This is a genomic window from Streptomyces sp. NPDC020489 (genome assembly GCF_044386545.1).
Taxonomy (GTDB): Bacteria; Actinomycetota; Actinomycetes; order Streptomycetales; family Streptomycetaceae; genus Streptomyces.
On record NZ_JBIRUZ010000007.1, the window covers coordinates 427945 to 484429 of the forward strand.

The 56485-nt window shown below is 70.9% G+C and carries 54 protein-coding genes, 5 tRNA genes, 1 other RNA gene and 1 pseudogene (1 of these 61 cut by a window edge); 31 read left to right on the forward strand and 30 right to left on the reverse strand.

Going from position 1 to position 56485, the window contains the following annotated elements; all coding sequences use genetic code 11:
- Positions 1–237 precede the first annotated feature (237 nt).
- Complete coding sequence (locus ACH41F_RS21675; RefSeq protein ID WP_398836985.1) at positions 238–993, forward strand: TetR/AcrR family transcriptional regulator; 756 nt, start codon at positions 238–240, stop codon at positions 991–993.
- 86 nt (positions 994–1079) lie between these two features.
- Here the strand turns inward: ACH41F_RS21675 and ACH41F_RS21680 are convergent, their stop codons facing one another.
- The 4 genes from ACH41F_RS21680 to ACH41F_RS21695 all read right to left on the reverse strand — a co-directional run bounded on the left by ACH41F_RS21680 (position 1080) and on the right by ACH41F_RS21695 (position 5531).
- Positions 1080–1553 carry a TIGR03618 family F420-dependent PPOX class oxidoreductase gene (locus tag ACH41F_RS21680; protein ID WP_391233586.1) on the reverse strand — a complete coding sequence of 158 codons (474 nt, stop codon included), beginning with the start codon at positions 1551–1553 and terminating at the stop codon, positions 1080–1082.
- A gap of 9 nt (positions 1554–1562) precedes the next feature.
- Complete coding sequence (locus ACH41F_RS21685; protein ID WP_398836987.1) at positions 1563–2387, reverse strand: YceI family protein; 825 nt, start codon at positions 2385–2387, stop codon at positions 1563–1565.
- 134 nt (positions 2388–2521) lie between these two features.
- Positions 2522–5035 (reverse strand): MFS transporter, encoded by a 2514-nt coding sequence (locus ACH41F_RS21690; protein WP_398836989.1) that lies wholly within the window; start codon positions 5033–5035, stop codon positions 2522–2524.
- 13 nt (positions 5036–5048) lie between these two features.
- On the reverse strand, positions 5049–5531 hold the full coding sequence (locus tag ACH41F_RS21695) for a MarR family transcriptional regulator (RefSeq protein WP_391233589.1): 483 nt from the start codon (positions 5529–5531) through the stop codon (positions 5049–5051).
- A gap of 198 nt (positions 5532–5729) precedes the next feature.
- Between ACH41F_RS21695 and ACH41F_RS21700 the strand changes: the two genes are divergently transcribed.
- Positions 5730–5927 (forward strand): hypothetical protein, encoded by a 198-nt coding sequence (locus ACH41F_RS21700; RefSeq protein WP_391233590.1) that lies wholly within the window; start codon positions 5730–5732, stop codon positions 5925–5927.
- A 530-nt stretch (positions 5928–6457) separates the two neighbouring features.
- Here the strand turns inward: ACH41F_RS21700 and ACH41F_RS21705 are convergent.
- The 8 genes from ACH41F_RS21705 to ACH41F_RS21740 all read right to left on the reverse strand — a co-directional run bounded on the left by ACH41F_RS21705 (position 6458) and on the right by ACH41F_RS21740 (position 11174).
- On the reverse strand, positions 6458–7342 hold the full coding sequence (locus ACH41F_RS21705) for a SigB/SigF/SigG family RNA polymerase sigma factor (protein ID WP_391233591.1): 885 nt from the start codon (positions 7340–7342) through the stop codon (positions 6458–6460).
- 348 nt (positions 7343–7690) lie between these two features.
- Complete coding sequence (locus ACH41F_RS21710; protein WP_398836992.1) at positions 7691–8557, reverse strand: RNA polymerase sigma factor SigF; 867 nt, start codon at positions 8555–8557, stop codon at positions 7691–7693.
- Between the two features lie 171 nt (positions 8558–8728).
- Positions 8729–9022, reverse strand: a complete 294-nt coding sequence (locus tag ACH41F_RS21715) for a Dabb family protein (protein ID WP_361517462.1) — start codon at positions 9020–9022, stop codon at positions 8729–8731.
- A gap of 8 nt (positions 9023–9030) precedes the next feature.
- Entirely contained in the window at positions 9031–9210 is a 180-nt protein-coding gene (locus ACH41F_RS21720) for a hypothetical protein (RefSeq protein WP_398836994.1), read from the reverse strand.
- A 364-nt stretch (positions 9211–9574) separates the two neighbouring features.
- A tRNA-Ser gene (locus ACH41F_RS21725) sits at positions 9575–9659 on the reverse strand.
- A 44-nt stretch (positions 9660–9703) separates the two neighbouring features.
- Positions 9704–10129, reverse strand: coding sequence for a tRNA adenosine(34) deaminase TadA (tadA, locus tag ACH41F_RS21730; RefSeq protein ID WP_391233667.1), 426 nt, complete (start codon positions 10127–10129; stop codon positions 9704–9706).
- Positions 10130–10185: 56 nt separating this feature from the next.
- On the reverse strand, positions 10186–10725 hold the full coding sequence (locus ACH41F_RS21735; protein WP_391233668.1) for a hypothetical protein: 540 nt from the start codon (positions 10723–10725) through the stop codon (positions 10186–10188).
- Positions 10726–10970: 245 nt separating this feature from the next.
- Positions 10971–11174 carry a hypothetical protein gene (locus tag ACH41F_RS21740; RefSeq protein WP_391233594.1) on the reverse strand — a complete coding sequence of 68 codons (204 nt, stop codon included), beginning with the start codon at positions 11172–11174 and terminating at the stop codon, positions 10971–10973.
- Between the two features lie 129 nt (positions 11175–11303).
- On the opposite strand from ACH41F_RS21740, the gene upp reads away from it, so the two are divergent.
- Positions 11304–11939, forward strand: a complete 636-nt coding sequence (gene upp, locus ACH41F_RS21745; RefSeq protein WP_391233595.1) for a uracil phosphoribosyltransferase — start codon at positions 11304–11306, stop codon at positions 11937–11939.
- A gap of 86 nt (positions 11940–12025) precedes the next feature.
- Here the strand turns inward: upp and ACH41F_RS21750 are convergent, their stop codons facing one another.
- Together ACH41F_RS21750 and ACH41F_RS21755 are read right to left on the reverse strand one after the other, a co-directional pair.
- Positions 12026–12670, reverse strand: a complete 645-nt coding sequence (locus tag ACH41F_RS21750) for a LytR C-terminal domain-containing protein (RefSeq protein ID WP_391233596.1) — start codon at positions 12668–12670, stop codon at positions 12026–12028.
- Between the two features lie 99 nt (positions 12671–12769).
- Complete coding sequence (locus ACH41F_RS21755) at positions 12770–13066, reverse strand: type II toxin-antitoxin system VapB family antitoxin (protein WP_030420160.1); 297 nt, start codon at positions 13064–13066, stop codon at positions 12770–12772.
- A gap of 104 nt (positions 13067–13170) precedes the next feature.
- Here ACH41F_RS21755 and ACH41F_RS21760 point away from each other — a divergent pair, with 104 nt between their 5' ends.
- On the forward strand, positions 13171–14766 hold the full coding sequence (locus ACH41F_RS21760) for a helicase HerA-like domain-containing protein (RefSeq protein ID WP_398836997.1): 1596 nt from the start codon (positions 13171–13173) through the stop codon (positions 14764–14766).
- A 33-nt stretch (positions 14767–14799) separates the two neighbouring features.
- Here ACH41F_RS21760 and ACH41F_RS21765 read toward each other — a convergent pair whose 3' ends face one another.
- From ACH41F_RS21765 to ACH41F_RS21785, 5 genes are all read right to left on the reverse strand, one after another.
- Complete coding sequence (locus ACH41F_RS21765; protein WP_391233598.1) at positions 14800–14928, reverse strand: hypothetical protein; 129 nt, start codon at positions 14926–14928, stop codon at positions 14800–14802.
- A gap of 57 nt (positions 14929–14985) precedes the next feature.
- Positions 14986–15294: a hypothetical protein gene (locus ACH41F_RS21770; RefSeq protein ID WP_391233599.1), complete on the reverse strand. Its 309-nt coding sequence runs from the start codon at positions 15292–15294 to the stop codon at positions 14986–14988.
- Between the two features lie 69 nt (positions 15295–15363).
- Positions 15364–16020: a DUF308 domain-containing protein gene (locus ACH41F_RS21775; protein WP_391233600.1), complete on the reverse strand. Its 657-nt coding sequence runs from the start codon at positions 16018–16020 to the stop codon at positions 15364–15366.
- Positions 16021–16075: 55 nt separating this feature from the next.
- Positions 16076–16669, reverse strand: coding sequence for an HhH-GPD-type base excision DNA repair protein (locus ACH41F_RS21780; RefSeq protein WP_398837000.1), 594 nt, complete (start codon positions 16667–16669; stop codon positions 16076–16078).
- Positions 16670–16769: 100 nt separating this feature from the next.
- On the reverse strand, positions 16770–17474 hold the full coding sequence (locus ACH41F_RS21785) for an SIP domain-containing protein (protein WP_391233602.1): 705 nt from the start codon (positions 17472–17474) through the stop codon (positions 16770–16772).
- Between the two features lie 78 nt (positions 17475–17552).
- Between ACH41F_RS21785 and ACH41F_RS21790 the strand changes: the two genes are divergently transcribed.
- From ACH41F_RS21790 to ACH41F_RS21850, 13 genes and pseudogenes are all read left to right on the forward strand, one after another.
- Positions 17553–19613: a penicillin acylase family protein gene (locus ACH41F_RS21790; protein WP_398837002.1), complete on the forward strand. Its 2061-nt coding sequence runs from the start codon at positions 17553–17555 to the stop codon at positions 19611–19613.
- Positions 19606–20193 (forward strand): GNAT family N-acetyltransferase, encoded by a 588-nt coding sequence (locus ACH41F_RS21795; RefSeq protein ID WP_398837003.1) that lies wholly within the window; start codon positions 19606–19608, stop codon positions 20191–20193. The genes ACH41F_RS21790 and ACH41F_RS21795 overlap by 8 nt, the downstream gene beginning before the upstream one ends.
- Positions 20190–20657 carry a cupin domain-containing protein gene (locus ACH41F_RS21800; RefSeq protein ID WP_391233605.1) on the forward strand — a complete coding sequence of 156 codons (468 nt, stop codon included), beginning with the start codon at positions 20190–20192 and terminating at the stop codon, positions 20655–20657. The genes ACH41F_RS21795 and ACH41F_RS21800 overlap by 4 nt, the downstream gene beginning before the upstream one ends.
- Positions 20654–21406 carry an SDR family oxidoreductase gene (locus ACH41F_RS21805; RefSeq protein WP_391233606.1) on the forward strand — a complete coding sequence of 251 codons (753 nt, stop codon included), beginning with the start codon at positions 20654–20656 and terminating at the stop codon, positions 21404–21406. The genes ACH41F_RS21800 and ACH41F_RS21805 overlap by 4 nt, the downstream gene beginning before the upstream one ends.
- Positions 21407–21511: 105 nt before the next feature.
- Entirely contained in the window at positions 21512–23245 is a 1734-nt protein-coding gene (locus ACH41F_RS21810; protein WP_398837004.1) for a copper resistance CopC/CopD family protein, read from the forward strand.
- A gap of 112 nt (positions 23246–23357) precedes the next feature.
- Entirely contained in the window at positions 23358–23564 is a 207-nt protein-coding gene (locus ACH41F_RS21815; protein ID WP_391233607.1) for a DUF4287 domain-containing protein, read from the forward strand.
- A gap of 258 nt (positions 23565–23822) precedes the next feature.
- On the forward strand, positions 23823–25520 hold the full coding sequence (locus ACH41F_RS21820) for a stealth conserved region 3 domain-containing protein (RefSeq protein ID WP_391233608.1): 1698 nt from the start codon (positions 23823–23825) through the stop codon (positions 25518–25520).
- Positions 25521–25554: 34 nt separating this feature from the next.
- The gene (locus ACH41F_RS21825; protein ID WP_398837005.1) at positions 25555–27342 is read left to right on the forward strand and encodes a stealth family protein; all 1788 of its coding nucleotides are present in this window, start codon (positions 25555–25557) and stop codon (positions 27340–27342) included.
- A 1887-nt stretch (positions 27343–29229) separates the two neighbouring features.
- Positions 29230–30312, forward strand: a complete 1083-nt coding sequence (locus tag ACH41F_RS21830; RefSeq protein WP_398837007.1) for a DUF262 domain-containing protein — start codon at positions 29230–29232, stop codon at positions 30310–30312.
- A gap of 35 nt (positions 30313–30347) precedes the next feature.
- A complete protein-coding gene (locus tag ACH41F_RS21835; RefSeq protein ID WP_398837008.1) occupies positions 30348–31244 on the forward strand; it encodes a hypothetical protein in 897 nt (298 codons plus the stop codon).
- Positions 31245–31635: 391 nt separating this feature from the next.
- Positions 31636–32480 (forward strand): annotated as a pseudogene (locus ACH41F_RS21840) (replication initiator); the annotation flags it as partial.
- Positions 32473–32706 (forward strand): excisionase family DNA-binding protein, encoded by a 234-nt coding sequence (locus tag ACH41F_RS21845; protein ID WP_329337364.1) that lies wholly within the window; start codon positions 32473–32475, stop codon positions 32704–32706. The pseudogene ACH41F_RS21840 and the gene ACH41F_RS21845, both read left to right, overlap by 8 nt.
- A gap of 10 nt (positions 32707–32716) precedes the next feature.
- On the forward strand, positions 32717–33946 hold the full coding sequence (locus tag ACH41F_RS21850; protein WP_398837010.1) for a tyrosine-type recombinase/integrase: 1230 nt from the start codon (positions 32717–32719) through the stop codon (positions 33944–33946).
- A gap of 79 nt (positions 33947–34025) precedes the next feature.
- On the opposite strand, the gene ACH41F_RS21855 is transcribed toward ACH41F_RS21850, so the two are convergent.
- Positions 34026–34113: transfer RNA gene (locus tag ACH41F_RS21855), tRNA-Ser, on the reverse strand.
- Between the two features lie 72 nt (positions 34114–34185).
- Between ACH41F_RS21855 and ffs the strand changes: the two genes are divergently transcribed.
- The 7 genes from ffs (at position 34186) to ACH41F_RS21890 (ending at position 43168) form a co-directional block, all read left to right on the forward strand.
- An RNA gene (gene ffs / locus ACH41F_RS21860) (signal recognition particle sRNA small type) lies at positions 34186–34284 on the forward strand.
- Between the two features lie 88 nt (positions 34285–34372).
- Entirely contained in the window at positions 34373–36730 is a 2358-nt protein-coding gene (locus ACH41F_RS21865) for a DNA polymerase III subunit gamma and tau (RefSeq protein WP_398837011.1), read from the forward strand.
- Between the two features lie 225 nt (positions 36731–36955).
- Positions 36956–38209 carry a phosphoribosylamine--glycine ligase gene (purD, locus tag ACH41F_RS21870; RefSeq protein WP_398837013.1) on the forward strand — a complete coding sequence of 418 codons (1254 nt, stop codon included), beginning with the start codon at positions 36956–36958 and terminating at the stop codon, positions 38207–38209.
- 446 nt (positions 38210–38655) lie between these two features.
- Positions 38656–40383: a hypothetical protein gene (locus ACH41F_RS21875; protein ID WP_398837051.1), complete on the forward strand. Its 1728-nt coding sequence runs from the start codon at positions 38656–38658 to the stop codon at positions 40381–40383.
- A 117-nt stretch (positions 40384–40500) separates the two neighbouring features.
- Positions 40501–40641: a hypothetical protein gene (locus ACH41F_RS21880; RefSeq protein ID WP_398837015.1), complete on the forward strand. Its 141-nt coding sequence runs from the start codon at positions 40501–40503 to the stop codon at positions 40639–40641.
- Positions 40642–40680: 39 nt separating this feature from the next.
- A complete protein-coding gene (locus tag ACH41F_RS21885; RefSeq protein ID WP_398837016.1) occupies positions 40681–42174 on the forward strand; it encodes a N,N-dimethylformamidase beta subunit family domain-containing protein in 1494 nt (497 codons plus the stop codon).
- Between the two features lie 94 nt (positions 42175–42268).
- Positions 42269–43168 (forward strand): phosphoribosylaminoimidazolesuccinocarboxamide synthase, encoded by a 900-nt coding sequence (locus ACH41F_RS21890; protein ID WP_391233615.1) that lies wholly within the window; start codon positions 42269–42271, stop codon positions 43166–43168.
- A 44-nt stretch (positions 43169–43212) separates the two neighbouring features.
- Here the strand turns inward: ACH41F_RS21890 and ACH41F_RS21895 are convergent.
- From ACH41F_RS21895 to ACH41F_RS21930, 8 genes are all read right to left on the reverse strand, one after another.
- Positions 43213–43285 (reverse strand) — tRNA-Gly (locus ACH41F_RS21895).
- Positions 43286–43307: 22 nt separating this feature from the next.
- The gene (locus ACH41F_RS21900) at positions 43308–43916 is read right to left on the reverse strand and encodes a response regulator (RefSeq protein ID WP_391233616.1); all 609 of its coding nucleotides are present in this window, start codon (positions 43914–43916) and stop codon (positions 43308–43310) included.
- Positions 43913–45127 (reverse strand): sensor histidine kinase, encoded by a 1215-nt coding sequence (locus ACH41F_RS21905; RefSeq protein ID WP_398837052.1) that lies wholly within the window; start codon positions 45125–45127, stop codon positions 43913–43915. Before ACH41F_RS21905 ends, ACH41F_RS21900 begins: the two co-directional genes overlap by 4 nt.
- Positions 45128–45141: 14 nt before the next feature.
- On the reverse strand, positions 45142–45918 hold the full coding sequence (locus ACH41F_RS21910) for an ABC transporter permease (protein ID WP_391233617.1): 777 nt from the start codon (positions 45916–45918) through the stop codon (positions 45142–45144).
- Positions 45915–46841 (reverse strand): ATP-binding cassette domain-containing protein, encoded by a 927-nt coding sequence (locus ACH41F_RS21915; protein WP_391233618.1) that lies wholly within the window; start codon positions 46839–46841, stop codon positions 45915–45917. Before ACH41F_RS21915 ends, ACH41F_RS21910 begins: the two co-directional genes overlap by 4 nt.
- Before the next feature lie 128 nt (positions 46842–46969).
- A tRNA-Gly gene (locus ACH41F_RS21920) sits at positions 46970–47042 on the reverse strand.
- A 79-nt stretch (positions 47043–47121) separates the two neighbouring features.
- Positions 47122–47193 (reverse strand) — tRNA-Gly (locus ACH41F_RS21925).
- 124 nt (positions 47194–47317) lie between these two features.
- Positions 47318–47635, reverse strand: coding sequence for an Lsr2 family protein (locus ACH41F_RS21930; RefSeq protein WP_398837018.1), 318 nt, complete (start codon positions 47633–47635; stop codon positions 47318–47320).
- A gap of 334 nt (positions 47636–47969) precedes the next feature.
- On the opposite strand from ACH41F_RS21930, the gene purS reads away from it, so the two are divergent.
- The 7 genes from purS to purM all read left to right on the forward strand — a co-directional run bounded on the left by purS (position 47970) and on the right by purM (position 55377).
- Positions 47970–48233 carry a phosphoribosylformylglycinamidine synthase subunit PurS gene (gene purS / locus ACH41F_RS21935; protein WP_264928957.1) on the forward strand — a complete coding sequence of 88 codons (264 nt, stop codon included), beginning with the start codon at positions 47970–47972 and terminating at the stop codon, positions 48231–48233.
- Positions 48230–48910: a phosphoribosylformylglycinamidine synthase subunit PurQ gene (gene purQ / locus ACH41F_RS21940; protein WP_391233621.1), complete on the forward strand. Its 681-nt coding sequence runs from the start codon at positions 48230–48232 to the stop codon at positions 48908–48910. Before purS ends, purQ begins: the two co-directional genes overlap by 4 nt.
- Positions 48907–51165 carry a phosphoribosylformylglycinamidine synthase subunit PurL gene (purL, locus tag ACH41F_RS21945; protein WP_391233622.1) on the forward strand — a complete coding sequence of 753 codons (2259 nt, stop codon included), beginning with the start codon at positions 48907–48909 and terminating at the stop codon, positions 51163–51165. Before purQ ends, purL begins: the two co-directional genes overlap by 4 nt.
- A gap of 111 nt (positions 51166–51276) precedes the next feature.
- Positions 51277–52074 (forward strand): sterol carrier family protein, encoded by a 798-nt coding sequence (locus ACH41F_RS21950; RefSeq protein WP_398837020.1) that lies wholly within the window; start codon positions 51277–51279, stop codon positions 52072–52074.
- A gap of 59 nt (positions 52075–52133) precedes the next feature.
- Positions 52134–52577, forward strand: coding sequence for an META domain-containing protein (locus tag ACH41F_RS21955; protein ID WP_391233624.1), 444 nt, complete (start codon positions 52134–52136; stop codon positions 52575–52577).
- A gap of 161 nt (positions 52578–52738) precedes the next feature.
- Entirely contained in the window at positions 52739–54268 is a 1530-nt protein-coding gene (gene purF / locus ACH41F_RS21960; RefSeq protein ID WP_398837021.1) for an amidophosphoribosyltransferase, read from the forward strand.
- 41 nt (positions 54269–54309) lie between these two features.
- On the forward strand, positions 54310–55377 hold the full coding sequence (gene purM / locus ACH41F_RS21965; protein ID WP_391233626.1) for a phosphoribosylformylglycinamidine cyclo-ligase: 1068 nt from the start codon (positions 54310–54312) through the stop codon (positions 55375–55377).
- A gap of 75 nt (positions 55378–55452) precedes the next feature.
- On the opposite strand, the gene ACH41F_RS21970 is transcribed toward purM, so the two are convergent.
- Together ACH41F_RS21970 and ACH41F_RS21975 are read right to left on the reverse strand one after the other, a co-directional pair.
- Complete coding sequence (locus tag ACH41F_RS21970; RefSeq protein ID WP_391233627.1) at positions 55453–55710, reverse strand: DUF3073 family protein; 258 nt, start codon at positions 55708–55710, stop codon at positions 55453–55455.
- A gap of 299 nt (positions 55711–56009) precedes the next feature.
- On the reverse strand, positions 56010–56485 hold the 3' end of the coding sequence (locus ACH41F_RS21975) for a Leu/Phe/Val dehydrogenase (RefSeq protein WP_398837022.1). The gene runs 622 nt beyond the window's last position; the window shows 476 of its 1098 coding nt (coding positions 623–1098); its start codon lies off the right edge, out of view; the stop codon is at positions 56010–56012.

Sequence of the window (56485 nt, forward strand, 5' to 3'; positions counted from 1 at the left end):
ACCCCGTGGTGCGGGAAGGGGTCGCCTAGACGCCCGGTGGTGCGGGAAGACGTGGCCTGGGCGCCCGTAGCGCGGGGAAGAGGTCGCCCAGACGCCCGGCGCGCAGGAGGAGGGCACCAGCGCCCAGGGGCGCGGGCGGGCGTGGTCGTGGGGCGTGTGTGCTTGATCGCGCGGGTCCCCGCGCCCCCGTGGGGGCGCCTAAGCTGATCGGCGAGCGCAGGACCAGGAAGGTGGGCCATGGTGAAACCGGGCCGGCGGACGGCGCGCACCAGCGTGTGGCTGGAGAGCGGCAAGTCGCGGCGGGGAGGTCAGCCGTCCGGACTCGACCGGGACCGGATCACCGCCGCCGCCGTCCGGCTGCTGGACGCCGAGGGCCTGGCCAAGTTCTTCATGCGGCGCCTGGCGGCCGAGCTGAACGTCACCGCGATGTCCGTGTACTGGTACGTCGACACCAAGGACGAACTCCTCGAACTCGCCCTCGACTCCGTCTGCGGTGAACTCACGCTGCCCGACCCGGAGGCCGACGAGGACTGGCGGGACCAACTGCGCACGCTGGCCCGCGGCTACCGCGGCATGCTGGTCCGCCATCCCTGGGTCTCCCCGCTGATCGGGACCTTCCTCAACATCGGCCCGAACTACCTGGAGTTCGCCCAGGGCATCCAGCACGTCATCCGCCGCACCGGTCTGCCCGCCCACGGTCTGGCCGCGGCCATCTCCGCCGTCTTCCAGTTCGTGTACGGCTTCGGCACGATCGAGGGCCACTTCATCGCCCGCTCCACGGACGTGGGCATGACCCCGGACGAGTACTTCCGGCACGCCATGAGCACGGTGACCCAGGACCCGGGGGCCGCCGAGGTCGTCAGGCAGTCCGAGGACATCATGACGGCCCGCGGCGGCGACACGGTCGAGGAGATGTGGGAGCGGGACTTCGACTTCGCCCTGGACCTCCTGGTGGCCGGCATCGAGGCGATGGTGAAGAGAGAGGGTGACTGAACCGACCTCAGGGGCGCGGGGAACTGCGCGACCAGCGACCAGCCCCGTCGGACCCGCAGCCGCACACGCACCGCACCCCCGAGCCGTCACGCGCCCGGCGAAGCCAACCGCGCAGGAAACCCGCCGGTGGCGACCGGTCCCCACCGCACCGGCGTGACCCGGATGATCGACTTCCCCTGCTTCACCATCGCCTCCCGGTACTCGTCCCAGTCCGGGTGCTCACCCGAGATGTTCCGGAAGTACTCCACCAGCGGCTCGACGGACTCGGGCGAGTCGATGACCTCCGCCGTCCCGTCCACCTGCACCCACGGCCCGTTCCAGTCGTCGCTCAGGACGACGACACTCACCCGCTCGTCCCGCTTGGCGTTCCGCGTCTTCGCCCGCTCCGGGTAGGTCGACATGACGAGCCGCCCGGAGTCGTCGACCCCGCAGGTCAGCGGGGAGGCCTGCGGGCTGCCGTCGGCCCGCCGGGTCAGCAGCAGGGCCCGGTGCCGGGGGCGGACGAAGTCGAGCAACTCGTCCAGGGAGACGGCTGTGTTCCTCGCGATGTTCGGTGCCATGCCCTCAGCCTAGGCCTGCGGAGGCAGCGAATCCCCTTGCACCGCCTGGATGTCGAGCTCCACCCTCAGCGTCGTACCGATGGCGGCGATGCCCGCCTGCACGACCTGGTTGTAGTTCATGGCGAAGTCCTCGCGCCGCAGCTGGGCGGTGGCCCGGAACGCCGCCCGGGTGCCGCCCCACGGGTCGGCGCCGGTGCCGAGGTAGGCGAGGTCGAGGTCGACGGGCCGTACGACGCCGTGCAGGGCGAGTTCCCCGTGCACGGTCCAGCGGTCCGCTCCGGCGGCCGTCAGCCCCGAGGACCGGTAGGTGATCTCGGGGTACCGCTCCACGTCCAGGAAGTCCGCCGACTTCAGGTGCCCGTCCCGCATGGCGTTCCCGGTGTCGATGGAGTCGGCCCGGATCACCGCCTCCACCCGGGACCCGCCGATGTCGCCGGGCGCGACCTCGATGGCCGCGGCGAAGTCCGTGAACCGCCCGCGCACGCTGGAGATCCCCAGATGCTGGGCCACCGCCCCCACGGTCGAGTGCGCCGGGTCCACGGTCCACGGCCCGGGCGGCGGCAGCTCGGTCCCGCCCTGCCGGCCCAGCGTCACCGTGCCGACGTCGGCGCGGCCGCTCGCGGTGACGAGGGCGCTGGAGGCGGCCGGCGCGTACCCGACAGCGGTGACGATCACTGTGTACGCCCCGGGCGGCAGCGGGTTCGGGTCCCGTACGGTGCCCTCGGTGTCGGCCTCGACGCGCAGCACCTGCGCGCCCGTCATGTCGGTCACCGTGACGACCGCGTGCGACACGGCCCATCCGTCCCGGGTACGGATCTTCGCGGTCAGTCCCATTTCACGTGCTCCTCAGGAATGCGACCGGCCCGTGGCGGGGCGCGCACCTCCGCTCAGAGCGCACGCCCACCCGCCACGGGCCGGGGTTTTCAGGGTCGGGCCTTGCCTGGGGCCCCGTAGGGCCCCCGGGGCCCCTACTCGCCGGGGTGGGCGAGTTCGATGTCGTGGCCGTCGGTTCCGCGACCGTCCACCGTCAGGGCCGTCGCCACCGGCGGGTAACCCGTGGCGATGACCGTGTAGTCGCCGGCGTCCAGGTCGGTGAAGGCGTACGCCCCGTCCGACCCGGTCGTCGCGGTGCCCACGACGTTCCCGGCCGCGTCGACGAGGGTGACCCGCGCGTCGGCCAGCGGCCCGTGCGGGGCCCGTACGACACCCAGCACCTGGGCCCCGGACTCCAGATCGACCTCGATCCGGGTGACGCCCGTGCCGCCGACCTCGACGGGCAGCGCCCGCGGCCGGTACCCGGCGGCGTTCACCGCGACGGTCACGGCACCCGGCACCAGCTCGGCGAAGCCGAACTCGCCCTGCTCACCGGTGGTCCCGGTGGCCAGCAGGTCGCCGCGCACGTCGGTCACGATGACCATGGCGTCCTTGACGGGCAGCGCGCCGTCCACGGCCCGCACGACCCCGCTCAGCCCGCTCGTGCCGCTGAGCAGGATGTCGTACGCGACCGGCTCGCCGTTCACGACCACGGTCGAGGCCTGCGGCTGGAAGCCGTCCGCCGAGGCGATCAGGACGTAGGAGCCGACGCTCGGCGCGTCCACGGCGTAGGAGCCGTCCGCCTGGGTCACCGACCGGCCGAGCTGCCGTCCCGCGAGGGAGATCAGCGTCACCGCGGCCTGCGGGACCGGCGCGCTCTCGGCGCCGCGGACGAACCCGCGGACCGGGATGCCGCCGCCGGAGGAGACGGCGGGCGCCTCCAGGGTGGCCACGGCGGCGTGCCGCTCGGTGCCGTCGGGAGCCGGCTGCGTCTCGGCGGTCGCCGCCCAGCTCGGGACGCGCTCCTCGGAGGGCGCCGGAGTCTCGGTCGCCGCCTCCTCGGCCGGCGCGCTCTCCTGCGCCAGCGCGCCCCTGGTCCGCAGCGGGACCTCCTTGATGAACAGCGTGACCAGGAAGGCGACCGCCGCCAGGGCCGCCGCGATCAGGAACACGTCCGCGATGCCGTGGCCGTACGCGCTCTCCATGACCGTGCGCAGCGGCGCGGGCAGCTTGTCCATGTCCGGGATCTCGGAGGAGGAGCTCGAACCGGAGGCGAGGGAGGCGTACTTGGGGCCGAGGGCGGCGATGCCGTCGGTGGCGTAGTCGGTGATCTTGTCGGCCATCACGGCGCCGAGCACCGAGACGCCCATCGCACCGCCGAGGGACCGGAAGAAGGTGACCGTGGAGGACGCCGAGCCGAGGTCCTTGGGCTCGACCTGGTTCTGGGTGCACAGCACCAGGTTCTGCATCATCATGCCGATGCCGAGACCCAGCAGCGCCATGAAGATCGCGGTCTTCCAGTACTCCGTGTCGTAGCGGATGGTGCTCAGCAGACCGAGGCCCGCCGTGATGAGCACGCCACCGCTGACCAGCCAGGCCTTCCAGCGCCCGGTGCGGGTGATGAACTGCCCCGAGACGGTGGAGGAGACGAACAGACCGCCGATCATCGGGATGGTCAGCACACCCGACATGGTCGGGGACTCGTCGCGGGCCAGCTGGAAGTACTGGGCGAAGAACACCGTGCCGGAGAACATCGCCGTACCCACGAACATCGACGCGATCGACGACAGCGTGATGGTCCGGTTGCGGAACAGCCGCAGCGGGATGAGCGGTTCGGCGGCCTTCGACTCCACGAGGACGAAGACCAGCGCGAGCGCGATCGAGCCGCCGACCATGGCGTAGGTCTGCCAGGAGACCCAGTCGTACTTGTCACCGGCGAAGGTGACCCAGATCAGCAGCAGCGAGACCGCCGCCGCGACGAAGAACGCGCCGGCCCAGTCGACCTTGACGTCCCGCTTCACGACCGGCAGGTGCAGGGTCTTCTGGAGCACGATCAGCGCGATGATCGCGAAGGGCACACCGACGTAGAAGCACCAGCGCCAGCCCAGCCACGAGGTGTCGGTGATGACACCGCCGAGCAGCGGGCCGCCGACGGTGGCGACGGCGAAGGTCGCGCCGAGGTAGCCGGAGTAACGGCCGCGCTCACGCGGGGAGATCATCGCCGCCATCACGATCTGCGCCAGGGCGGACAGACCGCCGACGCCGATGCCCTGGACCACCCGGAAGGTGATCAGCGTGCCGGCGTTCTGGGAGAGGCCGGCGGCCGCGGAGCCGAGGACGTAGATGACCAGCGCTATCTGGACGAGCGCCTTCTTGCTGTAGAGGTCGGCGAGCTTGCCCCACAGGGGAGTCGAGGCCGTCATCGACAGCAGGGCCGCGGTGACGACCCAGGTGTAGGCGGACTGGCCGCCGCCGAGGTCGCCGATGATCTCCGGGAGGGCGTTCGAGACGATCGTGGACGACAGGATCGCCACGAACATCCCGAGCAGCAGCCCGGAGAGGGCCTCCATGATCTGCCGGTGCGTCATGGGGGCGTGCCCGGAGTGCGCGGTGCCTCCCCCGTGCTTGGCGTGGGTGGCCCGCACACCGGCTGGTGTGGTCGTTGCCATGGGCTTCCTTCTCTTACGTGCTTGCGGGTGTACGGGTGATTTCCTCGAACACGCGAGGGGCGGTGCGGCAGTCGTCGAAGCTGGCCCGCAACCGGGCCATCAGGCCGGTCAGCTGGTCCACCTCGTCGTCGCTCCAGTCGCTAAGCCGCTCGGCGAGCAGCTCACAGGTCCGCTGCGAGAGCTCCTGGAGCTGGACCAGGCCCGCGGGGGTGAGGTGCAGGATGCGGCCGCGTTTGTCCGACGGGTCGGGGGAGCGCCGGATCCAGCCGCGCTCGGCGAGATGCGCCGCGTGCCGGCTGGTCACCGACATGTCGACGGCGAGCAGCTCCGAGAGCTTGCTCATGCGCATGTCCCCGTGCCGGGCGAGCAGCGTCAGCACGGCGGCGGAACCGCTCGGGCAGTCGGACGGCAGGATCCGTCCCATCTCCCGCTTCACGGCTCCGAAGGCGCTGAACTGGCGGATCAGCTCCTCGTACTGCGCCTGGCGCCGGGCCATCCCCACCCACCTCCGTGTTCGTTGCTTAGGGCAACCATAGGAGTGATTGGTTGCTACAGGCAAACAAAAGGGCCGTCCTCGGCATAAAAACTTGGCAAAGGCAAGTATTGCGACCGTAAACGCGCACGTGGGAGCGGATGCGGCGGCCTGACCACCCCCGCTTGGGCCGCCGCGGCGGATTCGCTAGTGTCTCGGGGCATGGCTAACACCCAGGGCCCCCAGGGCAACCACGACCCCGCCGGCAGCACCCAGATGTTCCGCGCGTTCGTCGACGAGGCCCCGCAGGGCCGTCAGCCGGCGGCCGCCTCCTCCTCCGGTCCCCGCATCGGCCTGATCGTCGGTGTCGTCGTGGCCGTGGCGATCGTCGCGGCGGTGGCCTGGCTCGCGCTCAAGTAGGCCACCTCCGGGCGCCGACCCCGAGCGCCTCGACCATGCGCGCCCCGAAGGTCACCGTGCCCGAACAGACCGCAGGGCGACCGGAGTTCGGGGACTTCACGCTCACCTTCTCGCGCTGGCGACCCTCGGCGGCGGCCCGCACACCGGATTGCCCCAGGTGGGTGCGTCCGTCGGGGAACCGGAGTCCGTGACACCGGAGTTGGCGCCGCCCGCCGTATCGGCAGGCGACGTCGAGTCATGCGTGGTCACGAAAGTTCCGCCCGAGGCAGCGGAGTTGGTGCCGTACGCGCTCCGGCAGCGGCACCAACCGCACCTCCCCGGCAGCCCGCATCGCCCCCAGGGCGTCCCGTACGCGGGTCCGAGCACCCCACGCCCCCGCTGCCCCCGTACGCGTCCCGACAGGGCGCCCCAGACGGACGACGGCCGCCGACGCGCCGGTCGCGGCGCCTCGACGGCCATACGTCCATGTCGTACGCGGCATCGGCCACGGTGGCTGACGCTCTGTCACATGCCGACCCCTGCTGCGGGCTTCAGTCCGAGATCAGGCCCTCGCGCAGCTGGGACAGGGTCCGGGTGAGCAGCCGGGAGACGTGCATCTGGGAGATGCCGACCTCCTCGCCGATCTGGGACTGGGTCATGTTGGCGAAGAAGCGCAGCATGATGATGCGCCGTTCGCGCGGCGGCAGCTTGGCCAGCAGCGGCTTGAGGGACTCGCGGTACTCCACGCCCTCCAGAGCGGTGTCCTCGTAGCCGAGGCGGTCCGCCAGGGAGCCCTCGCCGCCGTCGTCCTCCGGGGCGGGGGAGTCCAGCGAGGAGGCGGTGTACGCGTTGCCGACCGCGAGGCCGTCGACGACGTCCTCCTCCGACACGCCCAGGACGGCGGCGAGTTCGGTGACCGTCGGGGAGCGGTCGAGCTTCTGGGAGAGCTCGTCGCTGGCCTTGGTCAGGGCCAGGCGCAGTTCCTGGAGCCGTCTCGGCACCCGGACCGACCACGAGGTGTCGCGGAAGAACCGCTTGATCTCGCCCACGACCGTCGGCATCGCGAACGTCGGGAACTCGACGCCCCGTTCGCAGTCGAAGCGGTCGATCGCCTTGATCAGGCCGATGGTGCCGACCTGGACGATGTCCTCCATCGGCTCGTTGCGCGAGCGGAAGCGGGCCGCCGCGTAGCGCACCAGCGGGAGGTTGAGCTCGATGAGGGTGTCCCGGACGTAGGCACGTTCGGGGCTGTTCTCGTCGAGGGCGGCCAGCCGCAGGAAGAGGGAGCGGGACAGGGTGCGGGTGTCGATGGCTCCCGAGGTCTCCGGGAGGGCCGGGGCCTCCACGGGCTCGACAGCCGTGGTGTCGTCGAGCGTGGGCGCAGCCTCGCTCTTGATGAGCGTGAGCACCTTCGAGCTGCCCTGGTCTGCGGACATGCCACCCCCTTTGGGTCGCGGGACGGTCGCGGCAACGCTCCGGGGAGGAACGCCGGCCTTCACCTGAATACCGGAGCCCGAGCCCCGGCAAACGCTCTTCCCGCAGAATGTCACATGTCGGCAACACGCTGTAGTGACATGTCGACATGCGAGACGTGAATCCGCCCTGGATAAAGGGGGTCTGACGGTATTTCGGCTGGGAAATGCCGGGAACGGCGCAAGTGAGCGATTCGCTCTTACCGGTTACGCCTCGATCCTGCTTGCGAACTGCGGCGTTCCGGAACGCGCTCCCGTGCGCCCCTCATGCATCCGGCGGTGCACCTGACTTCGTGCCCGACCGCGCGTCGACTATGCGTCGATCCGATTGGCTGACCGCAGCCGCTGGAAGCTACGCGCGAGTAGCCGTGAGACATGCATCTGGGAGACGCCGAGTTCCGCGCTGATCTGCGACTGGGTGAGATTGCTGTAGTAGCGCAGAAGCAGGATCCGCTGTTCCCGCTCGGGCAGTTGGACCAGCAGATGGCGGACGAGGTCGCGGTGCTCCACGCCGTCCAGGGCCGGGTCCTCGTAGCCGAGCCGGTCCAGCAGTCCGGGCTGCCCGTCGCCCTCCTGGGCCGCCTCCAGCGAGGTCGCGTGGTACGAGCGCCCGGCCTCGATGCAGGACAGCACCTCGTCCTCGCCGATGCGCAGCCGCTCGGCGATCTCGGCCGTGGTCGGGGTGCGCCCGAAGGCGGTCGTGAGGTCCTCGGTGGCGCTGCTGACCTGCACCCACAGCTCGTGCAGCCGGCGCGGGACATGGACGGTGCGTACGTTGTCCCGGAAGTACCGCTTGATCTCGCCGATGACGGTCGGCATCGCGAACGTCGGGAACTGCACGCCCCGGTCCGGGTCGAAGCGGTCGATCGCGTTGATCAGCCCGATGGTGCCGACCTGGACGACGTCCTCCATCGGCTCGTTGCGCGAGCGGAAGCGGGCGGCGGCGTAGCGGACCAGCGGGAGGTTCGCCTCGATGAGTGCCGCACGCACCCGGTTGTGCTCCGGAGTGCCCGGCTGGACCTGCTTGAGCTGGGCGAAGAGCACCTGGGTGAGGGCCCGGGTGTCCGCGCCCCGGCTGCGCTGGGGGGCGGCGGGCGCCGGGGCCTGGGCGGGCGCCGGGGGCTGGGTGGGCGCCTCTTCCTGAGGCGGCGCAGTACTGGCCGACACGGTCAACGCCACCTCTTCATCGGTCTTCAGCGGTCAACTCATCCGTCAAAAGCGGTCATAGCATCACAAGACATGTGCACTGTGTGCAAGCACCGCATAACCCCGTGTTGAGGGAAGAGTTGGGGCATAAGACGCAAAAACGCCCCCCGCCGTTCCGGCGAGGGGCGTGCGCGGGAGGGGGGATCAGTACGCGTAGTCCGCGATCACCCAGGTGGCGAACTCCTTCCAGAGCGCCACTCCCGCCTGGTGCTCCGGGTGCTCCACGTACCGTCGCAGCGCGTCCGCGTCCTCGAACCCCGAGTTGATGGCGAAGTCGTAGGCGATGGGGCGGTCGCTGAGGTTCCAGCCCAGCTCCCAGAACCGGATCTCCTCGATCTTCCCGTCGAGCGCGCGGAAGGCCTCGACCCCCGCCACGACCCGCGGGTCGTCGCGCTCGACGCCCTCGTTGAGCTTGAACAGGACGAGGTGGCGGATCATGTGCGCTCCTAGTTCTGCGCCCCGTCGGCGAGCCAGGTGAAGAAGTCGCCGATGGCCTTGGCGGCGTCCGATATGCCCTCGAACCCTATCTGGACGTAGTCCGCGGCCTTCTCCGGGTCCGTGATGATCACGTACAGCACGAAGACCACGACGATGTAGACAGCGGCCTTCCTGGAATTCACCGCCACCGCGGCCTCCCCCGTGACTGTTGAGTCCTCTGGGACTTCTGTGTCGGCCGCGAGTGTAGCTTCAGGTCGTATTTAAGGACCAACGACCTGCGGCTACGGGTCCTTTGCCGGTCCCGTGAAGCCCTGCCGGAACGCAGGCTGGAGGTGAGCCCGGCGGACCTCGCAGGAACCCCCCGGGCGGGACGGACCCCACTGCGGGGTGCGCGCTCCCCTCCCCCCGAGGCGGCGCGCACCGGAGGGTCCGGACCTCGGCCGGGGGAAACGGCTCATCCCCCCGAACCGCCTCCCCCGGCCGTCCTGCTCCGCCGGACCCCCGCGCCCCGACGCACGAAGGGCCCCGTCTGACGACGGGGCCCTTCTCAAGCGGTAGCGGAGGGATTTGAACCCTCGGTGACTTGCGCCACACTCGCTTTCGAGGCGAGCTCCTTCGGCCGCTCGGACACGCTACCGAGGGAGACCTTACAGCACAGCGGGGCGTGGTTTGAAATCGGATTCAGCGGTCCCGGAAGAACGCGGTGAGCAGGGCCGAGCACTCCGGTGCCAGCACGCCGCCGATCACCTCGGGGCGGTGGTTGAGGCGCCGGTCCCGCACGACGTCCCACAGGGAGCCGGCCGCGCCGGCCTTGTCGTCACGGGCGCCGTAGACGACGCGGTCCACACGGGACTGCACCAGCGCGCCCGCGCACATCGTGCAGGGCTCCAGGGTGACGACGAGCGTGCAGCCGGTCAGCCGCCACTCGCCGAGCTTGGCGGCGGCCCGCCGGATCGCCAGGACCTCCGCGTGGGCGGTCGGGTCGCCGACCGCCTCGCGTTCGTTGTGCCCGGCCCCGAGCACGGTGGTGCCGTCCGCGGCCAGTACGACGGCCCCCACGGGGACGTCCGCACCGGCCCGCCCGGCCTCGGCCAGGGCGAGCCGCATCGCGGCCCGCCAGCGGTCGCGCACCGGGTCCCGGGGCCCCTCGGTGATCCTCCCGGTCAGCGGACGGTCTCCAGCACCTCCGAGGCGCCCAGGGCCTCGGCGATCGCGGTGAGCGCGTCCTCGGACAGGGACTTCAGCTCCTTGACGCTGACGCCCAGGTCGTCGAGGACCCCGGGGTCACCGACCGGACCGTGCGGCACGGCCTCGGCGGAGCCACCGGCCTCGGCGACGTCGTCGTCCTCCTCCTCGTCCGCACCGTCCTCGGTGCCGTCGAGGTCGAGGGCGTCCAGGTCGGGTTCGTCGTCCTCGGGCTCCCTTCCGAGCAGTTCGTCGGTGAGCAGGATCTCGCCGTAGCTGCTGCGGGCAGCGGCGGCGGCGTCCGAGACGTAGATACGAGGGTCTTCCTCACCGTCGATGCGGACGACGCCGAACCAGACGTCCTCCTGTTCGATCAGTACGAGCACCGTGTCGTCCTCGGCCGCGGCTTCCCGGGCGAGGTCGGCCAGATCCGACAGCGTCTCCACATTGTCGAGGAGCTCTGTGTCGCTCGCTTCCCACCCGTCTTCGGTGCGCGCGAGCAGTGCGGCGAAGTACACCGTGACTCTCCCACTGGTCATAGGTGTGCCGGTTGGGGGTCCCCCCGGCGGAGGCTGTGGGCGGGGAGGCATTGGCTCCGAGCCCCGCCCACTCGGAATCGTGGCAGAAACGGAGCGTTCAGGGGACGTCTTCGGCACCCTGTGTCCGCCCGTTTTGATCGTCCACCAGCGGGATCGTACGCGGCTCGGGCGCCGGGGAGGTACGGGGGCGCCGGAAGAGGGCGGGTCGCCGCGGGGCGGTCGGCCTACCAGCGGAAGGTGCGCATGCGCATCGCGTGGCGCAGCCGGGCGGTCTTGGCGCGGCGCGGCTGGACACGGTCGCGCAGCTCCCGGGCCTCGGCGAGATCGCGCAGGAACTGGGCGCGGCGCCTGCGGCGTTCGGCGTCGGTCTCCCCTCGTGCCGCGTTCTCGTACGACTCCCGTGTCCCGGGCGACTCCTGGTCCGGCATGTGTTCACCACCCCATTGCGTCCTTCCCACTTTCCCTCCGACGAGGGGTTTGATGCCAGCGGACGGGTGACCGGGGGTTTGCCGCCACGCGGGACGCCGGGGGCGGTGGGCCCGGTTAATGTTGTGGACATGCGTCTCCACGTCGTCGACCACCCTCTGGTCGCTCACAAGCTCACCACGCTGCGCGACCGGCGCACCGACTCCGCGACCTTCCGCCGGCTGGCCGACGAACTGGTCACCCTGCTCGCCTACGAGGCCACGCGGGACGTGCGGACCGAGGCGGTCGACATCACGACCCCGGTCACCACGACCACCGGCGTCAAGCTCTCCTACCCGCGCCCCCTGGTGGTGCCGATCCTGCGAGCCGGCCTCGGCATGCTCGACGGCATGGTCCGGCTGCTGCCGACCGCCGAGGTGGGCTTCCTGGGCATGATCCGCAACGAGGAGACGCTGGAGGCGTCCACGTACGCCACGCGCATGCCGGAGGACCTCTCCGCGCGCCAGGTGTACGTCCTCGACCCGATGCTGGCCACCGGCGGCACGCTCGTCGCGGCGATCCGCGAGCTGATCAAGCGGGGCGCGGACGACGTGACGGCCGTGGTGCTGCTCGCCGCGCCCGAGGGCGTGGAGCTCATGGAGCGCGAGCTGGCGGGGACGCCGGTCACCGTCGTGACGGCGGCCGTCGACGACCACCTGAACGAGCATGGGTACATCGTGCCGGGCCTGGGCGACGCCGGTGACCGCCTCTACGGCGCCGCCGAGTAAGGACCCGGTCTCTCCTCCGCAGGGGTGCGAGGGTCCGCGGGCCGGCGGTGGCCGGTCGCGCGGTCCTGCGCGCCCCTGAGGTGTCTTCAGCAGGTCTTCCCGGACGGGCTCGGCGACGGCTGCGGCCTGCCCAGCGCGGCCAGCGCCTTGTCCGCCGTGGCCTTCGCCGTGAGGGACCTGAACCCGGTCCCGATGATCAGGTCCAGGTCGGTGCCCTTGCGGCCGTCAGGACGTGCCTGCGCGCCGGCCAGCTGGGTGCCGAGGACCGGCAGCGAGGTGCTCACGGCGGAGGTGGGGCCGAGCAGCAGCCCGGTGCCCTTGACCTTCTTGTCGAACTCGGCGCTCGCGTTGCCCACGTCACCGATCCTGAAGCCGCGCTTCTTCAGCTCGTCGGCGGTCTTCTTGGCGAGCCCCGCGCGGGGCGTGGCGTTGAAGACGTTGACGGTGATCTTCGCCGGCGCGGGATACGCGGTGCCGGCGGTGGGCGACGCCGACGGGGACGCCTTGGTCCCGCAGTCCGCCTTGGTACCGGCCGCCGAGGCCTGGTCGCTGTTGCCGGTGAAGACCTCGATGAGCTGCAGGGTGCCCCAGCCGACCAGACCGAGCGCGGTGACCGAGGCCACGGTCGCGACGACGAGCCGGCCGCGCCGCCGGGGGCGGCGCATGCGTGGGTACTTGTCCCCCGTGATCCGGTATTTGCCGCCCATGCCTGGGGGAGTCAGCATGCTCATGGGCGCAGCGTAGTGCGCCCGGGCGACGATGCCTACTAAATGATCATTGGATTCGGGTCAGGTGAACCCGAAAGGGCCAACCCTTCACAGGGGCGTCACTCAATCCAGCTCCAGTACACGCGCGTGGAGCACCTGGCGCTGCTGGAGCGCCGCTCGTACCGCGCGGTGGAGACCGTCCTCGAGATACAGGTCGCCCTGCCACTTCACGACGTGCGCGAAGAGGTCGCCGTAGAACGTGGAGTCCTCGGCGAGCAGGGTTTCCAGGTCGAGCTGGCCCTTGGTCGTCACCAGCTGATCGAGGCGGATCGGGCGCGGAGCGACGTCCGCCCACTGCCGGGTGCTTTCCCGGCCATGGTCGGGGTATGGCCGGCCGTTTCCGATGCGCTTGAAGATCACACGGAAAGCCTACCGGTCAAGACCTTCCGGGCGCAGCCTCGGCGGCGGAGTGTGATGCTGGAAAAGATGCCGTAAGAGGGGGCAAACCGGAACAGGTGCCTGAGATGAGTGACAGCGAGACCATGCCGCAGGCCGCCGCTCCCGAGGCCCCGGGCAGTGCCCCCGCCCTCCCGAAAGAGGCCCTCGAGATCGCCTCCGGGTACGCCTTCGGCGGTCCCGCCCTCGATCTCGGCGCCCTGCTCTGGGACGGGGTGTGCCTGCCGGACGCGCAGGTCAGGATCCCGCTGGCGATGCTGAACCGGCACGGCCTGGTGGCGGGCGCCACGGGCACCGGCAAGACCAAGACGCTCCAGCTGGTCGCCGAGCAGCTCTCCGCACAGGGTGTGCCGGTGTTCCTGGCCGACATCAAGGGGGACGTGTCCGGGATCTCGGCACCCGGCGCCGAGAACGACAAGGTCCGGGCTCGGGCCGCCGACGTCCACCAGCGGTGGACCGCGACCGGCTTCCCGGCGGAGTTCTACGCCCTCGGCGGCATCGGCCACGGCATCCCCGTGCGCGCCACGATCACCGACTTCGGCCCGCTGCTGCTGTCGAAGGTGCTCCAGCTGAACCAGACCCAGGAGCAGTCGCTCGGCCTGGTCTTCCACTACGCCGACAGCAAGGGACTCGAACTCGTCGACCTCAAGGACCTCCGGGCCGTCGTCACCTTCCTGACCTCCGACGAGGGCAGGCCGGAGCTGAAGGACATCGGCGGGCTGTCGAGCGCCACGGCCGGGGTCATCCTCCGCGCGCTCACCGCCTTCGAGGCGCAGGGCATGGCCGACTTCTTCGGGGAGCCGGAGTTCGACACGAACGAGCTGCTGCGCACGGCCGAGGACGGGCGCGGCATGGTCTCCGTCCTCGAACTGCCCGCCGTGCAGGACAAGCCGCGGCTGTTCTCGACGTTCCTGATGTGGCTGCTGGCCGACCTGTTCCACGATCTGCCGGAGGTCGGGGACACCGACCGGCCGAAGCTCGTCTTCTTCTTCGACGAGGCGCATCTGCTCTTCCACGGCGCCTCGAAGGCGTTCCTGGAGTCGGTCACGCAGACCGTCCGGCTGATTCGCTCGAAAGGGGTCGGCGTCTTCTTCGTGACGCAGACCCCGAAGGACGTGCCCGCCGACGTCCTCGCCCAGCTCGGCAACCGTGTCCAGCACGCCCTGCGGGCCTTCACCCCGGACGACCAGAAGGCGCTGAAGGCCACCGTGCGGACCTTCCCGGACTCGGCGTACGACCTGGAGGAGCTGCTCACCGGACTCGGCACGGGAGAGGCGGTGGTCACGGTGCTCAGCGAGAAGGGCGCCCCCACCCCGGTCGCCGCGACCCGGCTGCGCGCCCCCGAGTCCCTGATGGGCCCGGTCGACACCGCCGCCCTCGACAGCGCGGTCACGGCCTCGCCGCTGTACGGGCGTTACGCACAGGCTGTGGATCGCGAGTCGGCCTACGAGAAGCTGGGCGCCCGGCGCGGGGCGAAGGGGCCGGACGAGATGACGGCCGAGCCGGCGCCCCCGGCCCCGGCGGGCTCGCGGAAGGAGGAGCCCTCCGTCGTCCGACAGGTCGTCGACAGCGGCGTGTTCAAGTCCCTCGCCCGGTCGCTGGGCACGCAGATCGGCCGGGAGATCAGCCGTTCGATCTTCGGTACGGCCCGGCGGAGGCGGTAGCCGGACGGGCCCCGCCTCCGCCGTGGCCCTCGCTCAGCGCGCCCGCTGTTCCTGCGGGGACGGCTGCGGCTTCTGCTCCTGCCGGGCCTGCGGCCTGGGCGCGTTGCGGGAGGCCTCGGCGCGCACGAGGGCGCGCAGGACGGCGTACGGGTCGACGGGCATGGTGGTGCTCTCCTCGGGTCGCTGCTGACTGGCCTGTGTCCTCGGGGCGAGGGCCGGTCAGCAGCGCAGGACCACCGTGCGCAGGAGGGGCAGGGCGTACGGCGGCCGGGGCGGTACCGGCAGGGGCCGGTCCGCGGGCACACCGGGCGCCGGGGCGGGGCGGGGCGCGGGGCCCAGGGGGGCGACGGGGCGGTGGGCGGCGCGGGCCGGGGGCCGCAGGGCCGTGTCGAGGACGTCGTACTCGACGAGCTCGGCGGAGACGGCCGGGGCGACGGCGGTGGCGGCGTGCGCCCCGGCGTGGCCGCCCGGCACGAGCAGCGCGAGCAGCAGGACGAAGGCGCGGAGCCAGGTTCTGGTGCTGCTCATGATTGCTGCTCTGCCCCAGGGAGTACGAGGTTCATCGCGTCGTCCGTGAGATCCGCCCGCACGGGTTACTCACACCGTGCGGGGCACCTGAGCCGCCCGCCCGCGCATCCGTACCGCGGTGACGATCTCGACGACGCCCACGGCGACCAGCCAGATCCCGCCGACCACGGTGAGGACGGCGACCGACTCGAAGGGGGAGTCGATCAGCACGATCCCGGCGACGAACGTGAGGATCCCGAGCAGGACGTGCCAGCCGCGGGCGGGCATCGCGGGGTCGGAGGCGGCGGCCAGGGTCTGGGTGATCCCGCGGATGAGCCAGCCGATGCCGATCCACAGGGCGAGCAGCAGGATCGACTGCATGGGGCCGCGGAAGCAGAACAGTCCCAGCAGGATCGACAGCGCCCCGCTGAGGAAGGCCAGGACGCGCAGGCCCGTGGTCCGGTGCGTGCCGAAGGCGGAGACCAGCTGGAACACGCCGCTGACGACGAGGTAGACGCCGAAGAGGACGCCGGTGGCCCGGAGCGTGGAGCCCGGCCAGATCAGCACCAGCACGCCCAGGACCAGCGAGGCGACACCGGTGAGCAGGACGACCTGCCAGGCCGCCCGGGACAGCGCGTGCAGGGGGCCCTCGAGGGGCGGCTCGGGCTCATGGGCGCGGTGCCGCGTGTGAACCCCGCGGTCGTCGTACTCCGGCCCCCGGGGGGAGCCGCTCGGTGCTTCGGTCATGGTCCATGCTTGGACCGGGCGCGACCCGCCCGCGCGGTGGGCTGCGCCGATCGGCTTACCCCTTGGCGGCCTTCGCGGCCTTGGCCGCCGCCTTCATCTCCTGCTTGTGCGCCCGCACCTTCGTCAGCGACTGCGGACCGGTGATGTCGGCGACGGACCGGAAGGCGTCGGCCTCGCCGTACGTGCCGGCCGCCTCGCGCCAGCCCTGGGGCCGTACGCCGAGCTGCTTGCCCAGCAGGGCCAGGAAGATCTGGGCCTTCTGCTTGCCGAAGCCGGGCAGCGACTCCAGCCGTGCCAGCAGCTCGCGCCCGTCGTCGACGCCCTTCCAGACGAGCTCGGCGCTGCCGTCGTAGTGCTCCACGAGGTACTGGCACAGCTGCTGGATCCGCTTGGCCATGGAGCCCGGGTAGCGGTGCACCGCGGGCTTCTCCGAGAGCAGCGCCGCGAAGGCCTCGGGGTCCTGCGTGGCGATCTCGTGCGCGTCCAGGTCGTCCCCGCCGAGGCGGTCCGCGATGGTCCGGGGCCCCTTGAACGCCCACTCCATCGGAACCTGCTGATCCAGCAGCATCCCGACCAGCGCGGCGAGCGGGGAGCGCCCGAGCAGCTCGTCGGCCTCGGGGTCCTGGGCGAGGTGCAGGGTGACGTCCATGACCCCGATCATGCCCCGGAGCGCGTCGGAGCTCCACGCGGGGAAGGCCGGCGCGGCGCCCGACCCGGCGGCTCCGGAGGACGCCCGCGCCACGGGACCCTCAGGCCGCCCGCCAGTACCCCAGGGCGTGGGTGCGGTCCTTGGGGACGCCGAGGTCCTTGCGGACGTAGGCGGACAGGGTGCGGGTCGTCGCGGTGTCGCAGGCGATCCAGACGTAGGCGTCCGGGTGGGCCTTCAGGAGGTCGGGGAGGTCTCGTTTGACCTCGTCGACCAGGGCGGTGGAGGCGCGGACCTCGTGGCGGGAGGGGTCGGTGCGGAAGGGGAGGCCGGTGGTGGAGCCCTCGAACCAGATGGTCGCCGGGGACGAGTCCAGCGCGTCCAGCAGGGAGTTGATGGCGGGCAGGGACGCCGGGTCGCCGATCGCGACGACGTGGGTGGGGGCCGGGTCGGGGTGCTCGAAGCCCGTGCCGTGGACGGTGGCCTCGATCGTGTCGCCGGGCCTCGCCGTACGCGCCCAGTCGCTGGCCACGCCCTCGTGCAGGGCGAACTCCAGGCTGAAGGTGCCGGCCGCGGGGTCCGGGTCGACGAGGGTGTACGCCCGCTGGTGCGGCTTGCCCGCGGCGGAGAACCACAGCCGGACCCACATCGTGGGGTGCACGCCGGTCGCCGCCAGCATCCCGCCGTCGGTCAGGTGCAGCCGCCGGTAGGCCGGGGTGACGTCCTCGGCGCCCGTGACGGTGAAGACGTAGTCCTTCGCCCGCAGCAGTCGAAGGACCGCGCCCTCCCAGCCATGCCCCTGCGCCATCGTCTCTTCACCTCTCGCGTACGCTTCCACCACTGATAACTTAGGTGAGCCTAACCTAAAGCACAGGAGAGACCCAGAGTGAGCGCCGAGATCTACCGGGATCAGTGGGGTGTCCCGCATCTGCGCGCCGGCAGCGTGCGCGAACTCGCCCGCGCCCAGGGCCGGGTCACCGCCCGCGACCGGGCCTGGCAACTGGAGGTCGAGCGGCACCGGGCACGCGGCACCTCCGCCGCCGTCCTCGGCGCCGACGCCCTGCCCTGGGACCGCTTCGCACGACGCGCCCGCCTCGACGACACCGCGCGGCGCTGCTTCGCGACCCTGAGCGGACAGGACCCGGAGACCGCCGCGTGGGTGCGGGCGTACGTCGACGGCGTCAACGAGCAGCTCGCCGAGGAGAGCCTGCCGCTCGGCACCCCCGGCCGCTGGGAGCCCTGGACCCCGCTCGGCGTCTGGCTCGCCACCCACGTCCTCTTCGCGGGCTTCCCCGCCAAGCTCTGGCGCGAGCAGGCGATCCGGCACCTCGGCGAGGAGGCCGTCGGGCTCTTCGCCGCCGACGGGCCCGGCACCTCGGGCAGCAACGGCTGGCTGGTGAGCGGCGAGCGGACCGTGACCGGACAGGCGATCATCGCCGGCGACCCGCACCGCTTCATCGAGGACCCCGGCGTCTACCAGCAGATCCACCTGTCCTGCCCGGAGTTCGACGTCGTCGGCCTCGCCGTCCCCGGCATTCCCGGCCTCGCCCACTTCGGCCACACCGGCACCGTGGCCTGGGCCATCACCAACGCCATGGCCGACTACCAGGACCTCTACCAGGAGCGGCTCAGGAGGACCGGCGCGGGCGTCGAGGCCCTCGGCCCGGACGGCAGGTGGCGGCGCGCGTCCCGGCACACCGAGACCGTCGAGGTGGCGGGCGAGGAGCCGGTCGAGGTCGAGGTCATCGAGACCGAGCGCGGCCCGGTGATCGCCGGCGGACCCGAGGGCCTCGACGACGGCACCCCCCTCGCCCTCAGCCTGCGCACCCCGCCCCGCGTCACCGGCGACCTCGGCTTCGGCGCCCTGCTGCCCCTCCTGCGTGCCCGCCGCGTCGCCGACGTGGACCGGGCCTTCGACGCCTGGGCCGAGCCCGTCAACGTCGTCCAGGCCGCCGACACCGAGGGCGGGCTGCTGCACCGGGTCGCGGGCAGGGTGCCGGTGCGCTCCACGGCCAACCGCACCCGGACCGTCCCCGCCTGGGAACCCGGGCACGCGTGGACGGGCTGGCACGCCATGCCCCGCGCCGGACTCACCGACGGGGTCGCGGTGATGGCCAACCAGCGCGGCCCGGCCGCCCCGCTCGGCGTGGAGTTCGCCCCGCCGCACCGCGCGCACCGCATCGCGCGGCTGCTCGCGGAGAAGGAGCGGTGGACGGCGGACGACATGCCCGCGATCCACATGGACACCCATCTCGCGTCCGCCGCACCCCTGTTGGACCACCTCGCCGCGCTCCCGGACCTGTCCCCCGCGGCCACCGAGATCCGCGACACGCTGCTGGCCTGGGACCGCCGCATGGACGCGGACAGCACCGGCGCCGCCCTCTACTCGGCGGTGCGCGGCGCGGTCGTACGCCGGCTCGCCGCCCACCCCGCGTTCGCCGCGCTGACCTCCCCGCCCGCCTACCCCGAGGTCCTGCTGCCCTGGCTCGCCCTGGTCCCGAGGATCGGCTACGCCCTCGAACACCTCCTGCGCGCCGATGACTTGTACGGGATCGACCGCCCCGCCGAGATCCGCGCGGCCGTCGAGGAGGTGGCCGCCGGGAAGGCCCCGGGGACCTGGGGCGAGACCCACCGCCTGTTCGCCTGGCGGGCGTTGCCGGACCCGGCGGACGAGGAGCACACCGCACCCGCTCTGTCCGGCGACCACGACTGCGTGCTGTGCACCTCGGCCGTCCCCGGCCTGACCGACCGGGCCGCGCGCGGGCCCGCCGCCCGGTACGTGTGGGACCTGGCCCGGCGCGAGGACAGCCGCTGGGTGGTCCCGCTGGGCGCCTCCGGGGTGCCCGGCTCACCCCATCACCGTGACCAACTGCCCTTGTGGCTGGTGGGCGACCTCGTCCCGGTCGTCACCGACTTCGAACAGCTCAGCAAGGAGAGCGATGTCTGAGACCTACGTCCACGAGCAGAAGGTCGACGGTTTCGGCACCGTCCGGGTCCGCGTCCTCGACGCGCGGGCCGACGCCGAGGTGCTGCACGGCTGGGTGAGCGAGGAACGCGCCGCGTTCTGGGGCATGAACGGCCTCACCCGCGACCAAGTGGCGGAGATCTACGCCCACATGGACACCCTCGACACCCACCACGCCTTCGTGCTGGAGAAGGACGGCGAACCGGTCGGGCTGCTCCAGACCTACGAACCGGAGGCCGACCGGGTCAGCGAGTGCTACCCCGTCGAACCCGGGGACATCGGCGTCCATCTGCTGCTCGCGCCCGCCGGGGCCGACGGCGGGCACAGCGGCTGGTCCTCGGCGCTCCTCGGCGCCGTCGCGACGTTCGTCCTCAAGGACCGCCGACGGGTCGTGGTCGACCCCGACGTCCGCAACGGCAAGGCCATCGCCCGCTTCCTGCGGCAGGGGTTCGTGCCCGGCGAGCGGGTCGTGCTGCCGGAGATCGACCTCCCGGGCGTGTACCTGCCCGAGAAGCACGCCCAACTCGCGTTCCTGACACGGGAGGTAGCCTTCTCCGGGTGACCCCGGAAGACCTCGTCGCCCACTACGGACTGGAACCGATCCCGCGCGAGGGGGGCCTGTTCCGCCGGACCTGGGCGGGCCCCGAGCGCGCGGACGGCCGTCCCGAGGGCTCGGCCATCGTCGCCCTGCTCACCTCCGACGACTTCTCCGCCCTGCACCGCCTGCCCAGCGACGAGATCTGGCACTTCTACCTCGGCGACCCCCTGGACCTGCTGCTCCTCGCCCCGGACGGCACCTCCTCGACCCCCGTCCTCGGACCCGACGTCCGCGCCGGGCAGCACCTCCAGCTGACCGTGCCCGGCGGCACCTGGATGGGGGCGCGCTCCCGGGGCGCCTGGACCTTCTTCGGCTGCACGATGGCCCCCGGGTTCACCTACGAGGGCTATGAGCACGGGGAGTTCGAGGCGCTGGCGGCGCGCTATCCCGCGCAGAGCGACCGGATCGCGGCACTGTGCCGCCCATGAGACTCCTCGAAGGTCAGGTCGCCCTCGTCACGGGCGCGGGCGGCGGCATCGGTCGGGGCATCGCGCTGCGGTTCGCCGAGCAGGGGGCCGCGGCGGTCGCCGTGCACTGCCGTACGGCGGAGGCGGCGGCCGAGGACGTGGCGGCCCGGGTCCGGGAGGCGGGCGCCCGGTCCGTCGTCCTGCGGGCCGACCTCGCGGACGCGGACGCCTGCCGGGAGCTGGTGCGGGAGGCGTCCGCGTGGGGCGGCGGGCTGACCGCGCTGGTCAACAACGCCGGGGTGCAGCCGGTGCGGGCGCTGCCCGGGATGACGGCCGGCGAGTGGCGGGACGTCGTCGACACCAACCTGACGAGCGTGTTCGCCTGCACGCAGGCCGCGGCCGAGGTGATGGAGGGCGGGTCCGTCACCCACATCGCCTCGATCGAGGCGCACGCCCCGGCCACCGGCCACGCCCACTACGCCGCGTCCAAGGCGGCCGTGGTGATGCACGCCCGCGCGGCGGCCCTCGAGTACGGCCCGCGCGGTGTGCGCGTCAACAGCGTCTCGCCCGGCCTGATCGACCGGGACGGCCTCGCCGGGGAATGGCCCGACGGGGTCGGCCGGTGGCTCGACAAGGCGCCCCTGGGCCGGCTGGGACGGCCCGAGGACGTGGCCGACGCCTGTGTGTTCCTCGCCTCGCCGCTCGCCTCCTTCGTCACCGGGCAGGACCTGGTGGTGGACGGCGGGATGTCGGCGCGGCCCACCTGGTGAGTGTTCCGGCGCCCGGGTCCGTACCTCTGGCGGAGGCGAGTCCAGGGCTGGGGAACTGACATGGGGCGTGACGGTGGACGACGACGGCGTGGAGTTCAGAGCCTGGTGCTGCTCGGCACCGTGCTGGTCCTGCTCCTCTTCCAGGGCGCCGGACCGGCGTCCGCCCATGCCGCCCTGCGCTCCAGCGACCCCCGCGACGGAGTCGTCCTCGCCTCCGCGCCCCGCCACATCACCCTCACCTTCACGGAGTCCGTCGGACTGCTCGACGACTCCTTCCGCGTGCTGAGCCCGAGGAACGAGCGGGTGCGCACGGGCGAGGCCGACCACGTGCCCGGCCGCTCCGACAGCGTCCGGGTCGCGCTGCCCGCCGCCGGGCTCGGCGAGGGCACCTTCACGGTGGCCTGGCGGGTCGTCTCGGCGGACAGCCACCCGGTGTCGGGGGCGTTCACCTTCTCCGTCGGCGAGCCCTCGGCGACGGCGGTGACCGTCGACCCGGGGCCGGTGGAGAACCCGGCGACAACCGGCCTCTACACCATCGCCCGCTACCTGGCCTATCTCGCGGTGGCGCTGCTCGTCGGCACCGCGGTCTTCCTCGCGCTGTGCCGCCCGGCGGACCCGAACGTGCTGCCCCGGCTGCTGCGGGTGGGCTGGTGGACCCTGCTCGGCGCCACGGTCTCGCTGTTCGTGCTCCGGGCGCCCTTCGAGGCCGGCACGGGCCCCGCGACGGCCTTCGGCGCCGCCGCCCTCGAACGGACGGCGACCAGCCGCCCCGGCCTGGTCCTGCTGGCCCGCCTCGCCCTCCTCGCGCTCACCGCGGTCTTCCTGCTCCGGCTGTTCCGCCGCCGCAGGTCCTCCTACGCGATCGGCGCCGCCCTCGCCCTCGGCCTCGCCCTGACCTGGGCGGCCGGGGAGCACGCCTCCGCCGGCATCCAGGTGCCGGTGGCGATGGCCTCCTCGGTGCTGCACGTGCTGGCGATGGCGGCCTGGCTGGGCGGACTCACGGCCCTGGTCGTCACCCTGTCCCGTGCGGCGGTCCTGGAGCCGGCCACTGTCACGCGCTTCTCCCGGCTGGCCTTCACCTGCGTGAGCGTCCTCGTCCTCACCGGCGTCTACCAGTCCTGGCGCGGCCTCGGCTCCTGGTCCGCGCTCACCGACACGACGTACGGCAGGCTCCTGGTGGCCAAGCTGACGGCGGTGGTCGTGCTGCTGACGGCGGCCGGGTTCTCCCGCCTGTGGACGGTACGGCTGGCGACGGCGGGGACGCGGACCGCGGTCCCGCGACGGGTACCGGAGCCGGTCGGCGGCCCCGCGCTGCCCGACGGCCCGCAGGACGGCCCGCCGGAGGAGCCGCCGGTCGTCGCGGACCGGCGGGGGCTGCGCAGGTCCGTGCTCGCCGAGGTCACCGTCGGGGTGGTGGTGCTGGTGCTGACGACCGTGCTCACCGGGACCGTGCCCGGCCGCGCGGAGGCGGAGGCCGCGCAGAGCCCCGCGGCCGCCGGTCTGCCGGTCGCCTCCGTCAGCCACGTGCCGTTCGAGGTCGGCGGCGCGCGCGGCCAGGTGCAGATCACCCTCGACCCCGCGCGGGTCGGCCAGAACTCCGTGGAGGCCGTGGTCCTCGACGCCGAGGGCGGCTTCGCCATCGTGCCCGAACTCCGGCTGTCCTTCTCCCTCCCCGCCCAGGACATCGGCCCCCTCGACGCCCGGCTCACCGACCGGGGCGGCTACTGGGGCACCAACGACCTCGACCTCCCCCTCGCCGGCACCTGGGAGATGAAGGTGACGATCCGGGTCTCGGAGATCGACCAGGTCAGCGAGACGAAAACGGTGCGGATCGGCTGACCGGTCCTTCGACCCGCCGGTGCCGGTCGAACCCGCTCTCGCGACCGATGAGTTCCGGCCCCTCGGGCGGTCCACCCTCCGACACCCGCCGAACCGAGAGGACACGATCGCCATGACCGCACCCGTGAAGGGCCCCGCCAGCTACTTCCCCTCCATCGAGAAGAAGTACGGCCGCCCGATCGCGCAGTGGCAGGACCTGATCCGCGCCTCGCCCCTGACCCGGCACATGGAACTCGTCGCCTGGCTGAAGGCCGAGCACGGTCTGGGGCACGGCCACGCGAACGCGCTCGTGGCGCACACCCTGGCGGAGGGCAGGTGAGCTGACGGCGGCCGGTGAGTGCCGGGTGCGGAAGTACCCGGTACAGATCCGCCGGCGAGCGACGCGGGCCGTCCCGCGGTCACCGCTCGCCTCCTGCGTCACTGACGTGGCCTTATAGCACATGTGACGGTGAGTAACCTGAACTGGAATCGCTTCGTCCGTAAAATCCCGGGGAACTCTTCTACAACCTTCGCTTCTGCATGCCAGTCTGCTTAACGCAGAGATGTTCGACAGAGTGATGGAAGAGGAGCCCAGAACGTGACCGTGCGTTCCTTTGCCCGGCGGATAGGGCCGCGAGTCGAGCGGAAGGCCGCCGAGAGCGTGTGGCAGCTGCGTACCATGCGGCGCCGCCGTCGGGCCGCGGTCACGGACCCGGTGCTCCGCCCGGTCGCGGTCCGCGGCCAGCGCCTCTACGGCCGGGTCGTGACCCGGTTCAGCGCCGCCGAGGCCGCCGCCGGCAACCTCGGCCTGGTCGTCGCCGCCCTGGAGCAGGAGGGCATCCCGTACTTCCTGGTGCCGACCGCGCGGACCCGGTACACGGTCGGCGTGAACTCCGTGCACCGCGAGCGACTCATCGCCGCGCTCGAGGCCCGCAACGAGGGCAAGGCGGTCTTCATCGGCCGGCCGCTGCCCGGCGGGAAGCTCAAGCACCCCGCGCTGTTCATGGACGGCGTGCTGCCGGCCGGCCTGCGCACGGCACCGGTCCTGCGGATCGGGGAGAACCACCTCGGCCCCGCGGGCCAGCTGCTCGCCGGCCCCGAACTCGCCTGCGACGTGGAGTTCTGGGAGGACGGGGCCCAGCTCCTCGCCTCCGAGGACGGACCCCGGCGCCTGGCCAAGGTGCAGCCCCAGGCCTCCGAGGACATCTTCGCCGACTCCCTCGTCGCCCCCCGGAACAACGGTGTCACCGACGTCCTGCCGGCCTCCGAGCAGCGACCCGCCACCGTACGGGTCGGCGAGCGGGAACTGCCGAGCTTCGTCCCGCTGACCCTGCCGACCGTCGACGACGTGACCTTCCCCGTCGACGTCGTCTACACCTGGGTCGACGGCGAGGAGCCCGCGATGCGGGCCAAGCGCGCCCGCTACCAGGAGCGCGGCACCGCCGAGATCCTGGACAAGGAGATCAACGCCTCCCGCTACACCAGCCACGACGAACTGAAGTACTCGCTGCGCTCACTGGCGATGTACGCGGACTTCGTGCGCCACATCTACATCGTGACGGACGGCCAGAAGCCGCACTGGCTCGACGACAGCGCCCCCGGGATCACGGTCGTCGACCACCGCGACATCTTCCCGGCGGACGTGCTGCCCGTCTTCAACTCGCACGCGATCGAGACCCGCCTGCACCACATCCCCGGTCTGTCGGACCACTACCTGTACTTCAACGACGACGTGTTCGTCGGCCGCCGGGTCACCCCCGAGCACTTCTTCCACGGCAGCGGTCTGATGCGCATCCCGGTCTCCCCGCTCAAGATCGGCGTGGGCAAGCCGCACGCCGAGGAGACGGCGACCAACTCCGCCAGCAAGAACGTCCGGGCGCTGCTGCTGGAGCGGTTCGGCCGGATGACCACGCACAACTTCATGCACACCCCCCTGCCCCAGCAGCGCCGGACGCTCCAGACCCTGGAGGAGCTCTTCCCGGAGGACATCCGCCGCACCACGGCGTCCCGCTTCCGCGCCCCCCAGGACATCGCCCTGACGGCCCCGCTGCTCTACCAGTACGCCCTGATGACCGGCAACGGCCTGCCGGGCAGGTACAGCTTCCGGTACGTCAACATCAGCCGCCCGGACGCCGACCAGCGCCTGGCCGACCTGCGCCGCAACCGCCGCTTCGACTTCTTCTGCCTCAACGACGTCGACGTACCGCCCGAGGAGCGCGAACAGGTGAGCGTCCGGATGCACGAGTTCCTGGAGGACTACTTCCCGTTCGCCAGCCCGTACGAGAAGCAGGACTGACGGGCCGGGGGGAAAGACGATGGGGGGAAGGGACATGGGTCTTCGCTTCGGACTGCCGGGGGGCGTCCGAGCGGCGCGGAGACGCCTGCTGAGCCTGCGCGCCTGGCTGACCGCCCGGCTGTGGGCCCTGTACGCGGCCGGGCCCCGCCGACGCCTGCGGGCCGCGGTACCGGGCCTGCACCGGGTCAGCTTCGGACCGACGCGTCTGTACGGCCGTACGGTCGCCGGATACACCGCCGCGGACGCGGTGGCGGCCGACCTGGAGCGGGTGTGCGCCCTGCTGGACGGGATCGGCGTCCCGTACTTCCTGGTCCCCGCCGACCCCGGACAGGGCACGACCCGGCAGGTCCTCGGCGTCCCCGAGAGCCACCGCGAGGCGCTCCTGGCGCAGGCCCGCCGCCGTTTCGCCGGGACCGTCGGATACGTCGGCGCGGTCGGACCGGACGGCACGGTGACGAGCGCGGCACTGTGGGCGGACGGCAAGCTGCCGCGGGCCCTGCGCCGGGCCACCGTCCTGCGCACCGGCGTCGTACGCCTGGGCCCCGAGCGACAGGTGCTCACCGGCCTGGAGACGGGCTGCGACATCGAGTTCTGGCGCCACGGCCGGGACCTCGGCAAGGACCCCGCCTGGCTCACCGTCCCCGGCGACCGCCTGCCGGACGTCTTCGGCCCGGCCCTGGTCGCCCCGCGCCGCAACCCGGTCTCGGAGGTGCTCCCGGTCACCGCGCAGCGCCCGGCCACGGTGCCCGGCCGCCACCGCGCCGTGCCCACCTTCGCCGCGTTCGCCGAGCCGGGCATCGACGAGGTCCGCTTCCCCGTCGACGCCGTCTACACCTGGGTCGACGGCGACGACCCGGCGATGGCCGCCAAACGCCTCGCCCACCAGGCCCACCACACCGGCGCCATCGCCGCGCGCGAGACCGGCGCCTCCCGCTACACCAGCCACGACGAGCTCAGATACGCCCTGCGCTCACTGGAGATGTACGCCGGTTTCATCCGCCACGTCTACCTGGTGACGGACTCCCAGATCCCGTCCTGGCTGGACCCGGCGGCGGAGGGCCTGACGGTGATCGACCACCGCGACATCCTCCCCGAGGCCGCCCTCCCCGTCTTCAACTCCCACGCCATCGAGAGCCGCCTGCACCACATCCCCGGCCTCTCGGAGCACTACCTCTACTTCAACGACGACGTCTTCATCAACCGCCCGGTACGCGCCGAGCACTTCTTCCACGGCAACGGCATAGCCCGCATCCCCCTGTCCCCCCTGAAGCTGGGAGTGGGCGCCCCGCACCCCCTGGAGCCGGCCCCCAACTCCGCCGGGAAGAACGCCCGCGAGGTCATCAGCCACTTCCACGGCCGCCAGATCGCCCACAAGTCCCTGCACACCCCGCACCCCCAACTCCTCGCGGTCATGCGGGAGATGGAGGACCTGTCGATCGAGCAGCTGGAGCGCACGGCGTACTCCCGCTTCCGCTCCACGACCGACGTGGCCCCGGCGTCCACCCTGCACCACCACTGGGCGATGGCCACCGGCAGAGCCGTCCCGGCGGAGTACCGCTTCCGCTACGTCCAGCTCGGCACCCCCGACATGCACCGCCGCCTCGCCCGCCTCGCCGCCGGCGACGACGTCGACTTCTTCTGCCTCAACGACGTCGACACCCCCCCGCACACCCGAGAGGCGGCCCGGACCGCGATAGCGGCCTTCCTGCACCGCAAATACCCCTTCCCCAGCCGCTTCGAGACGACCACACCCGAACCGGACGACCACGCCCCGACCCCGGCGCTCACGTATGCGGGGCGACGGGGGGACGGGGGCCGGTGAACCGGGGGCCGGCCGCCGGGTGCGGCCGGCTGACGCGCGCGTACGCGCGGCACGCGACGCTGCACGGCCGCGCGTGCCGGGCCGCCCTCGTCGACGGGCGGTAGCCGGAAACCGCAACCACACACGACGAAGGGCCCCACCGCGAACGGTGGGGCCCTTCGACATCGTGCCCGGTGAGGCACTGGCGGAGGATACGAGATTCGAACTCGTGAGGGGTTGCCCCCAACACGCTTTCCAACTGTGGTGGTGGGGCGGCGGGTTGTGTGCCGGGGCGTTCACCTGGGTTCGTCCAAGGTTGATCGCCAACGTGAGTCGGCCTCGTGGTCTCCGTTGAACGACCGTGAACGTAGGTGAATGAGACGGAAACTGAGACGGCTCCTGGCAGGCGACGCCCTCCCCTGCGTGCTCACAGACGCGTCATGATCAGCTACATGAGGGCGTAGCTTGTTGCGCCACTTCGGCACCGAGCTAGGTGTGGTCAGACCGAAGGATCAACGAAAGCGCGGGATGGACCGGCGGCGAGTGCATACAGTCGTACCGTGAGTAAAAGGACTGAGGATCAGGTAGCTGATGGCTTGAAGCAGATAGCCGCCGCCACGGCTGGAACAGCAGTCGGTGCCATGATCGGTGGATCTGAGGGGGCACTGTTCGGAGCGGCCGTTGGCCCTGCCTTGGCAACGAGCTATGACATGGTCGCGGATCGGATCGCAGCACACCGTGCCAGTCGACGTTCTGAGTTGGTTCGCGAAGTGACACGCGTGCTGCGGATCGATCCGGAAGAACTACAGGACCGACTTCTCTCTGATGAGCGGTTGCTCGAGTTCGCCGGGAGGGTTGTCAGTGCCGCGCAGGACATCTCACTCAGCCAGAAGCGACGGGCGCTTGCTCGTGCCCTAGCCGCAGCGGTGGCAGACCCAGCGCCAGCACGCCTCGACATATGGGAACTACTACAAACAGCCATTAAAGAGATTGATCCCCCGCATATCAGGCTCATGCACGTCATCTCGTCGGCGACACCGTTGCCACGGCCTCCCGAGCGCCCTTCGGAGGGGGTGAAGTACGGCATGACGTTGCAGGACGTATGCCGGATCGACCCTGGCCCTAGAAGTAGGTGGGCACGCAGTCCTTCAGAAGCTCATCTCGCTAGGACTGGTAGAGAGCGCCCTTCACGGCGTGATCTACGGAGGCACTTACCGACCGTACGCCCTCTCGGGTCTCGGCCGACGTCTGCTGACGCTGTTGCAGGAAGAGGCGGAACTGTCACCTCGATGACGGAGTCGAGTCACGTAAGTCTCGCAATCCGCCGTCGCGAGGGTGACTGTGAACTTGGGAAGCTGAGATCTTGTGTGGCCGATCGAGGTTCTGACCTGGGCAAGCGGCCCAGGTAGACCCTCTTCGACTGTGCCCGCCTTTACCGTGACCCACCGTCGTTTCCCGCTCGTTTCGTTTTGGTGCGCTTGTGGTGCGGTGCCGACGCTCTGTTCGGGCCAGATTGACTAGCGGGCCGTGGCCGCACTGCGCCGCGTGCCCGGTGACCTTGCAGGGACTGAGGGCGTGCCGTGAGGCACGCAAGGGACATCAACACTGCGCTCGTGAAAGGCGTTGACGGCTGGCTTCTTGGTCATGCCTCTGCACATGGTTGGCCCCTGTGGATCGCCGTACCTCACTGCTACATCGGCAACATAGATGGATGATGCTGGCAACTCGGGCTCTGTGGCGGGAAGTTGTTGTGCCTTCGATCGGCAGAACCCGTTCGCTACCTACGTCAAAGAAGGGCCTCGACTTCGCGCAACTGGCCCACGCGGGCGTGTGGTTAAACCTATACTGACTTCTGCAGATTTCTGCAATTCGAGTCATGCCTGTTCAGGATGCACTGAAAGGAAAAAAATGCAGGGCGACGATAAGGTTCTGGAGAGGTTTAAGCGCGCCCAGGAAAGCCTGGTTTTGCAATCTTCGGATCTCCCGCTACAGACCATCGCGGCCATGGTTCAAGCAAAGGCCATTGACATTGATCCGGCATATCAGCGACGCGAGCGTTGGAGTTCAGAAAAGCAGTCCGCGCTCATCGAGTCATTCCTTATTAATATCCCGATCCCTCCGGTCTATCTCTCCGAGGAAGACTACGGCCGGTACAGCGTTATCGACGGCAAGCAGCGAATCACGGCCATCTATAAATTCCTTACGGGGAGTCTCTCCCTCAAGGGTATTGTGGAGTTGCCAGAGCTGAATGGTCGCACCTTTGATCAGATCCCCGAAGCGCTTAAGCAGACGCTCACTGTGCGACCTTACCTGCGCGTTGTGACACTTCTTAAGCAGAGTGATCCAGAGCTCAAGTATGAGGTCTTCACGCGATTGAACTCGGGAGGGGAGAGGCTTGAGTTGCAGGAGGTGCGAAACGTCGCCTTCCGCGGTCCACTCAATGACCTAATTTACGAGCTGGCTGAGTTGCCTTTTTTGAGGCAACAACTGAAGATTACTTCGCCAAAATCGGCAGCCTACGCCGACATGACGGACGCAGAATATGTTCTGCGATACTTCACGCTTAGGGAAAGTTGGGATAGCTTCTCGGGTAGTTTGTCTCGCTCGATGGACGATTTCATGATCCGCAATAAGGGTCGCGGCGAAGATTTTCGTGAGGAGTTGCGGAACAAGTTTGTCGATGCCCTGGATATGTGCCGTAGGATTTGGGGTAAGAACGCCTATAGGCGCCCTACTGGACCTGGCGCGTGGAGAGATCAGACGCTCGCGGGAATGTACGATGCCCAGATGGTGGCCGTTTCGATGCTGACGGACGAGGAGAGGTTGCGCGCAATCAGGAATTCCGTTCACATTGCTAACCTCACGGAGCGGGAATTCCTGAGTGATCAAAAATTCGAAAAGGCTGTCCGCGTTGCCACGAATACACCGAGCAGTGTCGCCTACAGAATTGAGAAGGTTTACCAAATCCTTGTGAATGGCGGGCAGGCGTGAGTGTATCAAGGTCCCGCGAGTGCTTCGTAGCCCGAATGCATGCCCTGATCGAGGCATCTCAAGAGAGCGCTTTGATCCCTAAAGGGCCGATCTCAGGTGATCGCGATCCGTCCCGCCTAATGCGGAACGGCCTTGCTGTAGTCGCGTACTCCTCATTCGAGGATTTTTTCGCAACGCGCACAGGAGAGGTACTTGAGTCTTTTGACGCAACGCTGGTGGCTTTTGATCAGTTGCCTGAGAAGCTAAAGGAGGCTGCGACTGTCGGCGCACTTAGAGCTCTAGGGTTTCGGATGAACTTCGAGCCAGACGCAGCCTCTAAGAGATCCTACATTCAGCTGCACGCGGCTTCGATTGCAACCACAAGCAGCTCGGGGTATAAGTTCTCTTCTTTGTCTTTCATGCCATCCTCTTCTAATTTGAGCGATGAGGACCTTGAGCGCTGTTTGAAGGCGCTTCTGGTGGAGGGGCCTTGGCTTGAGCTAGAAAAGATTACGTCTCGTATCGGCTATGGCGTAGTAGGACTCAGGCAGCGCTTCAAGCAATTGGCCTCTCAGCGTCATGAGGCAGCTCATGCGGCGCATGCTGATATCAGTGTGGCTGATTTGCGTCAACTACCACATGACCTTTTGGCAATCTCGGCGGCATTTGATGCCATCTTTTCGCGTGCCGTTGATGAAATTTTGACGAGAGGTCATTCTGTGGATGCGCAGAAAAAAATCTCACTGATCGCCGAAAGTGTCGAATTGTGCTTTATCGATTTTGACGGGAAGAAATATAGTGAGAAGGTCGAAGGGAAAGATAGGGCCCGCAAGAGATACGACTCTGTTGAAGAGGCGTGGAGAGGGGCATTGGGTAGATCATTGAAAGGTAAGACGCTCTTGGTGATGCGGGATGAGAAGCAGCGGCCTGTGGACTGGAGGATGAGTGACTAACAGGGGGCAGGGGTGCAATGATGGTCGGAGGAGCGGCTTTGGGGTGGCGCTGCTTTGGCGCGAGTGATCATGGCCCCGTAAGCTTCCGGCGCGTCGGGCAGTCTGTGGACCTGCCCGGTAAAGCACGACGTTGGGGCCATGATCTGCGAGGCTCGCGCCAAAGTGGCTCCGTAAAGCCGTGGAGCCGACCGCCCCAGCCACGACGTATCCCTTCTCTGGCATCAGGCGGCTGCACGCTTTGAGCGCGGCACGGGCGCCGGCCGGGCTGGAGCGGGGCGTAGACAGGAGCGCAGGCCCGGCCGGGGGCCGGGCCGCGCGCGGGGAGCGGAGCGAGCCGCCTTGAACCCGTAGAGAAAGTTGTAACTCATTCGGGCGTGTGGGGCTTGACGGCTACGAAGCAGCCGTTCTCTGGAATGCCCACGCGGGCGCCCTCTGGCGACGCTTCTCGACGTACCTGCGCCGTGAGGTTGCCAAGCGCGCCGGCCTCACGCAACGCAGGTTCCGCGACCACGCGCGCGTGTCCTTCGCCAAGGTCGCCGAGTACCGGAAGCGTGGTGCGGTCCACTTCCACGCCGTCATACGCCTCGGCGGCCCGGGAGGCGGCGACACCCCGCCCCCGACCTGGGCCACCGCCGAGCTGCTCACCGACTCCATAGGCGCTGCCGCAACCAAGACGAGCGTGGACGGCCCGACCATCGACGGCCGCACCCACACCTTCACCTTCGGCCGCCAACTCGACGTCCGCACCATCCGATCCGCCGACTTCAACGACGGCCAGGAGCTGACCGGCGAGCCGTCGCCGCCTACATCGCCAAGTACGCGACCAAGGGTGCCGAGACAGCCACGGGAGCTCTCGACCGCCCGCTCAAGTTCGCCGCAGAGCTGGCCCAGCTCGACATCAGCGACCACGCCCGCAGCCTGGTCCGAACCGCCTGGACCCTCGGCGCCCGCAAGAACCTCGAACACCTCCGCCTCCGAGCCTGGGCGCACATGCTCGGCTTCCGCGGCCACTTCTCCACCAAGTCCCGCCGCTACTCCACCACCCTCGGCGCCCTCCGCGACGCCCGCGCCGAATGGCGCCGCGCACAAGCCGCCCCATCCACGCGCGAACCCGAGACGACGTACGTCCTCGCGCACTGGGTCTTCGCCGGAAGAGGCCTCTCCGACGCCGAAGCCTGGTTGTCCGCATCCCTCGAACCCGCCCCCGGAACGGAAGGAGAGCCCACCCGTGGCTGAGCCCCGCGTCGTTGCTGTCGTGCCCGAACAGTTCGACCCGTCCCTGGCCCTGCTGACCGTCGAGGAAGCGGCCCGGCGGCTCCGGATCGGTCGTACGACCTGCTTCCGGCTCGTCCTCGCCGGAGAGATCGAGTCCGTCATGGTCGGGAGGCTGCGTCGAGTCCCCGCCGATGCCGTGCCCGCTTACGTCGCGAAGCTCCGCTATCGACCCGCCGAAGCTGCTTGAGGGGGATGCCATGGCAGAGAACAAGCGCAGTCGTCAGCCCAACGGAGCCTCCTCCATCTACTTCGGCAAGGACGGCAAGTGGCATGGCCGAGTGACGGTCGGCGTCCGCGACGACGGCAAGCCGGACCGCCGCCACATCGAGCGCAAGACCAAGGCCGAGGTGACCAGGGCCGTCCGTGACATGGAGCGGGCCCGGGACGAGAAGAAGCTCAGGAAGCCGGGCCAGAGCTGGACGGTCCAGGCCTGGCTTGAGCACTGGGTCGAGAACATCGCCAAGCCGTACGTCTCCGAGAACACGTACGACGGGTACGAGGTCGACATACGCGTCCACCTCGTGCCTGGTCTGGGCGCTCACAAGCTCGACAAGCTGGAGCCCGAACACCTGGAGCGCTTCTACCGGAAGATGCAGGACGCCGGGAGCTCCGCCGGCACCGCTCACCGCACGATCCGGGTTGCCCTCGGTGAGGCCAAACGGCGCGGTCACGTCGCCACTAACGTGGCCGAGATCGCCAAGGCTCCGCGTCTCGAAGAAGAGGACATCGAGCCGTTCACGATCGAGGAGGTTCAGAGTCTCCTCGTCGAGGCGGCCAAGCTCCGCAACAGCACGAGGTGGGTAGTCGCCCTGGCGCTCGGCCTCCGCCAAGGGGAGGCGCTCGGGCCGCACTGGGAAGACGTCGATCTGGACGCGGGATACGTCCGCATCCGCAAGAACCGTCTCCGTCCCAGGTACGCCCACGGCTGTGGAGACACCCCGTGCGGCCGGAAGGCCGGCTACTGCCCCCAGAAGCAGCAGACCCGCTGCGAGCACAAGTCCACCAAGTCCCGCGCCGGGCGTCGCACGATCGGTCTGCCCGACCCGCTGATCAAGCTCCTCCGCCAACACCAGGAGGCACAGGAGAAGGAGAAGACGGCGGCCGGTGCCGACTGGGAGGACAAGGGATACGTCTTCGCCTCCCCGACCGGCGGCCCGCTGAGCCCGAACACGGACTTCCACATCTGGAAGCGACTGCTGCGGGACGCGGGCGTACGAGACGGCCGTCTTCATGACGCTCGCCACACCGCCGCGACCGTCCTCCTGATCCTCGGCGTCCCGGACGTCGTGGTCGACGCGATCATGGGCTGGGAGCCTGGGGGAGCGGCCCGCATGCGCGCCCGCTACATGCACGTCACTGGAACGCTGCTGCGGAAGGTGGCCCAGCAAGTCGGCGACGCTCTCTGGGAGCTCCCGAAGACGAACTGAGACGGAAACTGAGACGGACAACGACGAAGGGCCCCACCGCGAACGGTGGGGCCCTTCGACATCGTGCCCGGTGAGGCACTGGCGGAGGATACGAGATTCGAACTCGTGAGGGGTTGCCCCCAACACGCTTTCCAAGCGTGCGCCCTAGGCCTCTAGGCGAATCCTCCGCGGCAAACAATACAAGACGTTGAGGAGTGCTCGCGAACTCGTTCCCACCCCCTGCCATCGGGTACTGTTTGGGCAGCCCCTCACGCGGCGCTATCTGACTGAACTCCCCCAGGGCCGGAAGGCAGCAAGGGTAGGTCGGCTCTGGCGGGTGCGTGGGGGGCGCTTGCGTTCCCGGGTGGGGCCGGGCGGGCCGGGGCCGGGGATGCGGTCGGTTCCCGTGGGGCCGTGTTGTCAGTGGGCGCCTATAACCTCGTATGCGTGTCGTCTCTCGCGCTGTACCGCCGCTATCGCCCGGAGTCGTTCGCCGAGGTCATCGGGCAGGAGCATGTCACCGACCCGTTGCAGCAGGCGCTGCGGAACAACCGGGTCAATCACGCGTACCTGTTCAGCGGTCCGCGCGGTTGCGGCAAGACGACCAGCGCGCGCATCCTGGCCCGCTGTCTGAACTGTGAGCAAGGTCCCACGCCGACCCCCTGCGGCGAGTGCCAGTCATGCCGCGACCTGGCCAGGAACGGGCCGGGGTCCATCGACGTCATCGAGATCGACGCCGCGTCCCACGGTGGTGTGGACGACGCCCGTGAGCTGCGCGAGAAGGCCTTCTTCGGACCCGCGAGCAGCCGTTACAAGATCTACATCATCGACGAGGCCCACATGGTCACGTCGGCCGGCTTCAACGCCCTGCTCAAGGTCGTCGAGGAGCCTCCGGAGCATCTGAAGTTCATCTTCGCCACGACCGAGCCCGAGAAGGTCATCGGGACCATCCGCTCGCGGACCCACCACTACCCCTTCCGGCTCGTCCCGCCCGGGACCCTGCGCGACTACCTCGGCGAGGTGTGCGGCAAGGAGAACATCCCGGTCGAGGAGGGCGTCCTGCCGCTCGTCGTGCGGGCCGGCCAGGGATCCGTGCGTGACTCCATGTCCGTCATGGACCAGCTGCTCGCCGGGGCGCGGGAGGAGGGTGTGACGTATGCCATGGCCACTTCCCTCCTCGGCTACACCGACGGTTCGCTCCTCGACTCCGTCGTCGAGGCCTTCGCCACCGGTGACGGTGCCGCCGCCTTCGAGGTCGTGGACAGGATCATCGAGGGCGGCAACGACCCCCGCCGCTTCGTCGCCGACCTGCTGGAGCGGCTGCGGGACCTCGTGATCCTCGCCGCCGTCCCTGACGCCCTCGAGAAGGGGCTCATCGACGCCCCCGTCGACGTCCTGGAGCGCATGCAGGCCCAGGCCGGCACCTTCGGCGCCGCCGAACTCAGCCGCGCCGCCGACCTCGTCAACGACGGTCTGACCGAGATGCGCGGTGCCACGTCCCCGCGCCTCCAGCTGGAACTGATCTGCGCGCGCGTGCTGCTGCCCGCCGCCTACGGCGACGAGCGGTCCGTCATGGCCCGGCTCGACCGGCTCGAGCGCGGCGTGAACTTCTCCGGCGGCGGTGGCGCACCCGCGATGGGTTACGTCCCCGGGCCCGAGGCCCATGGCGGAGCCGCGGCCGCGCAGGTCCCGCCGGTGCCCCCGGGGGGCGGCGCCGCGGCCGTGCGGGCAGCGGTGCGGGCCCCGGGCGCCGCACCGCAGGCCGGACCGGGCTCGACTCCCTCGTCCGGTGCCCCCGCGGGCTTCGGCGACGGGTCGGGTCCTGGCGCGGGTCAGGGTGGGGCCGCAGGTCCGGCCGCGGCAGCCGGCGCCGGTACGTCCGCCGCCCCGGCCAGTGGTCCCGCCGGCGGCATCGGCGACACGCCCTCCCAGCAGCCGCAGCCTCCTCAGACTCCCGTCACCCCCGCCCCCGCGGCCCCCACCACCTCGGCCCCCGGCGCCTGGCCCACCGCGGCCCCCGCGGGCGGCGGCCGACGCCCCGGTGGCTGGCCCACGACGACCCCCGCCGGAGGCGGCCAGCCCCCGGCCGCGCCGACCCCGAGCCCCTCGGGCCAACCCACCCCCGCACCGGCGAGCACCCCCGCGCCCGCCCAGCCCCAGCCGACCGCGGCGGCAGCCGCCTACGCACCTCCGGCCGGCGGCCTCGATCCCCGCATGCTGTGGCCGAACATCCTGGAGGCCGTCAAGAACCGCCGCCGCTTCACCTGGATCCTGCTCAGCCAGAACGCCCAGGTGGCCGGCTTCGACGGCACCACCCTCCAGCTCGGCTTCGTCAACGCCGGCGCGCGCGACAACTTCGTCAGCAGCGGCAGCGAGGACGTCCTGAAGCAGGCGCTGGGGGAGCAGTTCGGCGTTCAGTGGAAGATCGAGGCGATCGTCGACCCCTCGGGCGGCGGCGCCGCGCCCGCCCAGACCGGCGGCGGCATGCCCGGCCACCAGGCCAGCGGTGGCGGCTACGGCGCCCCGGCCCCCGGCGGCTACGGCGCCCCGGCTCCCGCCCCGCGCCCCGCTACCCCGGCCGCCCCCGCGGCCCCCACCCCGGCCTCCTCGGCACCCCCGACACGGCCCCCGTCCCAGTCGGCCCCCGCACCCCGGCCCACCGCCCCGGAGCCGCCCCCGGTCGCCCCCGAGGACGACACCCCCGAGGACGACGACCCCGACCTCAACGAATCCGCCCTCTCCGGCCGCGAACTGATCGTGCGGGAGCTGGGCGCGACGGTGGTGGAGGAGTTCACGAACGAGTAGGGCGCCCCTCGGAACCCGGCGGGGGCACGAGGAGGGCCGGGGCGAGCGGACTCACCGACCCCGTGGACCCCGCATCCCCCAGGCACCCCCGCCCTCCCAGCCCCCGCCCCAGGCACCCCCCACCCCCCCTGGCCCCCCATTTCAGAGAAACCCACAACCCCCACCCCCGCCCCCCTTCAGCAACCCGCACAATTCCCCGCGCCCCGCTCCGGCTACGCTGACCCCGTGAAGGTCCTCGTCATCGGCAGCGGCGCCCGCGAACACGCCCTGTGCCGCTCTCTGTCCCTCGACCCCGACGTCACCGCGCTGCACTGCGCCCCCGGCAACGCCGGGATCGCCGAGGTCGCCGAGCTGCACCAGGTCGACGCCCTGGACGGCGCGGCCGTCGCCGCGCTGGCCACCGAGCTGGGCGCCGGGCTGGTCGTCGTAGGCCCGGAGGCGCCCCTCGTGGCCGGCGTCGCCGACGCCGTGCGTGAGGTCGGCATCCCGGTCTTCGGCCCCTCCGGGGAGGCCGCGCAGCTCGAGGGCTCCAAGGCCTTCGCGAAGGACGTGATGGCGGGGGCCGGCGTCCCCACCGCGCGCTCCTACGTCTGCACGACCCCCGAGGAGGTCGACGAGGCCCTCGACGCCTTCGGCGCCCCGTACGTCGTCAAGGACGACGGCCTCGCCGCCGGCAAGGGCGTGGTCGTGACCCCCGACCTGGAGGCGGCGCGGGCGCACGCCAACTCCTGCGAGCGGGTCGTCATCGAGGAGTTCCTCGACGGCCCCGAGGTCTCCCTCTTCGCCGTCACCGACGGGGTGACCGTCGTCCCGCTCCAGCCCGCCCAGGACTTCAAGCGCGCCCTCGACGGCGACGAGGGCCCGAACACCGGCGGCATGGGCGCGTACTCCCCGCTGCCGTGGGCCGACCCGAAGCTGGTCGAGGAGGTCATGGAGACCGTCCTCCAGCCGACCGTCGACGAGATGCGCCGCCGCGGCACGCCGTTCTCCGGTCTCCTCTACGCCGGTCTCGCGATCACCAGCCGGGGCGTCCGGGTGATCGAGTTCAACGCCCGCTTCGGCGATCCGGAGACCCAGGTCGTCCTGGCCCGCCTGAAGACGCCCCTCGCCGGGCTGCTGCTGGCCGCCGCCAAGGGCGACCTCGCCGATCTGGCGCCGCTGCGCTGGAGCGAGGACGCCGCGGTCACCGTGGTCGTCGCCTCGCACAACTACCCCGGCACCCCGCGCACCGGCGACCCGATCACCGGCCTCGACGAGGTGGCCGCCGAGGACGCCCCGCACGCGTACGTGCTGCACGCCGGTACCCGGCACGACGGCGACGCCGTGGTCAGCGCGGGCGGCCGTGTCCTGTCCGTCACGGCGACCGGCGCGGACCTGAACGAGGCCCGTGACCGCGCGTACCGGGCGGTCGCGCGCATCCGCCTCGACGGCTCCCAGCACCGTACGGACATCGCGGCGAAGGCTGCGGCGGGAGCCTGAAAAGCCGGAGTCAGAGAAGAAGGCGACGGCGGGAAGCCTGAAAAAACCGTCCGCCGATGAACCCCCCGGGCCCTGGATCCGTCTCTGGATCCGGGGCCCGTCCCCTGCGCCCACCGACCCGCCCGCCCCGCCCGCGCACGGGACCGCGCAGGCCTGCCGTGACTGTGAACACGAACCCGTACGTGACTGAATACGAGTCAAGATCCAGGGCCTGATCCTCGCTGTCCGTCATCCACCTTTCCCCAAAGCCATTCCATCGAGTGACCGATCCGATTTCCGGCTGACGTGGGCCGGGGCCCCAACTAGGGTGCGGCGCAAGCGTTCCGGCACTTGGCCCACCGGCATTGCGATGTCGGTGGCGGGTGCCACAGTGGGGGAGTGAGCAACGCCAGGACAGCCAGGCAGCCAGGACAGCAGCGAGGGGGTGACACCCGGTCGTGACCGGAATGGGTGGAGAAGCGGGCGCACAGGCCGCGCGGTCCTGGGCGCTCGCCGTGCTGCGCGTCCGTAGCCGGGCGCTCGCCGTCGCGCTGCTGCCGGCGGCCGTCGCCGTGGTGCTGTACGCCGGAGGCACCACCGGCCACCTCGTCGGCCCCGGCTGGCACGCCGCCCGCTGGGCCGTGACCCCGGTCGCCGTCCTCGTCCTGCTGGCCGCCGCCGGTATCGCCCTGGTCGTCGCCCGCGCCCGCCCGGCGATGAGTCCGACGGTCCCGATCGCCGAGGCCTCCGCCCCGGACCTGTACCGCATGGTGCGCGACCTGGCCGACCGTCTCGACGTGCCCGCGCCCTCCGCGATAGCGCTCACCCCGGACTGCGACAGCTGGCTGGAGGACCGCACCCACCCCTCGCACGGCCCGCCGAGGCAGGAGGACCGCGACGAGCTCACCGGCGCCCGCGGCCCGAGGCGTACGGCCGCGGCCCCGGTCCTGGTCATCGGCTCCCCGTTCCTGTGGTGGATGCGGGTCGGCGAGCTGCGCGCCGTCCTCGCCCCCGTCGTCGCCGGTACGGGCCCCTCGGCCCACCCGGACATAGCCGCGGCCCGCCGCTTCGTCCGCGGACTGGACGCCGCGGTGGCCGTGGCCTCGGCGCCCGGCCGCTGCCCGCTGACCCGCGTGGTGTGCGTCGGCCTCGGCTGGGTGGCCCGCCTGCTGCTGCGCGGCGTCCGGGAGCACGCGACCCAGATGGAGCGCGGGGTCGCCGCGGCCGCCGCCGAGCGCGCCCAGGCCGTGGACTACGGCCTGCGGATCGTCGCCCAGGAACAGGTCGGGCTGGCGTACGCCGGCTGGGACCGCCTGCTGACCCGCGTCGCGCTCCCGGCCTGGCGGATGGGCCGCTGGCCGTCCCGCCTGGACGCCGGAGTGGTGGCGGCCCTCACGGAACTGTCCCGCCGCGACCGCCTGGCCGAGGGCTTCGCGTCCCGCCTGGGCGAGCGCCCCGCCTGTGACCTCCTGGAGGAGCCCGGCGCGATCGACGAGGCCACCTCCCTGCTGGCCGCCCGCCTCTTCCACGGCGGCCCGGCGGAGTCCGGCCCCGACTGGTCCCCGGTCGACTGGCAGGAGTACCCGGACCAGGTCGTGGACCGGAAGTGGCGCCTGGACGCGTCCCGCCTGCACCGGGTCCTGGACGCCCAGGGAGTCCGCCGTACCCCGGGACCCACCGCCGCGGAGTCCCCCGGCCCCACCCTGGCGAGAGTCCTGGACCACCTGTCGGCTCCCCGGCGCCTCGCCGCCGTGCCGCAGGGGCACCCGGGCGGCGTGACGGCCGACGGCGAGCCCGAGGCCCCGGCCGACGACGAACGCACCGCCACCCTCGCCGCGGCCCTCACCGCCGAACTCGCCCGCGAGGAAGCCGCCGCCCCCGCCCCCCACAGCCCCGACCCCACCCTCTGGGACGACGGCTCGCTCCCGCTCTTCCCCCCGCAGGCCCCGCGCTCCTCCCGTGAGCTGCTCACCGACCACGTCACCGCCATGATCTGCTGCGCCGCGATGGACACCGCCGGCGCCGCCCCCGGCCTCGACTGGCTCGACGGCCCGACCCTCCTCATCAACGGCGACCGCGCCTCCGACCTCACCCCCGTGGTCCTCAGCCTCGTCGAGGACGGCGACCCGGCCCCCCTGCGGGCCTGGCTGCTGGAGTCCGGGATACGCCCGGAGAAACCGGTCCGTCTCGTCTGAGCCGCCCGGCGCCCACGCACCCCCCTTACCGGAAGCCCTCATTCCACTTTCGGCCAATTCGCAACGAGTAGTGACAGCGTGCGTGCGGAATGTGATGTGCTGGGACCGATCGCACCCATGGCAAGGGCGTGCGACATAGGACAGACGTCACAGCCACGAACGAACGACCGCACCACGGCGGTCGACGGCCGCCCACGAGACGCCGACGCCGACCACGTCAAGGCCGACCTCGCCGACGCCGACCGCACGAACACCTGACCGCACGAACACACGGGGGCACGAAGGAGGGGAGCAGCCATGGAGTCGGAGCAGATCCGCCGCTGGGAGTCGGGAGCGCTGGCGCACGCGGTGACGGACCCCTTCGGGCAGGGCCCGGTCCCCTGGCTCCGCGGCGAGACGACGTACTTCGACGACACCGGCCAGGTCGTCCCCTGGTACGTGGACCCCGCCCAGCAGCCCACCGCACCGGGCGCCCCCCGCGTCCCCGGCCCCCGGAGCGCCGGCGGGCCCCGCGCCGCGGACGACGTCCGCCGCCAGATCAAGGGCTTCACCGCGACCGGCGCGGTCGCCCCCGGCGAGGCCATCGACTTCCACATCACGGTCGACCCGCCGCAGGAGTTCAGCGTCGACGTCTACCGCATCGGCCACTACGGCGGCGACGGCGCCGCCAAGATCACCACCAGCCCGCGGCTCTCCGGCATCGTCCAGCCCCCGCCGCTCGCCGCGGACCGCACGGTCTCCTGCCACCACTGGTGGCTGAGCTGGCGCCTCCAGGTCCCGTCCTTCTGGAGCGTCGGGGCGTACGTGGCCGTCCTCACCACCGCCGACGGCTACCGCTCCCACGTCCCCTTCACCGTCCGCGACGACCACCCCGCCGACCTGCTGCTGCTCCTGCCGGACGTCACCTGGCAGGCGTACAACCTCTACCCGGAGGACGGCCGCACGGGCGCCAGCCTGTACCACGCGTGGGACGAGAACGGCCGTCTCCTCGGCGAGTCCGACGCGGCGATCACCGTCTCCTTCGACCGCCCGTACGCGGGCGCCGGTCTGCCCCTGCACGTGGGGCACGCCTACGACTTCATCCGCTTCGCCGAGCGCTACGGCTACGACCTCGCCTACGCGGACGCCCGCGACCTGCACTCCGGCCGGGTGGACCCCACCCGGTACCGCGGCCTGGTCTTCCCCGGCCACGACGAGTACTGGTCGGTCGCCATGCGCCGCACGGTGGAGCGCGCCCGCGACCACGGCACCTCGCTGGTCTTCCTCTCCGCCAACACCATGTACTGGCAGGTGGAGTTGGGCCCGTCCCCCTCCGGCGTCCCGGACCGCCTGCTGACCTGCCGCAAGCGCCGGGGCCCGGGCCGCCCGGTGCTGTGGCGGGAGATCGACCGCCCCGAGCAGCAGGTGGTCGGCATCCAGTACGCGGGCCGCGTCCCCGACCCGGCCCCCCTGATCGTGCGCAACGCCGACCACTGGCTGTGGGAGGCCACCGGCGCCCACGAGGGTGACGAGATCGAGGGCCTGGTCGCGGGCGAGGCCGACCGGTACTTCCCGCGCACCCCGCTCCCCGAGCACGACGACCGCATCCTGCTCGCCCACTCCCCGTACGCCGACACCGAGGGCACCCTCCGCCATCAGGAGACCTCCCTCTACCGCGCCCCCTCCGGCGCTCTGGTCTTCGCGTCCGGCACCTTCGCGTGGTCCCCGTCCCTGGACCGCCCCGGGCACGTCGACCCGCGCGTCCAGCGGGCCACCGCCAACCTGCTGGACCGCATCTGCAAGCGCGACTGACGTCACAGACCCGCAGGCCACAGACCCCCTGTCCGAGACCCGGCGCCCCATACGGGACAATCGAGCCACTTGGACAGAACCACGGGGAGGAACCGTGTCCGGATTCGTAGAAAAGCCCGAGCCGCTTCAGGTTCCGGGCCTGGTCCACCTCCACACCGGCAAGGTGCGCGAGCTGTACCGGAACGAGGCGGGCGACCTCGTGATGGTCGCCAGCGACCGTATCTCCGCCTTCGACTGGGTGCTGCCGTCCCAGATCCCCGACAAGGGCCGGGTGCTCACCCAGCTCTCCTTGTGGTGGTTCGAGCAGATCGCCGACCTGATGCCCAACCACGTCCTGAGCACCGACCTGCCCGAGGGCGCCCCCGCCGACTGGGCGGGCCGGACCCTGGTCTGCAAGTCGCTCCGGATGGTCCCCGTGGAGGCCGTCGCCCGCGGCTACCTCACCGGCTCGGGCCTGGTCGAGTACAACGACTCCCGCACGGTCTGCGGCCTCGCCCTCCCGGAGGGCCTCACGGACGGCAGCGAGCTCCCCGCCCCGATCTTCACCCCGGCCACCAAGGCCGCCGTCGGCGAGCACGACGAGAACGTCTCCTACGAGGAGGTGGCCCGCCAGGTCGGCGCCGACACCGCCGCCCAGCTGCGCCAGGCGACCCTCGCCGTCTACTCCCGGGGCCGGGACATCGCGCGGGAGCGGGGGATCATCCTCGCGGACACCAAGTTCGAGTTCGGCTTCGACGGCGACACCCTCGTCATCGCCGACGAGGTCCTCACCCCGGACTCCTCCCGCTTCTGGCCGGCCGAGCAGTGGGAGCCGGGCCGCGCGCAGCCGTCGTACGACAAGCAGTTCGTGCGCGACTGGCTCACCTCGGCGGAGTCCGGCTGGGACCGCAGGAGCGAGCAGCCCCCGCCGCCGCTGCCGCAGGAGGTCGTGGACCGCACCCGCGCCAAGTACGTCGAGGCGTACGAGCGGCTGACGGGCACGAGCTGGTCGTGACGCGAAAGGCCCCCGGTGAGAACCGGGGGCCTTTGCCGAAACAGAGCGAACGACGAGGTTCGAACTCGCGACCTCAACCTTGGCAAGGTTGCGCTCTACCAACTGAGCTACGTTCGCATGCGCCGTGGCGCGAGAACCACTATACCCAACCTCGCTCCCGCGCGAGCCGCACGGCCGTGTGCCGGTTCTCCGCCCCGAGCTTGGAGACGGCCGACGACAGATAGTTCCGTACGGTCCCCTGCGACAGCGCGGCCCGCTCGGCGATCTCCGCGACGGGCGCCCCGTCGGCGGCCAGTTCCAGCACCTCGGCCTCCCGCGCCGTCAGCGGCGAGTCCCCGGCGGAGATGGCGTCGGCGGCCAACTCCGGGTCGACGTAACGGTTTCCGGCGTGCACGGTACGGATGATCTCCGCGAGCCGCTGCGCGCTGACCGTCTTCGGGACGAACCCGCGCACACCGGCCTCCAGGGCGCGCTTCAGATGCCCGGGCCGCCCGTGGCTGGTCACGATCAGCACCTTGCAGCCGGGCAGTTCGGCGCGCAGGGATGTGGCGACCCTCACACCGTCCGCCCCGGGCATCTGCAGATCCAGTACGGCGACGTCGGGGGCGTGGGCCTTCGCCATCGCCAGCGCCTCGGGACCGGAAGCGGCCTCGGCGACGACCGCGAGGTCGTCCTCCAGCGAGAGCAGCGCCGCCAGGGCGCCCCGGATCAGATGCTCGTCGTCGGCGAGCAGCAGTCGTACCGTCACGCCGTGACCTCGCTCACTTTCAGCGGCACTTCGGCCACCAGCCGGAAGACGCCGGTGCCCACCGGTCCCGCCTCCAGCGTCCCGTCCACCGCCGTCAGCCGTTCCCGCAGTCCGGCGAGCCCGGACCCGCCCGGCCCCGCGGGGGCGGCGGCCCCGTCGTTCTCCACCGTCAGCACCACCCTCTCGCCCGTCACCCGCACGGCCACCTCGCACCGCCCGGCGTCCCCGTGCCGCAGCACATTGGTCGTCGCCTCCCGCACGACCCAGCCCAGGGTCGACTGCACGTCCACCGGCAGCCCGGCCGCGTCCCCCGACACCTCGCACCGGATCCCGGCCGCCTCCAACACCCCTTGCGCACCGGCGAGTTCCACCCCGAGGTCGGCCTCCCGATACCCCCGTACGACCTCCCGCACCTCGCGCTGCGACTCCCGGGCGATGCGCTGCACCTCGACCATCTGCGCCTCGGCCTCGGGCCGCCCGCGCCGGGCGAGCTGCACGGCGAGCTCGCTCTTCAGGGCGATCACCGCGAGGTTGCGCCCCATGACGTCGTGCAGGTCCCGCCCGAACCGCAGCCGTTCCTCGGCGACGGCGAGCCGGGCCCGGGTCTCGCGGGCCTCGTCGAGTGCGTAGACGGCGGTGAGCAGCCAGACGGAGAAGACGGCGCTGAAGGCGATGAACCCGCCGCCGAAGAGCACCGCCGCCGCGGTGATCAGGGTGGGCAGGGTCGGCAGGCCCAGGGGGAACGCGATCACGGCCGCGCCCGCCGCGAACCCGCCGACGGTCGCGAAGACCCTGCGCCGGCTGCGCACCCCGAGGGCGACGACACCGGCCCCGTAGGTCAGCACGACCCCGAACAGGGCACCCGCCGCCGAATCGGCCTCGCGCCCCTGCGGCCCGTGCTCGGCGACGGCCAGGGCCGTGACGGCGACCGCCGCGGAGTACGCGCCGAGCGTCCACAGCAGCCGCACGGGCTGATCGCGGCGGCCGCGCACCCAGTCCAGGGAGCGGGAGACGGTCAGCACGCAGAGCGCCGAGTGCACGCACAGCAGGGCGAACAGGGTGGCGCCCGGCACGGACCCGATCGCGGCGGCGATGGGCGGCCCGACCGCCAGGACCTCGACAAGCGCGATGGAGTGGAACGACCACCGTGTGTAGGTCTCCACCTTCTGCGGCGTGCTCTTGCGCCGCCACCAGCCCCCCGGCCCGACCATGCTCTCCCCGTACGTCAGCGCCTCGGCTCCCACCGGAACCACCGGCCTACAGCAAACACCGCGAGCGCGGTCCAGGCCAGCGCGGTGGCCAGGGCGCCCAGCGACTCGTAGACCGACAGGCTGCCCGTCCAGCCGCCGCGGACCAGGGTGATCACCGGCGACAGCGGCAGCAGCTCGCAGACGGACGCGAACCCGTCCGGCAGCACCTCCAGGGGGACGGCGACGCCCGAGAAGATCATCGAGACCATCACGAACGGCAGCGTGGTGACCTGCGCGCTCTCCACGGTCCGGGTCACCGCCGCCGTGACGGCCGCCAGCGCCGCGCACATCACCAGCCCCAGCAGCAGTCCCAGCACGGCGAGATGGGGCGCCTTCGGCGCGGCCACGTCCAGCAGGGCGGTGCTCCCGACGGCCAGCACCAGGCACTGCGCGAGCCCGGTCGCCCCGATCGGCAGCGCGGCCCCGAGAAGGATCTCGGTGTCCCGCGGCTCCCCGGTGCGCAGCCGCTTGAGCACCAGTTCCTCGCGCCGGGCGGTGTAGACCCCGACGAGGGCGCTGTAGACGCCGAACAGCAGCGAGAACCCGATCCCGGCCGGCAGCAGCACCAGGCCGACGCTGAGCCCGGCATCCTTGATGTCCATGTCGTCGATGAGGGGCCGCAGGCTGAACGGCAGCGCGAGCGGCACCAGGACGGCCGTGAGGAGGGTGGCCTTGCTGCGCCCGAGCAGCGTGAACTCGGCCCGGGCGAGCGCGCCCATCCGGCCCGCAGGTGTGGTGGCGACGCCGCTCATACGGTGACCTCCTCGGACGCGGCGATCCCCAGGAACGCCTCTTCCAGCGACGCCGACCGCACATCGAGCCGGCGCAGTTCCACCCGGGCCCGCTCGGCCCACACCAGCACCCCGGTGGCCGCCCGCTGCAACTCCCGCGTCCGCAGCCGTACGACCCTCCCGTCGACCTCGTGAGAGAGCACCCCCAGCTCGCCGAGCGGCGGCAGGTCGCCCACGAAGTACCCGTCGGGCAGTTCGAAGGAGATCCGCGAGGGCTGCTCGGCCGTCACCTCGGCCGGGGTCCCGGAGACCGCGATCCGCCCCTCGTGCAGGATCGCCAGCCGGTCGGCGAGCCCTTCGGCCTCCTCCAGGTAGTGCGTGGTCAGCAGCACGGTCGTCCCGCCGTCCCGCAGCGCCCGCACCAACTCCCAGGTGTCCCGGCGCCCTTCGGCGTCCAAGCCGGTGGTCGGCTCGTCGAGGAACAGCACCTCGGGCTTCCCGAGCAGCGCGAGCGCCAGATCGAGCCGCCGCCGCTCACCCCCGGACAGCTGCTTCACCCGTACGCCGGCCCGCCGCGCGAGCCCGACGAGCTCCAGCGCCTCCAGCGGCGGCCGCGCCCCGCTGACGCAGCCCGCCCACATCCGCGCGGTCTCGGCGACGGTCAGCTCGGACGGGAACCCGCCCTCCTGGAGCATCACCCCGGTGCGCGGCCGTACGGCGGCCCGCTCCTCGTAGGGGTCGTGCCCGAGCACCCGCACCCGGCCCCCGGCCGGCCGGGCGAGCCCTTCCAGCAGCTCGACCGTCGAGGTCTTGCCGGCCCCGTTGGTGCCGAGCAGCGCGAAGACCTCGCCCCGGGCCACGGAGAAGCTGATGCCGCGGACCGCCTCGAACCCGCCCCCGTAGACGCGTCGCAGGTCGGTGACCTCAATCACGTTCGTGTTCATGAACCCAGCATCCCGGCGTCCGGGGCCCGGAGGCAGTGCGCGCTGTCATCGCTGTGCATGACAAATGTCAGGGCTACGCCTACGACGAAAAAGCCCCCCGACAGAAGCCGGGGGGCCTTCGAATCAAGAGCGAACGACGAGGTTCGAACTCGCGACCTCAACCTTGGCAAGGTTGCGCTCTACCAACTGAGCTACGTTCGCACTGCATCCGACCGGCTCTCACCGATCGGCGCGGACACCATCCTACCTGATCCACAAGAGTGGTCAGATGGTGGTGCAGAGCGGGTGACAGGAATTGCACACTGCGCCTTCCCCCTGGAAGGGGGATGTTCTACTACTGAACTACACCCGCATGTACCTCGTGGGCTGGGCTTTTCCGTCCCCGCCCCTCGGCGTGCTCCAGACTCTAGCCGACCAGGTGGGGTGCCACGCAAGTCGGCTGTCCCGAGGGGCGGGTGACCGGCCGTCGGCCCGGGCTACTGGGCCTCGGTGAAGGCCTCGTAGACCTTCTTGGGGATCCGGCCGCGCGCGGGCACGTCCATCTTGTTCGCCTGGGCCCAGGCGCGGACCGCCGCCGGGTCGGGGGCGACCTCCGTCTGCCGGTACGCCTTGCCGGATCTCGACCGCTTGCGGCCGGCGTCCACGTAGGGCTCGAGCGCCTTGCGCAGTTTCTTGGCATTCGCTTGATTCAGGTCGATCTCGTACGACTTGCCATCGAGTCCGAAGGCGATCGTTTCCGCCGCTTCCGAGCCGTCGATGTCGTCAAAGAGAGTGACCACGACCTTCTGCGCCACGAATATCGGTCCCTTCATACGGCACGTGCCAATTCATTTGTACAGTGCCCGACAATGCAATGGGAAGCCCGACTAAATCCTTCCGCGTGTCAAAAAGCAAGGGGGAGCGGAAGCGACTTCGATTGAGGGTGGTGGGGGGAGACGGGCGGGCGCAATAGGTATCGGGTGTCGATCGGGGATCTTTCCCGGAAATTTTCGCGAACGCCCGGCCCGATACCAGATCGTGACGGTCGTCACGTAGTTTCCTACAAGTCGACGCGCGTAGAAATTTTGTGCGGGTAGTCTGAAACCACCTTGCAGGAACCTGCTCAGCACCACACCACCGGGAGTGCACGTGGCACGCGTCGTAGTCGACGTCATGCTCAAGCCGGAGATCCTCGACCCCCAGGGCCAGGCGGTGCAGCGCGCACTGCCGCGTCTGGGTTTCGAGGGCATCTCGGACGTACGTCAGGGAAAGCGATTCGAACTGGAAGTTGACGGACCGGTCGACGAGGCCGTCCTCGCCCGCATCCACGATCTTGCGGAATCCTTCCTCGCCAACACGGTGATCGAGGACTTCACCGTGAAGGTCGAAGAAGTCGCGGAGGCGGTGAAGTGACCGCTCGTATTGGCGTCGTCACTTTCCCGGGAAGTCTCGACGACCGGGACACCCAGCGCGCGATCCGCCTCGCGGGCGCCGAACCGGTCGCCCTCTGGCACAAGGACAAGGACCTCCACCAGGTGGACGCGGTCGTCCTTCCCGGTGGTTTCTCCTACGGCGACTATCTGCGGGCCGGCGCCATCTCCCGCTTCTCGCCGGTGATGGAGACGGTCATCGAGCAGGCGAAGGCGGGTCTGCCCGTCCTCGGCATCTGCAACGGCTTCCAGATCCTCACCGAGGCCCACCTCCTCCCGGGCGGGATGCTCGGCAACGACCACCTCCACTTCATCTGCCGCGACCAGAAGCTGCGGGTGGAGAACGCGGACACCGCCTGGACCGTCGACTACACGTCCGGCCAGGAGATCCACATCCCGCTGAAGAACATGGACGGCCGGTACGTCGCCGACGCGTACACGCTGGACAAGCTGGAGGCCGAGGGGCGGGTCGTCTTCCGCTACCTGGACGTCAACCCCAACGGCTCGCTCCGCGACATCGCCGGCATCACCAACGAGACCGGCAACGTCGTCGGCCTCATGCCGCACCCGGAGCACGCCACCGAGCCGCTGATCGGTACCGGCCGTACCGACGGGCTCCCGTTCTTCACGTCGATCCTCAAGAAGCTGGTCAACGCATGAGCCGGACGCCTCTGGACACGGTCGAGCACGCGGCCGCGACCCCCGACGTCGAGCTGCCCTGGGCCGAACTCGGCCTGAAGAAGGACGAGTACGAGAGGGTCGTCGAGATCCTCGGGCGCCGGCCGACCGGCGCCGAGCTCGCCATGTACTCCGTCATGTGGTCCGAGCACTGCTCGTACAAGTCCTCCAAGGTCCACCTTCGCCAGTTCGGTGAGAAGGCCCCCGAGTCCGACGCCCTCCTCGTCGGCATCGGCGAGAACGCGGGCGTGGTGGACGTCGGCCAGGGCTACGCCGTGACCTTCAAGGTCGAGTCGCACAACCACCCCTCCTACGTCGAGCCCTACCAGGGCGCGGCCACGGGCGTCGGCGGCATCGTGCGCGACATCATCGCGATGGGCGCGCGACCGGTCGCGGTCGTGGACCCGCTGCGGTTCGGTGCCGCCGATCACCCCGACACCAAGCGCGTGCTCCCCGGTGTCGTCGCCGGCATCGGCGGCTACGGCAACTGCCTCGGCCTGCCCAACATCGGCGGCGAGGTCGTCTTCGACGCCTGCTACCAGGGCAACCCGCTGGTCAACGCCGGTGCCATCGGCGTGATGCGGCACGAGGACATCCACCTCGCGAAGGCGTCCGGCGCGGGCAACAAGGTCATCCTGTACGGGGCCCGCACGGGCGGCGACGGCATCGGCGGCGCCTCGATCCTGGCCTCCGAGACCTTCGACGACGCCAAGCCCTCGAAGCGCCCCGCGGTGCAGGTCGGCGACCCCTTCCAGGAGAAGCTCCTCATCGAGTGCACCCTGGAGGCCTTCAAGGAGAAGCTGGTCGTCGGCATCCAGGACCTCGGCGCGGCCGGTCTGTCCTGTGCCACCTCCGAGCTGGCCTCCAACGGCTCCGGCGGCATGCGCGTGACGCTGGACGACGTACCGCTGCGCGACTCCACGCTCTCGCCCGAGGAGATCCTCATGAGCGAGTCGCAGGAGCGCATGTGCGCGGTCGTGGAGCCGGAGAAGGTCGACCGGTTCCTGGAGATCTGCGACAAGTGGGACGTCATCGCCACCGTCATCGGTGAGGTCACCGACGGCGACCGGCTGGAGATCTACTGGCACGGCGGCAAGATCGTCGACGTCGACCCGCGCACGGTCGCGCACGACGGCCCGGTCTACGAGCGCCCCTACGCCCGCCCCTCCTGGCAGGACGAGCTCCAGGCGGACGACGCGAACAAGCTGCCGCGGCCCTCGTCGAGCGAGGAGCTGAAGGACCAGGTCCTGAAGCTGGTGTCGTCCCCCAACCAGGCCTCCAAGAAGTGGATCACCTCGCAGTACGACCACTTCGTGCAGGGCAACACGGTGCTGGCCCAGCCGGAGGACTCCGGCATGATCCGCATCGACGAGGAGACCGGCCTCGGGGTCGCCATCGCGACGGACGGCAACGGCCGGTACGCCAAGCTCGACCCGTACACGGGCGCCCAGTTGGCGCTCTCGGAGGCGTACCGCAACGTGGCGACGACCGGCGCCAAGCCGCTCGCCGTCTCCGACTGCCTGAACTTCGGCTCGCCCGAGGACCCGGCCGTCATGTGGCAGTTCGCGGAGGCGGTCCGCGGACTGGCCGACGCCTGCCAGCAGTTGGGCACGCCGGTCACCGGCGGCAACGTCTCGCTCTACAACCAGACCGGCGAGGCCGCCATCCACCCGACCCCCGTGGTCGCGGTCCTCGGCGTCATCGACGACGTGGCCCGCCGCACGCCGGTCGCCTTCCAGGAGGACGGCCAGCTGCTGTACCTCCTCGGTGACACCCGTGAGGAGTTCGGCGGCTCGGCCTGGTCCCAGGTCGTCCACGACCACCTCGGCGGTCTGCCGCCCAAGGTCGACCTGGAGCGCGAGCGGCTGCTGGCCGAGATCCTGATCTCCGCCTCCCGCGACGGCATGATCGACTCCGCGCACGACCTCTCCGACGGCGGCCTGATCCAGGCGGTCGTGGAGTCGGCGCTGCTCGGCGGCAAGGGCGCCCGCCTGATCGTCCCGGACGGGCTCGACGCGTTCACGTTCCTGTTCTCGGAGTCGGCCGGCCGCGCTGTCGTGGCCGTCCCCCGCTCCGAGGAGGTCCGCTTCAACGACATGTGCGGCGCACGGGGACTGCCCGTCACCCGCATCGGTGTCGTGGACGGCGAGACGGTCGAGCTCCAGGGCGAGTTCGAGCTGACCCTGGAGGAGCTGCGCACGGCCCACGAGGAGACCATCCCGGCGCTCCTCGCGTAGTCACCGCACGCCCCGGAAGGCCCCGCCCGCCCCCACGGACGGGGCCTCCCGGCATCCCCCCGCCCCACCGGCGTCCGAGGGCGCGGGGCGGGGAACCATAGGCTGACCCCCATGCCCCCGGCCAAGAAGCGCGCCCGCGCCTACGACCCCGCCAAGATCCGCACCGCGGTGCTCGCCCAGTTCCACCATGTGCGCCGAGCCGTGGGCACGCTCACCGACGAGCAGCTCGCCCGGCCCACCCGCCTCGGGGACTGGACCGTCCGCGACCTCGCCGCGCACCTCACCATGGCCGTGGAGACCGTCAGCCGGAACATCGACCGCGAGGAGCCGTCCGAGCCGGGCCTGACCCTCCTGGATTGGCCCTTCGCCACCGCCGCCCGCGCCGAGGGCATCTCCGACGACACCCGCGTCCTGGCCGCCGCCCACCCCGACCTCGTCGCCCTCTACGCCGACACCGAGGAACGCCTCACCCGCAAGCTCGCCGAGACCCCCGGCGACCGCCTCCTGGGCACCCGCACCGGCGCCATGACCCTCGCCGACCACCTGGTCACCCGTACCGTCGAACTCGTCGTGCACACCGACGACCTCAACGCCGCGCTGCCCGGCCTCGACGTCCCCCACGACCGCCAGGCCCTCGCCGCCTGCACCCGCCTGCTGGCCGACGCGCTCGCCGCCAGGGCGCCGGGCGGCTCGACCGAGGTGCGGATCCCGCCGTACGCCGTCGTGCAGTGCGTGGAGGGGCCGAGGCACACCCGCGGCACCCCGCCGAACGTCGTCGAGACCGACCCGCTGACCTGGATCCGGCTCGCGACCGGCCGGGTGACCTGGCGGGAGGCCGTCGAGGACGCGAAGGTCAGCGCCAGCGGTGAGCGGGCGGACCTCGGCCGGCTGCTGCCCCTCATGGGCTGAGCCGTCCCCCGGAAGAACCAGCGGGGGAACCCGTTCGGCGCCCCACCCGTCCCATCGGCATGGACACACAGCGACTGACCCTCGTCGTCCTGACCGTGCTCCCGCTCGCCGTGGCCTGCGGCTCCGAGACGGCGGGCAGCGGTTCGGTCGGCGCCGAGAAACCCGTCACCGGCGTCCACTGGAGCGTCGACAGCGTCACCGTCGACGGCACCACCCACAAGGCGCCCACCGGGGCCGACGTGGAGATCGAGGACGGCAGGGCGGCCGGCAGCTACGGCTGCAACCACTTCAACGCCAAGGTCAGCACCGCGGCGGACGGCACCATCCGGCTGAGCCGTGCCACGACCACCAGGATGGCCTGCGAGAAGCCCGTCATGACCTTCGAGCGGATCCTCGCCGGCACCCTCGTCGGCGGCCCCCTGAAGACCACCGTCAGCGACGACCGCCTCACGCTCACGACCGCGGGCGGAGACACCGTCCGCCTGACGGAGTCCACCGGCTGAGAGGTGTGCGGCACCTCACTCATCTCTGCGAAAAGGCCGTCCACGCACGGCGCTGACCAGCGAAAACGAAAAATCCGCCAAAGCCCTTGCCGCCGTGGGACTCACCAAAGGTCCGTATCCCCCCTGCGGACCAGTGGCCGACCTCGCCTACACTCGGAAACGTGCCACGTGGTGACGGTCGACTCAATCATGATCTGCTCCCCGGCGAGAAGGGCCCCCAGGACGCTTGCGGCGTCTTCGGTGTCTGGGCTCCGGGTGAAGAGGTCGCCAAGCTCACTTACTTCGGGCTCTACGCCCTCCAGCATCGGGGTCAGGAATCCGCGGGAATCGCGGTCAGCAACGGCTCCCAGATCCTCGTCTTCAAGGACATGGGCCTCGTTTCCCAGGTCTTCGACGAAACCTCTCTCGGTTCCCTCCAGGGTCACATCGCGGTCGGTCACGCCCGCTACTCGACCACCGGGGCCTCCGTGTGGGAGAACGCCCAGCCGACGTTCCGTGCCACCGCGCACGGCTCGATCGCGCTCGGCCACAACGGCAACCTCGTCAACACGGCGCAGCTCGCCGAGATGGTCGCCGACCTGCCCAAGGACACCAACGGCCGCTCGACCCGGGTGGCCGCCACCAACGACACCGACCTGCTGACCGCGCTCCTCGCGGCCCAGGTCGACGAGGACGGCAAGCCGCTGACCATCGAGGAGGCGGCCCACCAGATCCTCCCGCAGGTCAAGGGCGCGTTCTCGCTCGTCTTCATGGACGAGCACACCCTGTACGCCGGCCGCGACCCGCAGGGCATCCGCCCGTTGGTCCTCGGCCGCCTGGAGCGCGGCTGGGTCGTCGCCTCCGAGTCCGCCGCCCTCGACATCTGCGGCGCCTCCTACGTCCGCGAGATCGAGCCGGGCGAGTTCGTCGCCATCGACGAGAACGGCCTGCGCACCTCCCGATTCGCGGAAGCGAAGCCCAAGGGCTGTGTCTTCGAGTACGTCTACCTGGCGCGCCCCGACACCGACATCGCCGGCCGCAACGTCTACCTCTCCCGGGTGGAGATGGGCCGCAAGCTCGCCAAGGAAGCCCCTGTCGAGGCCGACCTGGTCATAGCGACCCCGGAGTCCGGCACCCCGGCGGCGATCGGTTACGCGGAGGCCTCCGGCATCCCCTTCGGCGCGGGCCTGGTGAAGAACGCCTATGTCGGGCGTACGTTCATCCAGCCCTCCCAGACGATCCGGCAGCTCGGCATCCGGCTGAAGCTGAACCCGCTGAAGGAAGTCATCAAGGGCAAGCGCCTGGTCGTCGTCGACGACTCGATCGTGCGCGGCAACACCCAGCGCGCCCTGGTCCGCATGCTCCGCGAGGCGGGCGCCGCCGAGGTCCACATCCGGATCTCCTCCCCGCCCGTGAAGTGGCCCTGCTTCTTCGGCATCGACTTCGCCACCCGCGCCGAGCTCATCGCCAACGGCATGACGATCGACGAGATCGGCACCTCGCTGGGCGCCGACTCCCTGGCGTACATCTCCATCGACGGCATGATCGAGGCGACCACCATCGCCAAGCCGAACCTGTGCCGTGCCTGCTTCGACGGCGAGTACCCGATGGAGCTCCCGGACCCGGAACTGCTCGGCAAGCAGCTCCTGGAGACCGAGCTGGCCGCCGGTCCCGCGGCCACGGCAGCGGCCGACGCGATCCGTCGCCCGTAAGCCCGTCCTCTCCGCAGTACGACACGAAAGTTCTCACCGTCATGTCTGAGACAACTGGTGCCAGCTACGCAGCCGCGGGCGTCGACATCGAAGCGGGCGACCGCGCCGTGGAGCTGATGAAGGAGTGGGTGAAGAAGACCCAGCGCCCCGAGGTCCTCGGCGGCCTCGGCGGTTTCGCCGGTCTCTTCGACGCCTCCGCCCTCAAGCGCTACGAGCGCCCGCTGCTCGCCTCGGCGACCGACGGCGTCGGCACGAAGGTCGACATCGCGCGCCAGTTGGGCGTCTACGACACGATCGGCCACGACCTGGTCGCGATGGTCATGGACGACATCGTGGTGTGCGGCGCCGAGCCGCTGTTCATGACCGACTACATCTGCGTCGGCAAGGTCCACCCCGAGCGGGTCGCCGCGATCGTCAAAGGCATCGCCGAGGGCTGTGTGCTGGCCGGCTGCGCCCTGGTGGGTGGCGAGACGGCCGAGCACCCCGGACTGCTCGGCGCGGACGACTTCGACGTCGCCGGCGCCGGTACGGGCGTGGTGGAGGCCGACCGGCTGCTGGGCCCGGATCGCATCCGTACGGGTGACGCGGTCATCGCCATGGCGGCGTCCGGTCTTCACTCGAACGGGTACTCGCTCGTCCGGCATGTGCTGCTGAACGAGGCGGGCCTGTCCCTGGACGCCCGGATCGAGGAGCTCGGCCGCACCCTGGGCGAGGAACTCCTGGAGCCGACGAAGATCTACTCGCTGGACTGCCTGGCGCTCGCCCGCACCACCGACGTGCACGCGTACAGCCATGTCACCGGCGGCGGTCTGGCCGCCAACCTGGCCCGGGTGATCCCGGACGGGCTGCACGCCGTCGTCGACCGCTCCACCTGGACCCCGGCCCCGATCTTCGACCTCGTCGGCAGGACGGGTCAGGTCGAGCGCCTGGAGCTGGAGAAGACCCTCAACATGGGCGTGGGCATGATCGCCATCGTCCCGGAGGAGTCCGCCGACGTCGCCCTGACCACGCTGGCCGACCGTGGGGTCGAGGCCTGGGTGGCCGGCGAGATCACCGACCGCGGCGACCGCACCACGGGTGCGGAGCTGGTCGGCGACTACAGCGCCTGAGGGTCGCGCGGGGCAGCGCAAAACCCGGTCCGGTGGTGTGGACCACCCCGGACCGGGTCAAGCACAGCTGATGCGTCAAGCGCCGCGGCGATGTTGGGACGCGGGACCGGACTGATCGTCCTCGTCCTCATCGTCGTCGTTGTAGAGATCCGCGTACTGGGAGTACGGGTCGTCTTCGTCCTCGTCGTCCTCGAACGGCTCGCCGTTCGGCGGCTGGCTCGAAGTCGAAGCGCCCAGCTCATTGGCCAGACGCGACAGATCAGTCCCGCCGCTGCTGTACTTCAGCTGGCGGGCGACCTTCGTCTGCTTGGCCTTTGCCCGGCCGCGCCCCATGGCTCGACCCCCTCGGATACGGGGCTCGGTGGCCCCAGAGTCTTGACACGCGTTCATGATCTGGAACGGGCTCTCCGCAGAGAGACCGGTCCGTAGGGCTCCCACGGTACCTGAGCCCACGCACATACGGTACGTCGCCCGCAGGACGCGGCTGCACCCACAACCCTCGGGGTGCCCTGTACCCGCTGGTCAACCGCGATTTTAACCACTTCTCGACGGCCGACCCGCCGACGAACGTGAGAGTTGTCTCCACGTGCCCGTCGGCGGGTACCGGCCGCACCCCTACGGGCGCCGCCGGATCACCGGGCCCGGCGAGCCATCGCCGCCTCGTGCATCCGCTGCTCGGCGATCCGGTCCGCCGCGGCGGCCGGCGGGATCCCGTCCTCCTTCGCACGTGCGAATATGGCGAGGGTGGTGTCGTAGATCTTCGCCGCCTTCGCCTTGCACCGCTCGAAGTCGAAGCCGTGCAGCTCGTCGGCGACCTGGATGACACCGCCCGCGTTCACCACGTAGTCCGGCGCGTAGAGGATCCCGCGGTCGGCGAGGTCCTTCTCCACGCCCGGGTGGGCGAGCTGGTTGTTGGCGGCGCCGCAGACCACCTTGGCGGTCAGCGCCGGGACGGTGTCGTCGTCGAGGGCGCCGCCGAGCGCGCAGGGGGCGTAGACGTCGAGGCCCTCGGTGCGGATCAGGGTGGCCGTGTCGGCGACGGCCGTGACGCCCTCCGGGTGCGCGGCGAGGATGCGCCCGACGGCCTCCTCGCGCACGTCCGTGATCA

Coding starts and splice junctions, on each gene's coding strand:
- ACH41F_RS21675 (WP_398836985.1), top strand. CDS start 238: ATGGTGAAACCGGGCCGGCGGACGGCGCGCACCAGCGTGTGGCTGGAG.
- ACH41F_RS21680 (WP_391233586.1), bottom strand. CDS start 1,553: ATGGCACCGAACATCGCGAGGAACACAGCCGTCTCCCTGGACGAGTTG.
- ACH41F_RS21685 (WP_398836987.1), bottom strand. CDS start 2,387: ATGGGACTGACCGCGAAGATCCGTACCCGGGACGGATGGGCCGTGTCG.
- ACH41F_RS21690 (WP_398836989.1), bottom strand. CDS start 5,035: ATGGCAACGACCACACCAGCCGGTGTGCGGGCCACCCACGCCAAGCAC.
- ACH41F_RS21695 (WP_391233589.1), bottom strand. CDS start 5,531: ATGGCCCGGCGCCAGGCGCAGTACGAGGAGCTGATCCGCCAGTTCAGC.
- ACH41F_RS21700 (WP_391233590.1), top strand. CDS start 5,730: ATGGCTAACACCCAGGGCCCCCAGGGCAACCACGACCCCGCCGGCAGC.
- ACH41F_RS21705 (WP_391233591.1), bottom strand. CDS start 7,342: ATGTCCGCAGACCAGGGCAGCTCGAAGGTGCTCACGCTCATCAAGAGC.
- ACH41F_RS21715 (WP_361517462.1), bottom strand. CDS start 9,022: ATGATCCGCCACCTCGTCCTGTTCAAGCTCAACGAGGGCGTCGAGCGC.
- tadA (WP_391233667.1), bottom strand. CDS start 10,129: ATGCGGCTCGCCCTGGCCGAGGCCGGGCGGGCCGGTGCGGACGTCCCC.
- ACH41F_RS21740 (WP_391233594.1), bottom strand. CDS start 11,174: ATGCCGGACCAGGAGTCGCCCGGGACACGGGAGTCGTACGAGAACGCG.
- upp (WP_391233595.1), top strand. CDS start 11,304: ATGCGTCTCCACGTCGTCGACCACCCTCTGGTCGCTCACAAGCTCACC.
- ACH41F_RS21750 (WP_391233596.1), bottom strand. CDS start 12,670: ATGAGCATGCTGACTCCCCCAGGCATGGGCGGCAAATACCGGATCACG.
- ACH41F_RS21760 (WP_398836997.1), top strand. CDS start 13,171: ATGAGTGACAGCGAGACCATGCCGCAGGCCGCCGCTCCCGAGGCCCCG.
- ACH41F_RS21765 (WP_391233598.1), bottom strand. CDS start 14,928: ATGCCCGTCGACCCGTACGCCGTCCTGCGCGCCCTCGTGCGCGCCGAG.
- ACH41F_RS21770 (WP_391233599.1), bottom strand. CDS start 15,294: ATGAGCAGCACCAGAACCTGGCTCCGCGCCTTCGTCCTGCTGCTCGCG.
- ACH41F_RS21775 (WP_391233600.1), bottom strand. CDS start 16,020: ATGACCGAAGCACCGAGCGGCTCCCCCCGGGGGCCGGAGTACGACGAC.
- ACH41F_RS21780 (WP_398837000.1), bottom strand. CDS start 16,669: ATGGACGTCACCCTGCACCTCGCCCAGGACCCCGAGGCCGACGAGCTG.
- ACH41F_RS21785 (WP_391233602.1), bottom strand. CDS start 17,474: ATGGCGCAGGGGCATGGCTGGGAGGGCGCGGTCCTTCGACTGCTGCGG.
- ACH41F_RS21795 (WP_398837003.1), top strand. CDS start 19,606: ATGTCTGAGACCTACGTCCACGAGCAGAAGGTCGACGGTTTCGGCACC.
- ACH41F_RS21805 (WP_391233606.1), top strand. CDS start 20,654: ATGAGACTCCTCGAAGGTCAGGTCGCCCTCGTCACGGGCGCGGGCGGC.
- ACH41F_RS21815 (WP_391233607.1), top strand. CDS start 23,358: ATGACCGCACCCGTGAAGGGCCCCGCCAGCTACTTCCCCTCCATCGAG.
- ACH41F_RS21825 (WP_398837005.1), top strand. CDS start 25,555: ATGGGTCTTCGCTTCGGACTGCCGGGGGGCGTCCGAGCGGCGCGGAGA.
- ACH41F_RS21830 (WP_398837007.1), top strand. CDS start 29,230: ATGCAGGGCGACGATAAGGTTCTGGAGAGGTTTAAGCGCGCCCAGGAA.
- ACH41F_RS21835 (WP_398837008.1), top strand. CDS start 30,348: ATGCATGCCCTGATCGAGGCATCTCAAGAGAGCGCTTTGATCCCTAAA.
- ACH41F_RS21850 (WP_398837010.1), top strand. CDS start 32,717: ATGGCAGAGAACAAGCGCAGTCGTCAGCCCAACGGAGCCTCCTCCATC.
- ACH41F_RS21875 (WP_398837051.1), top strand. CDS start 38,656: ATGGGTGGAGAAGCGGGCGCACAGGCCGCGCGGTCCTGGGCGCTCGCC.
- ACH41F_RS21880 (WP_398837015.1), top strand. CDS start 40,501: ATGGCAAGGGCGTGCGACATAGGACAGACGTCACAGCCACGAACGAAC.
- ACH41F_RS21885 (WP_398837016.1), top strand. CDS start 40,681: ATGGAGTCGGAGCAGATCCGCCGCTGGGAGTCGGGAGCGCTGGCGCAC.
- ACH41F_RS21905 (WP_398837052.1), bottom strand. CDS start 45,127: ATGGTCGGGCCGGGGGGCTGGTGGCGGCGCAAGAGCACGCCGCAGAAG.
- ACH41F_RS21910 (WP_391233617.1), bottom strand. CDS start 45,918: ATGAGCGGCGTCGCCACCACACCTGCGGGCCGGATGGGCGCGCTCGCC.
- ACH41F_RS21915 (WP_391233618.1), bottom strand. CDS start 46,841: ATGAACACGAACGTGATTGAGGTCACCGACCTGCGACGCGTCTACGGG.
- purL (WP_391233622.1), top strand. CDS start 48,907: ATGAGCCGGACGCCTCTGGACACGGTCGAGCACGCGGCCGCGACCCCC.
- ACH41F_RS21950 (WP_398837020.1), top strand. CDS start 51,277: ATGCCCCCGGCCAAGAAGCGCGCCCGCGCCTACGACCCCGCCAAGATC.
- ACH41F_RS21955 (WP_391233624.1), top strand. CDS start 52,134: ATGGACACACAGCGACTGACCCTCGTCGTCCTGACCGTGCTCCCGCTC.
- purM (WP_391233626.1), top strand. CDS start 54,310: ATGTCTGAGACAACTGGTGCCAGCTACGCAGCCGCGGGCGTCGACATC.
- ACH41F_RS21970 (WP_391233627.1), bottom strand. CDS start 55,710: ATGGGGCGCGGCCGGGCAAAGGCCAAGCAGACGAAGGTCGCCCGCCAG.